Here is a 50,171-nt window from a genome sequence, read left to right on the forward strand (position 1 = left end):
AGGACAATTATATCATGGGCTTTACTAAGCCTATTGAACAATATTTATTTTGTAACTTATTAACCAAGATACATGTATTTATGTATCTAAAAGATATTATACGAGGAGAAACTGTTATGGGATTGTTATATGCAATATTTTCAATTTTTATCACGCTATTTTTCCCCAAGCAAATCGCGAATGTGATTTGTTGCGGAAGACATCGTGATAGGGTAAATATAAAGAGTAAAAAAATATATTGTCTTATATATGTTTTTTGGACATTATTTTTTGGCTTGATTTGTCTTATGATGGGTTCAGCATCAGGAGTAAATAATACATTTGATAGAGTTTTGGATTATTATGGATTGAATTTTGGCGAATATGATTATTTTGAGGCGGCGTCCATATATGACGAGCATGATTATAAACATGAAGGTGATTTCACTCTTGTATACTATATCAGAAAAAATGAAGATAATTTAGATGATTTAATTAAACAAATTGTTCAAGAAAATAATTCTATATACAAAAGATATCAGCTCAGTGAAATTGACGTGGTATATGAAACGAAAGGTATTTATTACATATATGAAAAGGGGGAGGTGGTTGCAAAGGTAGTAGTAGAAAACGATGGATTGTTAAAAAAAGTAAGTTATCAATGGAGTAGAGAAAAATTAGAACAAAATCTAGGAGGGTAACATTATGAATTTAGCCCACGTATATACAATCATTACATTTCCTAAAAAGAGTCATGATCCGTTTAGCAATACTTTTATAACTATATTAGAACTGTCAGCAAGATAATAATCACATTATTCAAGATATTGTATCTGATTTAAGGCTTATGATTTTTTTATTACAAGAGGCATATAAAAAATGCTGATAAACCACAGGAGACGATTAGGACACGAACTTATGAAAAATAAAAAATTTTGACATAATATTCCAAAAGTATTACTATGTAACTATCTTATAGTTGTATATATTAAGAAGAAAGTAAGAGTATAGTGTGAAAAATATTGCTGATGCAATTATTTTTCACACAGCTATTTGTTTCGGAGCGAAAGCAAATAGCTTTTATGGCAGATGAGAAATCGCTTACGCGAATTTCTCATCGCTTCATTGCAACAAGTTGCTCAGAAAGGAAGAGTATATTATGCCAAATTATTTTGATTCATCGACTTATTCTACAGCCTCAGGAGATAATGGTTTAAAGTATGTAGTGCTTCAGGTTACATTAAAGGAGAAACTTATTGGAACTGGTTCAGGAAATCTGTCAGCATTAGAAGCAGTTCTTAATGAGCAGGCAGCCAAGGGCTATCGTTTACATACAATAACAACTGCCTCGGCTACAAGTTCCGGATTTTTAGGAGGAGACAGAATTCAGGCAACAATGGTATTTGAAAAGATAATGTAAAATTCTAAATGTAATTTATACTATAAAAATATTATGCTCCAGGACTTTGTTTCTGGAGCATTCTTCATATAACAGATAAAAATAATGCATAAAGCCATGAAAGTTATAATGATATTTGTAGCCCTTTATAAAACTTTTGATTAAATATTGGATTTTACGACAAAGATATTAAGTATAAAACCTTGTATAATCACATTAAGCCCGATAGGGAAAAAGATTATGCGAGGAGGAATTGCTTATGAAATATGAATCACTTAATACAGAATTTCCAGATACTAATGAGGAATTAATTGACATCTGCAGGGAATACAGTTTATACACATGGATTCCACAGAAAATGGCTCATCCGGTGACAATTAAGACTGATTATGGTTGTTGGTATGAAGATTTTGAAGGCAAAAAATATTTTGATTTAAGTAGTCAGCTTGTATGCATAAATATCGTATAAGGACAGAAAAAAGTTGCAGACACTATCAAAGAGCAGGTAGATATACTTCCATATGTAAAGCCGATGGACACTCATGCTGCAAGAGCTGCGGCATCTAAGAAGCTTATAGAAATGGCACCTAAAGGTTTTAAGAAAGTCCCAGGTTATGGGGCTTTCTTTAGTGTGAAAAAGTCTATGTATTATACTTGACAAAAAATATTTATATATTAATATGAAATACATATATAGAACACATAGAACTATTTTATATATTTGCAGGACAAAGTTTAAAAGTCTTATTATAGAAGTATGAACGTTTTTTGAACTTTTGCACCTGGCATCATATTATAATATAAAAAATAAAGAATAAAACAGATAGGACGATGACAATGATTTATAATAATATTTTAGAGGCAGTAGGCCATACACCTATGGTAAGATTAAACAGAATGGTAGATGACGATTCAGCAGAAGTTTTAGTTAAATTCGAAGCAGTTAATGTGGGTGGTTCGATTAAGACAAGAACGGCATTAAATATGATAGAAAAGGCAGAGAAAAAGGGAATAATTAATAAAGATACCATAATTGTTGAACCAACCAGTGGCAATCAGGGAATAGGTCTTGCACTTGTGGGAGCAGTAAAAGGCTACAGAACAATAATAATTATGCCGGATTCCGTAAGTGAGGAGAGAAGAAAGTTAGTAAGACATTACGGAGCTGATGTGAAACTCATACATGATGCTGGAGATATAGGTGCGTGCATAGATGAATGTCTTAAAACTGCGATTAGAATGAAGGAGAAAGATTCGAGAGTATTTGTGCCACAGCAGTTTGCAAATGAAGATAATACAAATGCACATAAGAATCATACTGCATTAGAGATTATGGAACAGGTTGCCGGACCTATAGATGGTTTTTGCTCGGGAATCGGAACAGGCGGAACAATTACAGGAATAGGAAGAGTCCTTAAAGCACAGAATCCTGATATAGAGATATGGGCAGTTGAACCTGAAAATGCAGCAATTTTGGCAGGTGGAACTATTGGAACACATATTCAGATGGGAATAGGTGACGGTATAATTCCTGAAATATTAGACCAGTCGATTTATGATGATATTTATGTTATTTCGGATGAAGAAGCATTAAGTATGTCTAAACGTCTTGCTAAGGAAGAGGGACTTATGTGTGGAATTTCCAGTGGAACAAATGTGGCAGCAGCCTTGAAACTTGCTAAGAAGCTTGGTAAGGGCAAGACGGTTGTAACAGTGTTGCCTGACACGGCAGAGAGATATTTTTCAACAGAATTATTTTCTGAATAGAAGTGAGGATTTAAAATGACATTAAACCAATTAAGATACATTATCGCAATATCAAAAGAAAATTCATTAAATGATGCAGCGAAGAAGTTATTTATTTCACAGCCAAGTCTGTCATCAGCAGTTCATGCGTTAGAACAGGAACTTGGCTTTGATATATTTGTGCGTTCTAAAAGTGGAATATCACTTACGACAAAAGGCTCGGAATTCTTAGGTTATGCAAGGTCGGTTATAGAACAGTACGAGATTCTGGATGCTAAATACGTATCGAAAACCAATGTAAAAAGAAGTTTTCATGTTTCAATGCAGCATTACACATTTGCTGTAAATGCATTTGTTAATTTAATAAAAGAATATGGTATAGATGAATACGAATTCGGTATACATGAAACTAAAACCTACGAGGTTATTGAAAATGTTATGAATCAAAAAAGTGAAATAGGTGTGTTATATCTTAACGACTACAATAAAAATGTGTTAAAGAAGATATTTGGTGAGAACGGACTTAAGTTTACTCCGTTGTTTGAATGTAGCATTTATGCATATATGAGTAAGAGAAATCCATTGGCAGATAAGAAAGAGATTACGCTAGAGGAATTAGATGACTATCCATGTCTTGCATTTGAACAGGGAGAGCATAATTCATTTTACTTTGCTGAAGAGGTCTTAAGTACATATGAATATAAGAGATTCATAAGGGTAAATGACAGGGCTACAATATTAAATCTTATGGTAGGTATAAATGGTTACACACTTTGTTCGGGAATAATTTGTGAAGATTTGAACGGAACGGATTATTGTGCAGTTAAATTGAAAACAGATGAGAAGATGACGATTGGGTATATTTCAAGAAAAGCATCAGTAATTAGTGAAATGGGACAGAAATATATTGATGAACTTTCAAAATATAAAGAGAATATATTAGAGTAAAGTAAATCAGTCTAGAAAAAATAAAAGTCAAAATACTAAATCAAAAATATTTAAAATATTATAATTTTCCAATATTAGAAAATATGCCAGGGTTAGAATATTAGGTTATAGATTTTAACTATAACTTACAATAGGAAATGTGAATTATACAAAGTGTTAGTTATACAGTATTATATATGCATATAAATCATATCAAAATACTAGGAAATAAGAACAGAAGGACAAATTTTATGGATAGAGGACTTAATACACGATGTTTACATTTAGAAGAGACAGAAGGAACAGTTAATAACTACGGAGCAATAAGCTTTCCAATATATCAGACAGCAACATATGCACATCCTGAGGTAGGACAAAGCACAGGATATGATTATAGCAGATTACAGAACCCTACCAAGGAGCATTTAGAGAAAATAGTAGCAGGACTTGAGGGTGGAACAGATGCACTTGCACTTTCTTCAGGAATGGCTGCAATTACTCTGCTTATGGAAATATTTAAACCGGGTGACCATCTTATTGTAGAAGCAGACCTTTATGGTGGAAGTATTCGTCTGTTTGACAATGTATCTTCGAAAAACGGAATAGAATTTTCATACGTTGACTGCTCTAATGACAATGTTGAGAATTATATTAAAGAGAGCACTAAAGCAATATATATTGAGACTCCTACTAATCCAATGATGAATGTATCAGACATTCAGAAATTAGCAGAAATATCTAAAAAGAATAACCTTTTATTAATCGTTGACAATACATTTTTATCACCATATTTCCAGAATCCGTTAAAATTAGGCGCTGATGTTGTAATACACAGTGGTACAAAATTCTTAGGAGGACATAACGATACATTAGCAGGCTTTATCGTTACAGACAGAGAAGATATCAGCGAAAAACTGAGATTTTTAATAAAGACTACAGGTGCAGGACTGGCACCATTTGACAGCTGGCTTATATTAAGAGGAATTAAGACACTTGGAATTCGTATGGAACGCGCCCAGAAAAATGCGATATTATTAGCTGACTGGCTTAAAGAACAGAGCATTGTAACTAAGGTTATATATCCGGGATTACCAGAACATCCGGGCTATGAGATTATTAAGAAACAGGCAAGAGGCTTTGGTTCAATGATTACATTTAATGTAGATACTAAGGAACACGCCCTTGCAATACTTAAGAAAGTCAGAATGATTAAATTTGCGGAAAGTCTTGGAGGTGTCGAAACCCTGATTACATATCCGACTACACAGACACACGCAGATGTTCCGGAAGAAATCAGAGAGAAGAATGGAATTACAGCTTGTACACTCAGACTCTCGACAGGAATTGAGGACGGTGAAGATTTAATTGCTGAACTCGAAACTGTATTTAAAAATATCAATGAAACTGATTAATAACGCAGAATCGCACATAGAGGTATATTCATTAATAATCTGTTAAAAAGAATTATTCAGACCAGCTAAAAAAAGCTGAGAATATATTAAAAGCTGCATTTGATGATATTTTTGATACCCCGTCTCTTAAAGGTGAAGGGTGGACAGGGTTTACACGAGACTATCATCAATTAGAAGGTGTTTTTTCTGAGAATGGTGGTATTTATGAAATCAACCCAACGGAATATATTAAAGATTTAATGCACTATAAAGAAAAGGCTTTCGATTTTGAAGAAACAAAAGATGTATTTAGCCTTATCGCATCTTTACTTGAAAAAGCAATAAAGAAAGGTGTGAATGTAAAAGCGAAAAGGGTATAGTTTGATACTGAGGTGTAAGCAAATTGCGACACCTCTTTTCTCTTTGCGAAAAATCTGCTATGACAGAGGAATGGGAATTGTAGTGATATATTGATTGTGTTTTATCCCCAAAATAAAATGCACCTTGTAAATTACTGGAACAATATACAAAGTGCACTTATGTCGGATGCAAGCATCCTTTTATAAAGTATCTGGCGGAATAGTCATATCAGGATTCAGTGAAAGGTCTGAGATTTTACAATAGATATTTTACGATAATTATCACTAAACCAAGGACTGTCAATACCACGCCTAAGGCTCTGTTAAGGGCTTTAGGCGTTGCTTTATTAGCGAATACTGCAGCAATACGGGCAAATACAAGTGTACTGATTACACACATAATAAGGACGCTTATATCGGGCATACCACCAAGATAGAAGTGACTTAATGCACCAGTAAGTGCTGTAAATGTCATAATGAACACGCTTGTACCGATTGCAGTTTTAAGTTCATAACCTAGCACAGAAGTAAGGATTAATAACATCATCATTCCACCACCGGCACCAATGAAACCACATATTGAACCAATAATAGCACCACATATGATAGATTGTATAACACGAGTCTTTTTATCTACTGACATCATCTTTTCTTTAGTTGTCATTACTGGTTTAACAATGAATTTTATACCGAGCATCATAGTCATAAATGTTGAGAAGCCACCCATTGCATTTCCAGAGACATATTTAGAAATGAAGCTTGCAATAAATGTAAATATCATCACAGTAAACATCATTACAAGTCCGTTTCGCACATCGAGATTCTTATTTTTCTTATATTCATATGATGAAATTGCGCTTGCGAGGACATCACTTGCAAGGGCGATACCGATTGCCTGATAAGGGTTCATGTCAAGAAATGTAATTAACATAGGGCTTATGACTGCGGCAGCACTCATTCCTGCAAATCCTGTTCCAAGTCCTGCACCTAATCCGGCTATAATGCATACTAATAATTTTAAAATCATTTGAACACCGTCTTTCTGTTTTTCTAATCGTAGTTTAATAATTTTATAATGAATACAAAATAATGTCAATACACATACTAATTAAAGAAAAAATAAGAATGGAGCATAATTATGAATGGAAAATTGAAAGCCAGCACAATTGCTGTTATGGCAGTGGGCGTTACAGGATTAGCACTTATAAATAATAAAGTCAGAAGATTTGATACTATAACACGTAACTCTTCAAAAAGTAATTTAAAATCAGGAGGCTCAAATAATTTTGCAAAAGGAAATATGAAATCAGGAGGCTCAAATAATCTACAAAGGAATAAATGTAATACAGCAGGTTTAAAATCAAGTAATATAAGAAATGACAGATATCTTAAAAATTACCGCAACACAGAGAGAAATAAGAATAAAATAAACAGTAAGGGAATCTATTACAGTAGTGGTAACTATGAAGCATTTGCAAGGCCGGAGAAACCAAAGGGTATAGAGAAGAAATCGGCCTATATCGTAGGAAGTGGTCTTGGTTCATTAGCAGCTGCGTGCTTTCTTGTAAGGGATGCACAGATGCCTGGTAAAAATATTACAATTCTCGAGGCAATGGACATAGCTGGTGGTGCGTGTGATGGAATTAATGATCCGGTAAGAGGATATGTAATGCGTGGCGGGCGTGAAATGGAGGACCATTTTGAATGTCTGTGGGACTTATTTAGAAGTATTCCGTCTATCGAGACAGAGGGCGTGTCAGTTCTTGATGAATATTACTGGCTTAATAAACACGATCCGAACTACTCATTATGCAGGGCAACAGTAAACAGAGGTAAAGATGCACATACAGATGGCAAATTCGGTTTAAGTCAGAAAGGTTGTATGGAGATTATGAAACTTTTCTTTACTAAAGATGAAGATTTATATGATAAGACAATCGAAGATGTATTTGATGATGAAGTCTTCGACAGTAATTTCTGGCTATATTGGAGAACAATGTTTGCGTTTGAAAATTGGCACAGTGCCTTGGAGATGAAATTATATTTTCAGAGATTTATACATCATATAGGTGGCCTGCCTGATTTCTCAGCATTGAAATTCACGAAATACAATCAGTATGAATCGCTAATTCTTCCTATGCAGAAATATTTAGAAAAAGCAGGAGTTAATTTTAAATTTGGCACAGAAGTAACAAATGTAATTTTCAACATTTCAGAAGATAAGAAAATCGCAAAATGCATAGAATGTAAAATAAATGGCGAAAAGCAGAAGATAAAACTTACAGAAAATGACCTTGTATTTGTAACGAATGGAAGCTGTACAGAGGGTACAATTTATGGAAGCCAGAATAAAGCCCCTGTAAAAGGAGCAGAAGTGAGAAAGAGTGGCTGCTGGGAATTATGGAAAAATATTGCAGAGCAGGACAAGGCATTTGGCAATCCTTATAAATTCTGTTCAGACACAAGTCGTTCAAGCTGGGAATCAGCAACAATTACAACTTCAGATGAAACGATTATCTCGCATATAAAGAAAATATGTAAAAGAGATCCGAGAACCGGAAAAGTTGTAACAGGTGGAATTGTATCGTGCAAGGATTCAAACTGGCTTTTAAGCTGGACAATTAACAGACAGGGACAATTTAAAGAACAGGATAAAGACGAGGTATGTATATGGGTATACAGCTTATTTACGGATGTTAATGGTAATTATATTAAGAAGCCAATGAGGGAATGTACAGGTAAGGAGATTACTTCAGAATGGCTCTATCATATAGGAGTACCGGTTGATATGATAGATGAATTAGCAAGCGACTATGCAAATTGTACACCTACAATGATGCCTTATATTACAGCATTTTTTATGCCAAGGAGAAAAGGAGACAGACCGGATGTTATACCTGATGGCTGCAAAAATTTTGCATTTCTCGGACAATTTGCTGAGACTCCTAGAGACACAATATTTACAACGGAATATTCAGTAAGAACTGCTATGGAGGCAGTATATGGATTATGCGGTGTTGACAGAGGCGTTCCCGAAGTATGGGGAAGTGTTTATGATGTTCGAGACTTGCTTGACAGCAGTGTTAAGCTGATGGATGGTAAATCTCCGCTTGATATTGATATTCCAAGACCACTTAAGATTGTAAGAAAACTGATTATAAGGAAAATACAAGGAACTGTAATAGAGGACTTATTAAAAGAACATAAAATTATTTGATTATAAGATAAAAGAATATAAAAATACAGATTGAGGAGTGTAAAAATACAGATTGAAAAATATATAAAAATATAAATTAAAGAATATAGAAGGAATAAAAAAATATCTATTGACATAATATATTAAAAATGGTACCATAAGCTAACTCTTTGCACTGCATATTAATCTACAGTACAAACTGATCAGACCATTGGCTTAGCCAAGGAGTCGGGCCTTAGAGCGGCAGTGAGATTATAACATCCACGGGACAGTAGTTACTATACTGATTCGTGGGTGTATTTTTATATAATGAAAACTTTTATTATATCTGAAATGGTTGTTTGATATTTATACAATCTAAGATGGTATCCATATATCATGTTGTATAGAGCTATCTGATATAAAGTAATAATTTGTAATATTACGAATTAAAGCATTTAAGAAAAGGTGGTTGAAAATTATGGTAAGAAATATCGTAACAGAGGATACGAAGACTGGTAATGAAGTAACAGAAGATACAAAGACTGCTGGGAATGAATTTAAAAAAGTTGCTAATAAGGTAGCATTTATTACGATTATACAGAATGTTTTGTTGTCTGTATTTAAATTATTTGCAGGTATTTTTGCTCATTCTAATGCAATGATAAGTGATGCAATTCACTCAGCATCTGATGTATTTAGTACAATTGTTGTAATTATAGGAGTGAAACTTGCCTCAAAGGATTCTGACAAAGAGCATCCATATGGGCATGAACGTTTAGAATGTGTGGCAGCTAATATACTTGCAATGGTTTTATTATTCACCGGTTTAGAGATAGGTTCAAAAGCCATAAAGGATATTTTTAGTGGAAATTATAGCAATCTAAAGGCACCTGGCGTGTTGGCACTGATTGCTGCAATAGTTTCAATAGTTGTAAAAGAGATTATGTACTGGTATACAAGACATTATGCTAAGAAGATTGATTCGAGTGCCTTGATGGCAGATGCATGGCATCATCGTTCAGATGCATTATCGTCAATTGGTGCATTAATAGGAATTAGTGGTGCAATGCTCGGATATCCTGTAATGGATGCAGTTGCCAGTCTTGTTATTTTTATATTTATTGCAAAAGCAGCATATGACATTTTTAAAGATGCAATGGATAAAATGGTTGACCATTCATGTGATACAGAAACAGAGAAGGCAATATATGATTTAGTATTAGATAATAAAGAAGTTTTAGGAATTGATTTATTACAGACAAGAATATTTGGCAATAAGATTTATGTAGATGTGGAGATTCAGGTTGATGGTTCATATACGTTACAAAAGGCACATGAGATTGCTGAAGAAGTACATAAATCTATTGAACATAATTTCCATAAGGTAAAACATGTTATGGTTCATGTTAATCCTGCTAAATAATATGTACCAATGAAAATAATAAAGATTAGGGTGTCAAGAGATTCTGACGATACACGTAATAACGAATGGAGAAAAAGGTATGGCAGATATACATATAATAGAGATTACAGATTTTAATGCGCCAGAGTTAGATATTTATGCGAGACTAAGTGAGGGACAGTTATTAAACAGAGCAAACTTAGAAGATGGAATATTTATCGCAGAAAGTCCAAAGGTAATCGAACGTGCATTAGATGCAGGCTGCAAACCTGTTTCAATATTAATGGAACATAAACACATTGATGGACAGGGAAAGGACATATTGAAACGTTGTGAGGACATTCCTGTTTATACAGCAGAGTTTGATGTGCTGACTAACCTTACAGGCTTCAAGCTGACAAGAGGAATGTTATGTGCGATGCACAGGCCAAAACTTAGAAGTTCAAAGGAAATATGTAAAAATGCGAGAAGAATCGCAGTATTAGAAAGAGTTATGAATCCTACAAATGTAGGTGCAATATTCCGTTCGGCTGCAGCACTTAATGTAGATGCGATATTGCTTACTGAAGAATGTAGTAATCCTTTATACAGAAGAGCAATCAGAGTAAGTATGGGAACAGTTTTCCAGATTCCATGGACTAATATAGAAGATGATGTGGTATGGGAAGAAAATGGAGTAGATTATCTGCACAAATTAGGTTTTAAGACCGCTGCCATGGCATTAAGTGATAATTCCATAAGTATCGATGATGAAAATGTTATGAAAGAGGAAAGACTTGCAATTATATTAGGAACAGAGGGCGATGGCCTGCTTGAAAAGACAATTGCAGATAGTGACTATACTGTTAAAATTCCGATGTCACATGGAGTCGATTCATTGAATGTAGCTGCTGCCAGTGCTGTTACTTTCTGGCAGCTTTGCAAATAGAATTATTTAATTACCCAGACTTCGCACTTTCTGAATAAAATAGAAATATCGGCTGGCAATAAAAACTGATATATAATTATTTGAAATTGTGTCTGAAATTTCTAATTTGTCGATATCGGTTTCACTCTCTTTTTATTATTTGAGTTCATTCAATGCCAGAACATTCAAACCAAGGGTGTCCGTCTATGACACACATTAGATTTATGACGTATCGTGTGTGCAAGTTATATGCCGTCAGATGCAAAAGGGCGGTGCAGTAAATCACCGTTTAAGCGAAGCGCGTTTGATTTACTGCACTGTAATAAACTTTGCAGAGGACGGCATTTACTTGCACCCGATAAAGGAATATGAGAATGTGTGTCATAGACGTACACCTTGGCTTAAATGTCTGTCTGTTGAATGTACACAAAATTTGAGAGTGAAACTGATAACTGACAAATTTACGTAATTTCAGACAATCATTTCAAATAATTATAAATATCAGTTTTTATTACTGACCGATAATTTAATCAAAATCAGAAATTGCGAAGTCGGATTTAATTAAATAGATTCCAAGGATAAGAAGCAGGTACATTTACTGAATAATCCATCATTTCATTTGTGACAGGATGCTTAAATGCAAGTCTGTAAGACCATAATGCAATATCTGTATTACTGTCACGACTACCATATTTACCATCACCAAGAAGAGGCATTTTTCGTGATGCAAACTGGACACGAATCTGGTGTGTGCGACCGGTATGGAGTAATATTCTGACGAGTGATATTTCTCCATATTTCGATTCGTGTGTACCTAGCAGTTTATATTCTAAAGATGCTTCTTTTACACCTTTACGCATTTTTTTGACAACGAATGATTTGTTTTTCCTTGAATCCTTAAATAAGAAATCTTTAAGTGTGGCAGCAGGTTCTAAAGGAACCCCATTGATAACTGCCATATATTCCTTAGTAAAATTTCTTTCAGAAATCGCAGCAGACAATTTACCTGCGGTTTTAGAATCTTTAGCATAGACCATTATACCTCCAACGCTTTTATCAAGACGATGTACAACATAAGATTTACATTTTGAATTATTATCAGCGAAATGTTTATCTAATAAATCCATCATATTTTCATTTCCACTTTCATCTCTCTGTGATAAAATACCAATAGGTTTTATACATATAATTAAATTATTATCTTCAAATAGAATGTTCATTATGTTACCTCCTGTTTGCCAAATAGTAAAGTTAAACAGACTAATTGCAGGGCAGTCTTTTGAAATACTAACATTTGTAAATAGCAATTTGCAATATAAGTCTTTTAAAATCTTAATGTTTGTAAATAATGCTTTATAATATAAGTCTGATAAGATTTTAACATAGGAGAAACGTATGAACAAGTTTTTACAACCTGATTCTGGCAGATATAATACATTTAATGATGTCGGAATCAAAAGTCCCCCGATTTGATGCCGCTGGCATTATTTAATATAGGATAAACTATGGAAATGAGGCTAAAATATGACCGAATTAGAGAAATATTATAATAAATTTAACGAAGAAAAGAGATTAAACAGCCGTCACGGTACGGTGGAATATGTTGTATCGATGAAATATATTCATGATTACCTAAGTGATGATAAATCAGAGAAAATATTAGATATTGGTGCAGGGACAGGCAGATATTCTGTAGCTCTTTCAAATGAGGGCTATGATGTTACTGCTGTTGAATTAGTTAAATATAATTTAGGAATACTTAAATCTAAGAAAAGTAATGTTAAGGCATATCAGGGAACTGCACTTAATCTTTCAAGATTTGAAACTGGGACATTTGATGTGACATTGCTTTTTGGACCTATGTATCATTTGTATACATTTGAAGATAAGGTAAAGGCACTTAACGAAGCGAAGAGAGTAACTAAAAACGGAGGAATAATTCTGGTAGCTTATTGTATGAATGACTATGCTGTAATCAGACACGCATTTAAGGAAAATAATCTAAAAGAATGTTTAGAGAATAATAAGCTTACAAAAGATTTTCATTGTATTTCTGCACCTGAGGACTTATACGATTATGTAAGAATAGAAGATATAAACAGAATAAATGAGGCAGCAGGAATAAAGCGTATAAAGATAATCGCACCCGATGGTCCGGCTAATTATATGCGCCCTGTTCTGAATGCAATGGACGATGAAACATTTGAGAATTTTATTAAGTACCAGCTTACAGTTGCGGAAAGAGGGGACTTAATTGGTGCAAGTGCACATACAGTAGATATCTTAGAAAACATAAATATATGAAAAGAGGAAAAAGAATGTCATATATAGAAATTAAAAATCTTAATAAAATTTACAATATGGGAGAAGTAGAGATTAAAGCATTAGATAATACTTCATTTAATATAGATAAGGGCGAATTAGTGGTTATTCTTGGACCTAGTGGTGCTGGAAAGACAACCTGCCTGAATATACTTGGTGGTATGGATATTGCAACAAACGGCGAGGTTATAGTAGATGGCAGGGATATAAGCAAACTTAAAGGAAAAGATTTGATTAAATATAGAAGAACAGATATTGGTTTTGTATTTCAATTCTATAATCTGGTTCAAAACCTTACGGTTATAGAAAATGTCGAGTTGGCAGTACAGTTATGTAAAGACCATTTAGAACCGGAAGAGGTGTTAGATAAGGTTGGACTGTCTGAAAGAAAACAGAATTTTCCGTCGCAGTTATCAGGTGGAGAGCAGCAGAGAGTTGCAATAGCAAGGGCAATAGCTAAGAATCCTAAGATATTATTATGTGATGAACCAACAGGAGCACTTGATTATAAAACGGGTAAACAGATACTTAAATTATTACAGGATACATGTAGAAATGAAAATGTGACAGTAATCATAATCACTCATAATGGAGCATTAGCACCTATGGCAGATAAAGTCATAAAATTCAAAAACGGTTCAGTAGAACAGGTAATTACGAATGATAATCCGGTAAATATTGATGAGATTGAGTGGTAGGAATGGAGCATAGTGAGAAAAATAATACTGATGTAATTATTTTTCTCACAGCTAAATGTGCCGCAGGCGTCGCATTTAGCATTTATCGCAGGGCAAAATTTGAAATTTTGCCCGCAATTCCTCCGACGTAAACGTCTGCGGAATGGAGAAAAGTGTGAAAAATCGAATAATAACTTTAAGCCTTAGAGAGATAAAGAATTCGTTTAAGAGGTTCTTGTCTTTATTGATAATAAGTATGCTAGGTGTTACTGTATTTGTCGGAATTAAGGCAACAGCACCGGATATGATGAATTCAATTGATAAATATTATGATGAAAATAATATTTATGATATAAAGCTTGTTTCTGCAAATGGGCTTACAGATGAAGATATCAGTATGCTAAAAGATATAAAAGATATACAAGATGTTGAGGGAACTTTGACATATGGGTTTGAAGCAGAAGATGACGATAGCACATTTGTAGTGAATTATCATAGTATTTCAGATAATATTAATAAAATACAGATGGAATCAGGCAGACTTCCGAAGGCATCTGATGAAATCGTAGTGCAGGATAATTTATTGAAAAGTGAGAAACTGAAGCTTGGAAGCCAGATTACTATAAAGGACAGCAATGGAATTATAAAGGACAGCAAGCTTACAATTGTCGGAACTGTCCGTTCGGCATTATATGTAAAGAATACTAAAAACAATAAGAACTTAGGAAGTACGTCGCTTGGAACAGGTAATATTAATTACTACATATATGGTTTAAAAGATAATTTTAATATTAATATTTATACGGAAATATATGCAACCATTAATGATGTACTTAATTTAACCACTAACAGTAGTGAATATAATGATAGAATTGAAGAGGTCGAGAAGCAGATTAAAGAGAGAAATAATGTATACAGAATTACAGACAGACGAAATGATGATACCTATCACGAATTTGTAAATGATTCCGAGAGTATTTCTAATCTGGCTAAATTATTTCCAACATTATTTTTCGTTATTGCCATATTTATAAGCCTTGTGTCAATGTCTAGAATGGTTGATGATGACAGAATGGAGATAGGAACTCTAAAGAGTATGGGCTTTAGCAATACACATATTGCTTTTAAATACCTGCTTTACTCAGCGATTGCAACTATTGTCGGAGGAGTAATCGGTGCAGTATTAGGTTTCCTTACTATTCCTAAGATTATCTGGAACATTTATAAGATATTATTTGATATTCCTAAGTTTGTTACAAAATTGGATATGACATACATTGTTATTGGTGTGTTGATTTCATTTGTATGCATAGTCGGTGTAACGCTTATAACAGTAGCTAAGAATCTTCGCGAGAAACCATCTAAGCTTTTAAGACCGAAAGCACCTAAAAAGGGAAAGAGGGTTATACTTGAATACATTCCTGTATTATGGAAGCATATAAGCTTTTCAAATAAGGTAACAATAAGAAATATATTCAGATATAAAGCCAGAGTATTTATGACGGTATTTGGTGTGGCAGGCTGTACGGCATTATTAATGGCGGGCTTCGGACTCAGAGATTCCATTGTAAATATTCCTGAGAAGCAATATCGTGACATTTTCACATATGATGATATGTTATATTTTTCGCCATTAATAACGGATGATGAAATCGATACCCTGTTAAATGCTGACAATATTAAGGAAACAGCTAAAACGCAGTATGCAGCATATACATCTACAAAGAATAATAAAAATATAGAGATGACAATGGTTGTCCCGGAAAATACATATGATTTTATTAAGATATTTAATCTTCGAGATGCCAAAACTCATAAAGAACTAGAACTTCTGGATGATGAAATTATTATCAGCGATAAAATGGCACAGCTTATGAAACTGTCAGTCGGCGATAATATAAGCATTTTCGACAGCCAAAATAACGAATACACATTTACAATCGGTGGAATATGCGAGCAATATGTAAATCATTTTGTATTTATTAATAAGAATACTTATGAGAAAAATATCGGACAGTATAACACTAACACAGCATTTATTAAGACATCGGCAATGACTGATAAAGAGGAAGATGAATTCAGGACAGAGTTATTAGACAACGACAAGGTTTTGCAGGTAACAGTAATTGATACAATAATTGACAAGGTCGATAAAATGCTTACTTCGCTCAATTATGTAGTGTTGATTCTGATAATCTTCGCAGCAGCACTGTCATTTGTGGTAATGTACAATCTTTCCAATATAAATATTGCAGAAAGACAAAGAGAAATTGCTACACTTAAGGTTTTAGGCTTCTATAACGGAGAGGTCGATAATTATATTATCAGGGAAAATATTATTCTTACACTTTTAGGAATTGCAGTTGGATTGATAGGTGGGTATTTCTTTACAAATGAATTGATTTCGACAGTAGAAATAGAGGCAATAAGATTTGTTCATCATATTAAGCTGCAAAGTTATCTATATTCAATGGCTTTAGCATTGCTATTTACAATTATTGTAAATGTAATAACACATTTTTCGTTGAAGAAGATTGATATGATAGAGAGTCTTAAGAGTGTGGAGTAAATAATTTAAAATTGCCTGGTTGCTTTTTTCAAAACAATAATGTATAATGCAGATATTAATAGAAAATGCGACGAAGAGAAAGAGTAGTATAAAAGAAGCTTTACAGAGAGTGTCTGGTTGGTGGAAAGGCTCAAGCAAAATTATATGAATACATCTCAGAGCAGCTTCCTGAACAAATTATTTTTAGATTATAAACAGATGTTTTAGTCAGGACATTTATAATTAAAAGTTATACAACTTTAAGTAGGGACAGACGGGAACGCCCGATACAGCGTATGAGTGTGTTTGCACTTGATGAGGAAGATTTTGTGAGAAATCTTCAATAAGAGGTGGTACCGCAGATAATGCCCTCTGTACAATAATTTATATTGTACAGAGGTTTTTTAAATTTATAAGAAATACTTTAGTATTTCTTATAAATTTAAATGCTCCGCATGGGTGCACACACTTTTGCATAAGGTATTATGTCGCATAAAGCGACGCAAAAGTGGCGCCAGAGTTTCGGGAAGGAAACTCATTACTATTTATAAAATTAATAAATGGAGGACAAAAATGAAGATTTATGACGAATTAGTTGCGCGTGGACTTATTGCGCAGGTTACAGATGAAGATGAAATTAAAGATTTAATTAACGAAGGAAAGGCAACATTCTATATTGGTTTTGATCCAACAGCAGATTCACTTCACGTTGGACATTTTATGGCACTTTGCCTTATGAAGAGATTACAGATGGCAGGAAATAAGCCGGTTGTATTATTAGGTGGAGGAACAGGTTACATCGGAGATCCATCAGGAAGAACAGATATGCGTTCAATGTTAAGTCCTGAAACAATCGAACATAACTGCGACTGCTTTAAGAAACAGATGGAAAGATTCATCGATTTTGGTGAGGGCGGAGCAATCGCTGTTAATAATGCAGACTGGCTTTTGAAACTTAATTACATCGATGTATTAAGAGAAGTAGGACCATGTTTCTCAGTAAATAATATGCTTAGAGCAGAATGTTATAAACAGAGAATGGAGAAAGGATTATCATTCCTTGAATTCAACTATATGATAATGCAGTCATACGACTTCTATCATTTATTTAAAGAATACGGCTGTAATATGCAGTTCGGTGGCGATGACCAGTGGTCTAATATGCTTGGCGGAACAGAACTTATCCGTAAGAAATTAGGCAAAGATGCATACGCAATGACAATCACATTATTACTCAATTCAGAGGGTAAGAAGATGGGTAAGACAGCTAATGGTGCAGTATGGCTTGATCCTAATAAGACATCACCATTCGAGTTCTTCCAGTACTGGAGAAATGTAGGAGACAATGATGTTCTCAAATGTATCAGAATGTTGACATTCCTTCCATTAGAGCAGATAGATGAAATGGATAGCTGGGAGGGGGCTAAATTAAATGAAGCTAAGGAGATTCTTGCATACGAATTAACTAAATTAGTTCATGGTGAAGAAGAGGCAGAGAAAGCTAAAACAGCATCACACGCATTATTTGCAGGTGGCGGGGATGATTCTAATATGCCAACAACAAATATAACAGAAGACCAGTTAAATGATGGAGCAATCGGAATTATGGACTTAATGGTTGCGTGCAAATTAGTTGCATCTAAGAGTGAAGCAAGACGTCTTGTACAGCAGGGCGGTGTATTTGTAAATGATGAAAAGATAGCAGCCATTGATTTCGCAGTTACTAAAGATATGTTAAAAGATGGCGTTAAGATAAGAAAAGGAAAAAAGACATTCCATAAAGCAATAATGGAATAAGAAAGATGAGTGTATGCCGGTGAAAACAGTTATTGGAATTTTAGCCCATGTAGATGCGGGAAAGACTACCTTATCAGAAGCACTGTTATATAATGCCGGAATTACTAAAGCATTAGGGCGTGTTGATAAAGGAAATGCGTATTTAGATACGGACGAATTAGAGAAACAACGAGGCATAACCATATTTTCAAAACAGGCGGAATTCATATGGAAAGACCTGGAGGTAACATTAGTGGACACTCCGGGTCATGTGGATTTCTCAGCAGAAATGGAACGTACATTACAGATACTTGATTACGCAATTTTGGTAATAAGTGCATCGAATGGTGTCCAAAGCCATACGAGAACGTTATGGGAACTGCTTAAAATGTACAAAGTTCCGACAATAATATTCGTTAATAAGATGGATATGCCTGATACAGACAAGGCACTCCTTTTATCAGAACTCAAGTCGAAATTAGACGATAGCTGTATAGATTTTACAGATATACAGGAAGTTATGTCTAACGAAGAAGTAGCAATGACAAATGAGTCTTTGATGGAGGAGTTTTTGTCGTGTGGCAAAATAGATATCGAAGATATTAAGAGAGGCATATCTGACAGAGGAATATTTCCATGTCATTTTGGTTCGGCACTTAAGAATGATAAAATTATAGATTTGTTAGACGGTTTAAATACATATATAGACGAAAAGAAATACCCTGATAAGTTCAGCGCAAAAGTATATAAAATTAACCGAGACAGTCAGGGAAACCGTCTTACATATATCAAAGTTACAGGTGGAGTGCTAAGAGTCAAAGACATAATTGATGATTCAGAAGAAAAAATTAATCAGATTAGAATATATTCAGGGGATAAATACAGAACCGCAAATGAAATATATTCAGGAGAAGTATGCGCAGTAACAGGGCTTACAAAGACATATTCAGGAGAGAACTTAGGAATAGAAAATGATAACAATGATGTAATCCTAGAACCTGTGCTTATGTACAGGGTTGTTCTGCCGCAGGAAATTGATGCGGCAATGATGCTTCCTAAGTTAAAGCAATTAGAAGAAGAAGATCCGACCTTAGCTATTAAATGGAATGAGGATTTAAAAGAGATACAGGTCTGTCTTATGGGCGAAGTCCAGATAGAGATACTTAAGAAGCTTGTACTTGACAGGTTTAAAGTAGCTATCGAATTTGACCAGGGAAATGTGGTATATAAAGAAACTATCAGTAATACTGTGGAGGGCGTGGGACATTTTGAACCACTCAGACATTATGCAGAGGTACATTTAAGGTTAGAGCCGGGAGAGATTGGCAGCGGACTCACATTTGAGACAGAATGCAGCGAGGAGATACTGGCTAAGAACTGGCAGAGGCTAATCCTTACACATTTACAGGAAAGAGAACATAAAGGCGTACTTACAGGTTCGGGAATAACTGATATGAAGATAACCTTAGTAAGTGGCAGGGCGCACCTTAAGCATACTGAGGGTGGTGATTTCAGACAGGCTACCTACAGGGCAGTTAGACAGGGCCTGAAAATGGCACAGTCAGTATTATTAGAGCCTTATTATGATTTCAGATTAGAGATACCTACGGAAATGCTTGGAAGGGCAATGACAGATATTGAACGCATTTACGGTAAGATAAATCCTCCTGAAAATTATGGAGAATACAGCGTTATAACAGGATATGCACCGGTTGTCACGATGCGAAAATATAGAGAAGATATAGCAGCATATACTAAAGGTCAGGGCAAGATTACCTGTACATTAAAGGGATATCTTCCTTGTCATAATCAGGAAGAAATTGTGGAAGCTTATGGATATGATTCTGAGGCAGATACATTTAATCCGACAGGTTCAGTATTCTGTGCACATGGAGCAGGTTTCTATGTAAGTTATGATAAAGTATATGAATATATGCATATTGGCTTAGAGAATCAACCGGATAAAGAATATGTATACAATGACAATAAGATTGTATCTGGTGAATATAAGGAAGAGTGGATAGGAATAGATGAAGTTGATGCAATAATCAACCAGACCTATAATGCTAATAAGAAGTCAGAGGGCGAAAATAAGCGTAATAACTGGAAGAAGAGCAGAAATGAGCAGGATTATTTTGATTACAAGGGTTCTAAGTCAGTTAATAGTGAAACGAGAGAAAAATATCTGTTAGTTGACGGATACAATGTCATTTTTGCATGGGACGATTTAAAAGAATTAGCAGCAGTCAATATAGATGGCGCAAGAGGGAAACTTATGGATATTCTATGCAATTATCAGGCTATCTGCAAATGTGAACTAATAGTAGTATTTGATGCATACCGGGTAAAGGGTCACGATACCGAGATATCAGACTACCATAATATACACGTTGTATTTACGAAAGAAGCAGAGACAGCGGATCAGTATATTGAGAAATTTGCACATCAGAATGGCAGAAAATACAATGTTACGGTAGCTACATCAGATGGACTTGAGCAGATAATCATAAGAGGACAAGGCTGTAATCTTATTTCTTCAAGAGAATTAAAAGAAGAGATAGACAGGGCAACAAAGGATATAATGCAGAAATTCCAAAATGGAGATTTTGGATTATAAAATGTAAAATATAAGAATTGAAAGTTATGGTGAAATAATGAAGAAAATGCAAATCGTTACTTTCGTTTTTCGAGAGGCGAAGACAGAAGATAAAGAGCAGATAATGCAGTTATATAGAAATGCCATTGGAACAGAAGGCTGCACCTGGTCAGAGGAATATCCAAATGAGCAGATACTTCTTACAGATTTATCAAAGCACAATCTTTTCTGTATGGAGAATCAGGATAAAGAAATAGTAGGTGCAGTTTCTATTGATGAAGATGAAGAAGTAGACAGGTTAGAATGTTGGAATCGTAATGCAGGCAAAATGGCAGAGATTGCAAGACTTGTTGTGCGTGAGGATTGTCAGAACAAGGGAATGGCAAGAGAACTCATTAAAAATGTCATAAAAGTTCTTAAAGAAAGACAATATAAATCAGTTCATTATCTTGTAAGTAAATACAATAACAAAGCACTTGCTTCATATAAGAAATTAGATTTTAAATGTGTAGGAGAAAGTGATATACTTGATAATGACTGGTATTGCTACGAGATGATTCTGGATGAGAAGAATTATAAGATACTTACTATTCCTAATATCCTCAGTTTTATAAGACTTATATTAGTGGGATTATTCTTCGTACTTTACTCAGATAAGGGAAACAATAAGGATAACATGTGGGCAATAATTGTACTTATACTCTCAGGAATAACCGATTTCTTAGATGGTAAGATAGCAAGAAGGTTTAATATGGTGAGTGAATTTGGTAAAATCTTAGATCCTGTAGCAGATAAAGCGACAGAAGCAGTAATTGCCATATGCCTTATGAAACGTTATGAAATACTTATATATCTGTTAATATTATTTGCAATCAAAGAGACATTTATGAGTGCCTGCGGACTAATAGTTATCAGAAAAACAGGCGAGAATAATGGTGCAAAATGGTATGGCAAGGTAAGTACATTTGCATTTTACATAGTTATGATAACACTCCTTATTATAAGACATATACCTTTATCAGTGGCAAATGTCATGATTATAATGTGTATGTTTTTTATGGCATTTGCATTTGTTATGTATGCAAGGCTATATTACCAGATACTTAAAAAAAATAGGTGCAAGACAGAACAGTTATAAAACATTAATTTTAAAATCAAAGCTTTAAGAATTAAAATATGTAATAAACAAAAGAGACTTGGATAGGTGAACGTGTTTTGAAAAGAGATAACAGAATCAAAAAAATAAAAAAAAGAAGTTATACATTTTCGGTTGTAACGGGAATTGCTTCTGTAATTTGTGTTGCAGTGATTGTATTTGCAATATATACGAGCTTTATGGGATATGTATTTTATGAGATTTATTCATCTAATGCAAAAGCGAGTTCAGAAATCACAAAAATGGTAGCTGAACATATTATTAGTACCAGAAAGAAAGTATCAAATTGTGCAGACAGGATAGGAAAATTAATATCCGGTAATGATGAATTTACAGATGTGATAAAATTAAAGCAGGCATTTGAATTTATGGATACCGAAAATGACTTTGTTAATTTTGATATTAAAATGTTTGATGAAAATGAAACTAATATAGGAACATTAGCAACAGATGTGGAAAAAACAGAATTCTATAGAAATGCATTATCAGAAAAATATGGATTTTCAGTAGAAAAATTAAATAATACCCTTTATATGATATATACAGCACCGATAAAGAATAATGATAAAGAGGTAGGTGTGTTGTATGCTACTGAAAGAGGGCAGGTAGATGATGTCTATTATTCCTATAAAAATAATGAGTCAGATAAAGGAAAAACAGGAGTAAGAGTATGTTATATTACTGATGCTAATGGTGAAGGTGTGGCATACTGTGGAAATGGTAATTTAGAATATAACTGGAGTGATGCTGACAAAAAAGAATTTTCTTATTCAGGTGAAGCAACTAGTAATGATTCAATGAAGATGTATATAGAATCTGCAAATAGTGAATTTGGTATGACCGGAGAAAAATTCAATATTTCAATAATTAAAAACTGGATGTCAGATTACAAACCTATTGTCTATAATAATTCACGTGATGATATTGAATTATCAAATGTCTGGTATAAACAGAAAATAAATGATATCAGAATAGGCAAAGATGTCGAGTTATATACATATATACAGGTTAAGACGTATGTTGAATATGTAACAGTTGTTAAACTTGTATATGCTGCATTTTTTAGTATGATTATTCTGCTGATTCCGTTTATGTTATTATTAGTTTCTACTATATCTAAGATTAGAAGTAACAGGAGAATGGCTGGCTTATTATATATAGACAGTCTGACAGGATATGGTAACTGGACTTATTTTGAAGAAAGTGCAGGTAAAATATTAAGAAAACGCAGAAATCATGATATGAAATTTGCAATGATATCATTTGAAATAATAAGATATCATATAATTTTAGAGTATTATGGCGATGGCTTTGAAGATGAGGTTCTAGAAAAAATCAGTGAACGTCTTAAGGAATGGACAGGAAAGAATGAGGTCTATGCAAGATATGCAGAGTCGCAGTATGGAATGTTGTTATGCTATGAAGATGAGAAAGAATTAGTTAAGAGAGTGAAAAGAATACTTGATGACTTGTCAGGATATATAAGTAAAGTCAAACTTAAGATGAATTTTAAGGCAGGAATTTATCTGATTGAAGATAAGACAATGTCAGTAAATGCCATCAATCTGATTGCAATAGGTGCCAAAGACAGCAGAACTGATTCGGTGGAAACTAAAGTTACGATGTACAGCTCTAAAATAAGAGAACAGCAACGTAAGGAAAATATGATAGAAGAATCAATGGAGGCAGCCCTTTTGAACAAGGAATTCCAGGTATATCTTCAACCAAAATATAGTCCTGTAAATGAAGAACTGTTAGGAGCCGAGGCATTAGTACGTTGGATAAGTAAAGACAGAGGCATTATTTCTCCGGGTGAATTTATACCGGTGTTTGAAAAAAATGGTTTTATTACAAAGTTAGATGACTATATGATAGATGCGGTTGCAAAGTTACAGGCCGACTGGAAGAGAGAAGGAAAAAAATATGTACCAGTATCAGTGAATGTTTCAAGACTTCATTTTGCAGATGAAAATCTTGCAGAACATATAAGAGATATTGTAGACAGATATGATATTGAGCATGAATATATCGAGATAGAACTTACTGAAAGTGCATTTTATGATGATAAGGATGTGTTACTTAACACCATAAGAAAGTTACACGAATATGGTTTTGTTGTATCGATGGATGATTTCGGCTCAGGATACTCATCACTTAATCTTCTTAAAAACATACCATTGGATATTATTAAACTTGATGGTGAGTTCTTTAATGAAGCAGATGACAAAGAACGTGGCGAGACCGTTGTAAGGAATACAATTGTGCTTGCTAAAGACCTCAATATGAAAATTGTGGCTGAGGGAATAGAGACTAAAGAACAGGTTGAGTTCTTAGAAGAACAGGGCTGTGACCTTATCCAGGGATTCTATTTTGCCAGACCGATGCCAGTGGCAGATTTTGAGAAACTTATATCATAAGTTCGTATATAAATACGTTCAATAAACAGGAGGTAACTGATGAAAAGACTAAATAAAATATTAGGAATAGCAATACTTGTAACGATAGCATTGTCATTAATGGCATGCGGAAAGACAACCGATAAGAAAAATAAAAATATCACAGAAGATGAAGTAATTAAATACATTAATGAATTAAAGGAAAGTTCATCTTTTGAAACGGAATTATCAGAAGTTGATGAAAACGTTATAATTAATACATATAAGATTACGGATACAGATACATCTGTAATAAAGGCATATGTAGGAGATGGTGCATCATCAGAAGAACTTGTTTTATTAAAAGGAGATTCAACAGGGATTAAAGAAGTTGTGAAGGCTTATCTGCAAGATAAAGAGGATAATTATTCGAGCTATATGCCTGAAGAAGTACTAAAAATAAAGAATGCTATATTTAAACAATATGGAGAGTATTCAATTATCTGTATATGTAAGGATAATAAGACAGCGAAGAGGATACTGGATAAATAAAAGGGCATTTAGATATACTAAAAACAGAATTATCCGTATATTTCATTCACACGATTTATTACGCATCATGAGTGTGAGTTATATACGGATAATTTTGTATAAGTATATAAGATGTATGCCCTATGAATGTGCATAAATTAGAACTAAAATAACACCGGCAAGTTATCGGTTTTACGGTGTAATTTAATATTATGAATATACTAAATGGAACAGCAATTAAAAATGCAGCTGAGTTTTTACGATGTATTTTAATATTATGAATATACCGGTGTTTTACGTCCATCCACCATCAAATGTTATAATCTGACCTGTAAGGTAATCTGGAGAATTGAAAATATTGTATACGAGATTTGCAACTTCTTCGCAGGTTCCCATTCTTCCATAAGGAATTTCTTCCTCTAAATCAGTTTTTTCTTCAGGAGTAAGACGTGAATTCATAGTAGTATCGATTGCACCGCAGGCAACTGCATTGACATTTATATGTGAGGGCGCTAGTTCTTTAGCGAGTGCCTTAGTAAGTGAATTGACTCCGCCTTTTGAGGCTGAATATGCAACCTCACAGGAAGCTCCGACATTTCCCCAGACAGAAGATATATTTATAATACTTCCTTTCTGCAAATGCAGCATATCCGGAATAAAAATTTTACTCATATAGAATACAGATGACAGGTTTGTGGCTATAATATTATTCCAGGTAGTTATATCAAGGTCCTGAAATAATCCGAAATCACAGATTCCAGCATTGTTTATAAGGCATGATACATATATTTTTAAATTTTCCAGAGATTTTTTCAGATTTAAAAGTTCATCATAAGAAGATACATCGCATTTATAAGCATAGCATGTACTGCCATATGATTCGATTTCTTTTTTTGCATTGAGTAAATCATCATAATTATTTTTGGATACAATTATAACGGGATACTTTGCTTTGGCAAATTTAATGGCAATAGCTCTGCCAATACCCCTGGATGCACCGGTAATAATAATATAATCATTCATAATAATCCTCGTTTCTGAGCAATTTATTGTGAAGAGGCGATGAAGAATTAGTGTAGGTGATTTCTCATCTGCCATATAAGCTATTTGCTTTTGCTCTGAAACAAATAGCTGTGTGAAAAATAATCGCATCAGCATTATTTTTCGCATTAGACTCCATTATGCAAACAAATATGTTGCAATATATTTTTTGATTTTTATATATTTGGATTATAACACATATTAATAGATTTATAAACAAGTCTATTTATATGTTAATGAAATAAAATAAATAATCAGAAACAATAAATATAAGTAAAAAATATAAATAAAAGGCAAAAAAAGGTAATTGAAAAGTGCATAAAAAACAACCGTAAAGGTTGACAAATTAATACATTTTTGCTAAAATGTAAAAAGATTTTAACAATTTTGTAATATTTATTGAGAAAGGACAGGTTTTCGTGAGAAAGAGAAACGTTGGGATTGCAGCAGGCTGTTTATTAACAACAATTGTATTGGGTGTTGGGACAGCAAGCGCACAGAATACTAAGACAGATAAACTTTCGGTAAATATTCCAAGTGCAGGTATCGCAGTTGCATTGGAGAATTATAATGTAGAAAGCAATAAAAAAGCTGAATTATCAGCGTTAATTACAGATAAAGTAGCAGTAGCCGAAGAGACCACAAAGGCTCCGGAGACAACTACACAGGAGACAACTACAGAGGCTCCTACACAGGAAGAGACAACTACAGAGGCTCCTAAGGAGACTTCAGTTTATGATACAATAGCAATGTCTCAGGTTGAAGATTATGTAAATGTCCGTACAGCACCAAGCACAGATGCAGATATAGTTGGTAAGATATATAACAACTGTGCAGCTACAATAGTTGGTACTGAAGGAGATTGGTATAAGATAGAATCAGGTAACTGTACAGGTTATATTAAGAAAGATTACTTTGTAACAGGAGAAGAAGCTAAGGCAATTGCAGTTAACTGTGGATATGTTAATGCAACTGTTACAACAGAGACTCTTAATGTAAGAGAAGGACAGCAGGCAGATGGAAGAATTCTTACACAGCTTCCTGAAGGTGGACAGTATGATGTAATTCAATACGGAGATGGCTGGGTATATTTAAATATTGATGAAGATGTCAAGGGCTGGGTATCTATGGATTATGTGAATATAGATGTTAAATTTAACACAGCCATTACATTAGAGGAAGAAGAAGCAAAACTTGCAGAAGAGGCAAGACTTGCAGAAGAAGCTAAGGAAGCAGAGAGAAAGGCTAGAGAAGCTAAAGCAGCAGAGGAAGCAAGACGTAAGGCAGCAGCTTCGAAGAATACTTCATCAAATGCTTCATCAAGCAGTTCTTCAAGCAACACACAGATTTCAGATTCAGTAGATACATCATCAGCTTCAGCACTTCGTGCCGCAGTTGTTGCATATGCATTACAGTTTGAGGGTAACCCATATGTATATGGTGGTTCAAGCTTAACTAATGGTACAGACTGTTCAGGTTTCACAATGGCAGTATATAACTATTTCGGATACGGCTTACCACATCAGTCGGGTTCACAGTCAACTTGTGGTACAAGAGTATCATTAGATTCATTATTACCTGGTGATTTATTATTCTATACAAATGGTGGTAGCAATATCGGACATGTTGCATTATACATTGGTAATGGACAGATTATTCATGCAAGTACACCATCTACAGGAATTAAGATTTCAAGTGCTAACTACAGAACACCTTTATGTGCTGTAAGAATTATTAATTAGTACGAACAAATAATATAAATGAATATATAAAGGTCTATGGCAACTGGGACCAGAGTAAGATAAACTTACGGCTGGTATGCAATTCGCATAAAATACAGTGGCTATAGACCTTTTAGTATAATTAGAATAAAATTATTTATATGAATATAACGTAGGAATGGAAAATGGTATCAAACCAGAACGAGCAAACAGTATCATTTCAGAGGACTTGATCCTGATGATGTGTCAGTTTACGCATATAATGTCTTAACATATATGTTTGATAATAACTGTCCTATTGAAAGTGGCGGCCATATAGATGGACGTTCTTTTTTTAATATCAAATATAAAGATAGTGAATATGCACAAATTTGATGTAAATTTTAAAAAGGTAACCACATTTAAAAAGTACGTTATTAACATCACAATGTAGACAATGTGGATAACTTCTGGGTAAAAATAATGTCAAAATACCAATAAAAAGTATTTATGCACGTAGTTATCCACAATTTCCACAGAAAATAATGTCACATAGTGTTGAAAACTGTAGATAGGCTAAAAGAACAAACGTTTTGTGAAATTATGCTAAAATATCAAAAATTACTAAAAACCACTTGACACAAAGTATAATATTTATGGAATAATTGTTAGGATGCGCTAAAGTACAGCCTGAAAAATATATAAGTCTAAATGTATTTTTAATCATTCAAAGTGGCATTTAAAGTGAAAATAAACTTTTCAAAGCATAGATGAAAATATATTGACTAAACACGACCTTTTTTCTTGAAAAAAAACTAGATTATGGTATAATTAATAACATAAATAACCGTTGAAGGTATTGGTTATTTATTGTGAGAATTCTAAAGCATTACAGGGTAATCATAAGAGATATCTGTGGGGCAGATATTATAGACATTTACCAGTGATTGCATATGAATTTTCAATAATGGGAAAAGGAGATGGACAGCATGAGATACGTGATTACAGGAAGAAACATTGATGTTACAGAGGGATTAAGGAATGCAGTACAAGAGAAGATAGGAAAGTTAGAAAAGTATTTCACAGCAGATACAGAAGTACATGTTACACTTAGTGTTGAGAAAGAAAGACAGAAAATAGAGGTAACCATTCCGGTTAAAGGCAATATTATCAGATCTGAACAGGTTAGCAGTGATATGTATGTATCGATTGATCTTGTAGAAGAGATTATCGAAAGACAGCTTAAGAAATATAAGAACAAAATTGTAGATAAACAGCAGTCAAGAGATAATTTCAGTCCTGAATATATCGATAAAGATTATGATGAAGATGATTCGATTAAGATTATCAGAACAAAGAAATTCGGAATTAAACCAATGGATCCTGAAGAAGCTTGCGTACAGATGGAATTATTAGGACATAACTTCTATGTATTCAGTAATTCAGAGACAGATGAAGTTAATGTTGTATACAAGAGAAAAGGCAATACATACGGTTTGATTGAACCTGAATTCTAAGAGAATAATAATTCTAAGAATATTAATTAAAATATTAAAGGTTGAGAGTGTAATACTTTCAACCTTTTTTTAAATCAAATATTGAATTAATAGGTATTTAGTGTTAAAATAAGATTCGTATGTAAACTATAAAAAATGACTAGGAGATATATAATGGGTCTTGTATCAAAAATATTTGGAACTCACAGTGAAAGAGAAATAAAGAGAATCAGGCCAATTGTGGACAAGATAGTATCATTAAGACCACAGATGGTAGAATTAACAGATGAACAATTACGTGGAAAGACAGATGAATTTAAGAAAAGACTTGCAGATGGTGAAACATTAGATGATTTATTACCTGAAGCATATGCGGTTGTTAGAGAAGCTGCACGAAGAGTCCTTAATACAGAACATTATGAATGTCAGCTTATGGGTGGTATTATTTTACACCAGGGACGTATCGCTGAGATGAAGACAGGTGAAGGTAAGACACAGACTTGTTTACTTCCAGCATATCTGAATGCATTAGAGGGCAAAGGTGTTCATGTCGTAACAGTAAATGATTACCTTGCACATCGTGATGCTGAATGGATGGGACAGGTTCATCGTTTCCTTGGCTTAACAGTCGGTGTTGTATTAAACAGTATGGAAAATGATGAGCGAAGAGCAGCTTACAATTGCGATATTACATATATTACAAATAATGAGCTTGGTTTCGATTACTTAAGAGATAATATGGTTATCTATAAAGAGCAGTTAGTTCAGAGAGGACTTAACTTTGCAATCGTCGATGAGGTTGACTCAGTTCTTATCGATGAGGCGAGAACACCACTTATTATTTCAGGTCAGAGTGGAAAATCTACAAAGCTTTACGAAGTATGCGATATTTTAGCAAGACAGTTAAAACGTGGTAAGGATACACCAGAGCTTACTAAGATGGCAGCTATTATGAAAGAGGAAGTAGAGGAAGATGGAGACTTTATCGTTAATGAGAAAGATAAAGTTGTAAACCTTACTGCAGAGGGCGTTAAGAAAGTTGAAGATTTCTTCAAGATAGAGAACCTTGCAGATCCAGAGAACTTAGAGATACAGCATAATATTATACTTGCTTTAAGAGCAAATAATCTTATGTTCAGAGATAAAGATTATGTTGTAAAAGATGATGAAGTATTAATCGTAGATGAATTTACAGGCCGTATTATGCCAGGCAGAAGATATTCGGATGGACTTCATCAGGCTATTGAAGCTAAAGAACATGTAAAAGTTAAGAGAGAGAGTAAGACTCTTGCAACAATCACATTCCAGAACTTCTTTAATAAATATGATAAGAAGTGTGGTATGACAGGTACAGCATTAACAGAGGAACAGGAATTTAGAAATATTTATGGAATGGACGTTGTAGAAGTTCCTACTAATAAACCTATTGCAAGAATAGATTTGCCAGATTCAGTTTATTCTACAAAGAGAGGCAAGTTAAAAGCCATCGTAAGAGAAATTGTGGAGACACATAAGACAGGACAGCCTGTGCTTGTAGGTACAATTACAATTGAATCATCAGAAGAGATAAGTAATTTACTTAGAAAAGAAGGCATTCCTCATAAAGTCTTAAATGCCAAGTTCCATGAATTAGAAGCAGAGATAGTAGCAGAAGCCGGTGCATTTGGTGCGGTTACGATCGCAACTAATATGGCAGGCCGTGGTACTGATATTAAGCTTGATGATAAATCAAGAGAAGCTGGCGGTTTAAAAATTATAGGTACAGAAAGACATGAGTCAAGACGTATCGATAATCAGTTAAGAGGACGTTCAGGTAGACAGGGAGATCCAGGACAGTCACAGTTCTTCATTTCATTAGAAGACGATTTAATGAGATTGTTTGGATCTGAAAAGCTTATGTCTACATTTAAGGCATTAGGTATTCAGGAAGATGAGCCTATACAGCATAGTATGCTGTCTAATACAATAGAGAAGGCACAGAAGAAGATAGAGGGTAATAACTATGGTATTAGAAAGAATCTGTTAGAATATGATCAGGTAATGAACGAACAGAGAGAGACAATCTACGCAGAACGTTTAAGAGTATTAAATGGAGAGAATATGCGTGATTCTGTATACAAGATGATTACCGATGTTATTGATGGAATCGTTGATAGATGTATTTCAGAAGATCAGTCACCAGAGAATTGGGATATGGTAGAGTTAAATCAGCTTATTTTACCTATATATCCATTCGACCCGATTATTCTTACTGATGAACAGAAAGACAAATTTAATAAAGCGGCTTTAAATCAGTATCTTAAAGAAAAAGCTGTTAAGGCATATGAAGCTAAAGAGGCAGAATTCCCTGAAGCAGAACAGATACGTGAATTAGAACGTGTGGTATTACTTAAGGTAATAGATAGAAAATGGATGGATCATATCGATGATATGGACCAGTTACGTCAGGGAATCGGCTTACAGGCTTATGGCCAGAGAGATCCGTTAATCGAATATAAGATGACAGGTTACGAGATGTTCGGAGAAATGACTGAATCAATCAAGGAAGATACAGTTAAGTTACTTTTGCATGTTAAAGTTGAACAGAAAGTAGAAAGAGAACAGGTTGCTAAAGTAACAGGAACTAATAAAGATGATTCTGGAGTTAAAGCACCAAAGAAGCGTGAGAGCGAGAAGATTTATCCAAATGATCCTTGCCCATGTGGAAGTGGTAAGAAATATAAACAGTGTTGTGGAAGAAGGTGATTAAGTGGTAGAATTAGATCAGTTCAAATATAGTCTTGGTTTATTTGCAGAACCACTTAATGAATTGAGGGATTCACTTTGACTTAGCCGGAAAAAAGGAGAGAATTGTTGAAATTGAGAAAACAATGGAGTCGCCTGATTTCTGGGATGATACTGAGAAATCTCAGAATTATATGCGTGAATTAAAGAACCTTAAAGATACCATTGAGCAATTTGATAAACTTAGTATGCAGTATGAAGATATTGAGACATTGATTCAGATGGGATATGAGGAAGAAGATCCGGATATAATACCTGAGATTGAGAAAAATTTCGAAGAATTTAAAGAAGAATTCGAAGAACTTCGTGTCAGTACTCTTTTATCAGAGGAATATGATAAGAACAATGCGATACTTACATTACATGCAGGTGCAGGTGGAACAGAGTCCTGCGACTGGGCAAGTATGTTGTCGAGAATGTACCAGAGATTTGCGGATAAGAAAGGTTTTACCGTTGAGATTCTGGATTTCTTAGATGGTGAAGAAGCAGGACTTAAATCAATCACGATGCAGATAAATGGAGAAAATGCTTATGGATACCTTAAATCAGAACGAGGTGTGCATAGACTTGTAAGAATTTCTCCGTTCAATGCCGCAGGAAAGAGACAGACATCGTTCGCATCATGTGATGTAATGCCTGATATTGAAGAAGATTTAGATATTGATATAAATGAAGATGATTTGAGAATCGATACTTACAGAAGCAGTGGTGCGGGTGGACAGCATATTAACAAAACATCTTCAGCAATTAGAATAACACATATACCTACAGGAATTGTAGTGCAATGTCAGAATGAAAGATCGCAGTTTCAGAATAAAGATAAGGCGATGAAGATGTTGAAAGCAAAATTGTATTTACTTAAGAAAGCTGAGAATGCAGAAAAAGTATCAGATATCCGAGGCGAGATTAAGGACATTAATTTTGGAAATCAGATACGATCATATGTTATGCAGCCTTATACACTTGTTAAAGATCATAGAACTAATTTTGAAACTGGTAATGTGGCGAGTGTGTTAGATGGAAATATTGAACCGTTTATAAGTGCATATTTAAAATGGAATAGCCTGAATAAAAGTAAATAGAACAGTAGAAAGGGGATTTTGCCATGGAATTTAAACCTGTTGTATTTCGTATTGGGAAAGAGGAGTATGGCGTTGATATAAACGTTGTACGTGGAATTGAGAAGGTTATGCAGGTAGTACCTGTTCCTAATGCGAATAGAATTATCAAAGGAATAATAAATCTTAGAGGTTCTATAATTCCTATATGTAGTCTCAGACGTAAATTTGGTAAAGAAGACATTCCTTATAATGAAGATACCAAGTTTATAATTGTTAAAACAGAAACACTTTCTATTGGATTAGAAGTTGATTCAGTCGGAGATATACAGAATGTCGAAGAGAATAATATTTTCCCTGTACCTGGTATTCTTGTGTCGGAAGATACAGAATATTACAAAAACATTTTAAATGTAAATGGACGTCTGATAGTTATGCTAGATGTTGATAAACTTCTTAAAGAAGAAGAGATGAAAGCACTTCAGAAGACAGTCGAAAGTCTCTAATATAAAAAGTTATGGTTGACAAGCCATAACTTTTTTGTTATATTAAGCGTACTAGCAGTAATAGTACACTTAAGTAGGAAGGCGGGAAGACGTGTTTAGGATAGATGTAATGTCAGGAGTTCCTGTGTACGAACAGATTATTAAACAGATGGAGAAGTTTATACTGACAGGAGTATTGAAGGGAACAGAACAGGTTCCATCAGTAAGAAATCTGTCAGTTGAACTCTCAGTTAATCCGAATACGATTCAGAAAGCATATTCGGATTTAGACAGAAGAGGGATTATCTTTTCTGTTCCGGGTAAAGGCTGTTTCGTATCTGAAAATGCAAAAGGAATACTCAGTGAGGCAAAGAGAAACCAGATATCGGATTTAGAACAGATGATGTATGAACTGATATTAGCAGGTGTAGGCAGAGAAGAAATTATAAATAGCCTTGATAAGGCAATTGAGAGAAAGGAACATGCTGATAGCGTGGGTGAAAACTATGATAAATGTTAGTGGTGTATCGAAAAAATTTGAGAATGTATATGCATTAAAAGATGTTTCATGTACTATTCCAAAAGGAGCAATATATGGAATGGTAGGTTCAAATGGTGCGGGTAAATCAACATTTTTAAGACTGTTGTCAGGAGTATATAAAGCTGACAAAGGAAATATTTTAATAGATGAGGAACCTGTATATAACAATCAGGAGGCTAAGAACAAAATGGTCTTTGTATCTGATGACTTATATTTTCTGCCGGGGGCATCTTTAAAGAGGATGTCAGCATTTTATAAATCTTTTTATAACAGATATGATGATAAAAAGTTTGATAAATTAGTCGAATTGTTCAAATTAGATGCAGGCAAATCAATACATACATTTTCTAAGGGAATGAAGCGACAGGCGGCAATTATTCTAGCACTTTCGACTTGTCCTGAATATATGTTGTTTGATGAGACATTTGACGGATTAGATCCTGTTGTCAGAAATCTTGTTAAGAAATTAATCTGCGAAGAGGTAATAGAGAGTAAGGCGACAGCTATTCTTACATCACATTCTCTAAGAGAATTAGAAGATACTTGCGACCAGCTTGCTTTGTTACATAAAGGCGGACTTATCTTCGAAAGCGACATTCAGGATATTAAGACCAGCCTCTTTAAGGTGCAGGTTGCATTTACAGAGGAATATAATCAATCTAAATTTGATGTTTTGGACATTAATATAAGAAATTATAAGCAAAGTGGTTCGGTAGCGAATCTGATAATCAGAGGAGAAAAAGATATGATAGCCACGCAGATAAGAAGATTAAATCCACTTATATTAGATATACTTCCATTAACCCTTGAGGAAGTATTTACATACGAAATGGAAGTGTATGGATACAGCTATAATGATGTATTGGAGGGAATAGAGAATGAAAAATAACAGAAATAAATTTTTTAGTATAAGTCTATATAAAGATGCTTTAAAACAACTTCGTATAATAGGTATAGTTCTGGCGGTTGTTATGGGATATATGCCTATTGCAACAGGAATGATGGTTGGAGACCATTTATTCTTTACAGATAAAATAGATTGTATTCTATATCTTTTTACAACATCTGTAGTAATGATATACATATTCAGATTTACGACAAAGAGAAAGTCGAGTGATGTATTTTACTCATTACCCTATACGAGAACGTGTTTGTATATTTCATATGTATTAGCAGCATTTACATGGATTATTGCCATAATGGTGATAAATGTTATGGGAAGATTAGTATATTATAAAAGGTATAAATATATGGGACATTTTACTATCCGATATAACTTAGGAATGTTAGCATGTGTTATATTGATTATGGGTGGAATCAGCATTGCACAGGGACTTACAGGTACTATATTTACTAACATAGCTATGAGTGGGGTTATATTATTTGTGCCACGCTTGCTTATTAGATACATAGTAGGATTTATATATGATTTATGCCCATATGCTAATATGAATTATGTGAAATTACCATTTCGTGATAATATAAATATACTTTCATTAATAGTAGGATTCGATGACTCATATTTAGATATAACTAATACCGGAGTGATATATGCATTTGTATTGGGAATAATATATCTGATAATTGGAGGTATCTTATTTAATAGAAGAAAGAGTGAAACGGCAGGCCATGCAGCAAGTAATAAGTGGATACAGGGAGTAGTCCGTACTCTCATAACATTGGTAATATGCCTTATTCCTCTCTATAATATTATTATGTATTATTTAGATTATAATGACCGGACGATAGATATTCTATATATTGTTATATTATATGGTCTGGCAATATTAGTATATTTTCTGTTTGAATTACTGGCAACAAGAAAGGTGCGAAAACTGCTAAGAGCGATACCGGGCATATTGGTAGTTATACTTTGTAATGTGGCAATTTTTATCTGTGTTTATGGAGCAACTGAAAATATAAAGAAATTCAGACCTGATGTTGATGAAGTTGAATATATTACTGTGTCAACAGATTTCGGTTACGATAGAGATATGAGCATATATATAAATGACAAAGATTATGTTTTATCAATATCAAAGAATGTTAAAATAAAAGAAGAAAATATAATCCAAATGCTTACAAATCAATATAACAAATATGTGGATAAGCCATCGCAGTATCAATATAGTGTCTGGAATTCATCATATATATATTATAATAAAGTTGATGTGGATTTCTGCGTAGATGGTAAACTATATCATAGAACGGTACAATTAAGTGATATGATGGAAGAATCGATATTAGAGTATCTCTATAAACAACCTGAGGTAATAGATAAAGTATTGGATATACCGGAAGTAAAGGATATTATCAGAATTAAACCGGAAGAGAATTATACAATCAACGCAAATATAAGTGATGAAGATGCCGTATTATTATATGAAAGTTATAAAAAAGAATTACAAGGTATGAGAGCAGATTTAAAATCGGTTATGGGGGATAACGACTACCTATGCAAGCTGGTTATAGACTATAGAGGGAAAAAAGGTAATACCTGGTCGTATATAAAGATTGTTTCGTCAATGCCTGAAACATATAAATTATTTTTGAGTATTGCAGGAAAGAATCAGGAACAATATTTAGATAACCTCGAAATAAATATAAATAACTCACTTCAATTAGATATAACATTTAGTATAGGTGTATTATCTGATGGTAAATTTGAAGATGACATATATATAGATTCGGATATCTTATTTAATATAGAATATCCTGATGAACAATTGAAAGAATGTGTTAAAGAGTTTATTAAAGAAGCTGAAACAAGTCATAAAATACCTGATAACAACGAAAAAGTGTATGTAATGTCTATAGGTGAAAAAACACTGGTGTTCTCGGCTGACGAAAAATGTGCAGAATTATTTAATAAAATGGTTAAGTTAAATCGATAATCACAAGAAACTTATAATTATTAGGAAGCAATAATCATAAGAAATTGATAGTTATAAGAAAACAATAATATAAGAAGTGGTAGTCATAAGGAATCAGCATGAAAGTCTAAATGCTTTGATGTTGATTCCTTTATTGTATAGAAATGTCAGAATAAAGTATATTATCTGCTTGCAAAGTAATAACACTTGTGGTAAAATTCTTTGAGTGAAAAACAACTGTATTTCTACGACAAACAGGAAAGGAACGGTATTACGTTTATATGCAAGACGAGGGTAAATACTATGTGTTGAAGAAAAAAGCTGTTCCGGAAGTATTGCTTAAAGTGGTTGAGGCTAAAAGACTATTAGAGTCTGAGCGGGCAATATCTATTCAGGAGGCAACTGAACAGGTTGGTCTTAGTAGAAGTTCATTTTATAAGTATAAAGATGATATATTTCCATTTCATGATAATGCAAGAGGCAAAACCATCACATTTGTGCTTCAGATGGACGACGAACCGGGACTATTGTCAGGAGTTCTGAAACAGATTGCAGAAGATAATGCCAATATTTTAACGATACATCAGACTATTCCGATTAATGGGGTAGCATCTCTTACATTGAGTGTGGAAATTGGTCCGGAGACAAAAAATGTTTCTGATATGATAGATGCCATTGAGGCGAAGAAAGGTATACATTACCTTAAGATACTAGCAAGAGAATAATAAAACATAGAAAGGACCGTAGATAACGGTAAAAGGTTTGAAAAAATGATAAATGTGGCAGTATTAGGATATGGTACAGTAGGCTCAGGTGTAGTCGAAGTCTTTAATACTAACAGGGAAAGCATTAATAAAAAAGCAGGTCAGGAGATAAATGTTAAATATGTTTTAGATTTAAGAGAATTTCCTGGTGATCCGGTTATGGATATCTTAGTTCATGATTACAATGTAATTCTTAATGATCCTGAAATCGAAGTAATTGCTGAAGTTATGGGCGGTGTTGAACCGGCATATACATTTGTTAAGGCAGCACTTGAGAAAGGTAAGAGTGTTTGTACATCTAATAAAGAGCTTGTTGCTAAGCATGGCCCTGAATTATTGAAAATTGCAAGAGAACACAACAGAAACTTCTTGTTTGAAGCAAGTGTAGGTGGTGGTATTCCAATCATCAGACCATTAAACCAGTCATTAACAGCCGATGAGATTACGAAGATTACAGGTATCTTAAATGGCACAACTAACTACATACTTACAAAGATGTCTAAAGAAGGACTTGATTTTGATACAGTTCTTAAAGAAGCACAGGATTTAGGATATGCAGAGAGAAACCCATCCGCAGACGTTGATGGTTTTGATGCCTGCCGTAAGATTGCAATTCTTGCTTCACTAGCATACGGTTACAATGTTGATTATGAAGAAATATATACAGAAGGCATTACTAAAATCACAGATATAGATTTCAAATATGCTAATAAAATGGGACGTTCAATCAAATTATTTGGTGAAGCTAATAAAGTAGATGACCAATTCTATGCATATGTAGCTCCTGTTATGATTGACAGTAACCATCCATTATATAGTGTAAATGGTGTATTTAATGGTATCCTTGTAAAGGGAAATGTACTTGGTGATGTTATGTTCTATGGAAGTGGCGCTGGAAAATTACCTACAGCAAGTGCAGTTGTGTCAGATATCGTAGATGCAGTTAAACATTTGAATACAAATATTATGTCATTCTGGAGCAGCAAGAAACTTGAGCTTACGGATATTAAGTTATCAGAGAAGAAATTCTTTGTACGAGTTAAAGGAAACGTTGATGAGAAACTTGCTGAAGTAGAGAAAGCATTTGGTAAAGTTGAAATTATAGAAGTAGAAGATGTTAAGGGCGAATTCGGCTTCGTAACGGACGTTATAACAGAAGAGAAGTACGAAGAAGCATCAGCACAGGTTGATGGAATTATTACCAGAATCAGAATGGAAGATTAATTAAATTATGAGTGTGAAATACCCCCACCGCTTACTATGAGAGTAATAGGTGGGGGTATTGTTATATGCTCTGATTTATTTAGGAATAATAACGCAACTTTGCTCATACATATGTGGTTTATATTTATCTGATTAAGCAATTTGACATATATAAATATTGAAATGCCTTGTAAGAATTGCGTAAATTTGTGAGATATTGTTTTTGGCTCATTTTTTGTGTACATTCACTGGACGAACACTAAAGCCGAAATGTCCGTCTATGACACACACTTTCATAATTCCTTAATCGGGTGTGAGTAAATGCCGCCCTCTGCAAAGTCTATTACGGTGCAGTCAATCAGACGCGCTTTGCTTGAACGGTGATTAACTGCACCGACCTTTTGCATCAGCCGGCATATAACTCACACTCGCGATACGTCATAAATCAAGTGTATGTCATAGACGGACTTCTCGGTTTTAGTGTATGGACATTGAATGAATACAAATAATCGAAAGAGCCGAAAAATCATATCCACAAATTAGCAATTCATACAAATGTTTCAATATTTATATATGCAAATTAGCTTAATACAGATAATTTAATTCTATGATGTATGAGCAAAGTTGCGTTATTATCTAATAAATCAGAGTATATAACAAATTATTTATTTAGGAATTCTCATAGTAAGCTGAATTCTCTTCTTGGCAATATCTACACTCATAACCTGTACATCTACGATATCTCCAACACTAACTGCATCAAGTGGGTGCTTAATATATCTGTCAGTAATCTGAGAGATGTGTACAAGCCCGTCCTGATGTACACCAATATCTACGAATACACCAAAGTCAATTACATTACGGACAGTTCCCTTAAGAATCATTCCGGGAGTGAGGTCTTTCATTTCTAATACATCTGTTTTAAGAATAGGTTTTGGCATTTCATCACGAGGATCACGTCCCGGCTTTTCTAATTCTCTTATAATATCTTTGAGGGTTGGCTCACCAATTCCGAGTTCATCAGATAATTTCTTAGTATCCTTTGCCATAAGGCTTAATCCGACAAGATTACCGCTTTTAATATCTTCAACATTAAGACCAAGCTTCTTAAGAAGATTATTAGCAGCTTCATAAGATTCAGGGTGAACGCTTGTAGCATCAAGTGGATTATCACCATCTGCAATACGCATAAAGCCTGCACACTGCAGAAATGCCTTAGGTCCTAATTTCTCAACTTTAAGAAGCTGTTTTCTGTTGGTAAATTTACCATTTTCTTCTCTGTATTTAACAATGTTTTTTGCGATAGTTTTTGATATGCCTGATATATATTCTAATAAGCTTGCTGAAGCAGTATTTAAGTCTACACCGACTTTATTTACACAGTCCTCGACTACGCCTGTAAGAGCTTCAGATAATTTCTTCTGGTTCATATCGTGCTGATACTGACCGACACCGATTGATTTAGGGTCTATTTTAACTAATTCAGCAAGAGGGTCCTGAACTCTTCTTGCGATAGAAGTTGCACTTCTTTCTCCGACGTTAAGGTCAGGAAATTCTTCCGTTGCCAGCTTACTTGCAGAGTAGACAGAGGCACCAGCTTCATTTGTAATAACATATGATACCTTGGATTTACATTCTTTAATAATATCTACGATAACCATTTCAGATTCTCTTGATGCAGTTCCGTTTCCGACTGATATAAGAGAAATATTGTATTTATCAATAAGTTTTAACACTTCTTTTTTAGATTCTTCAACTTTATTCTGAGGTGCTGTTGGAAATATAACTTTAGTATCAAGTACCTTGCCTGTCGTATCAACTACAGCCAATTTACAACCTGTTCTGAATGCAGGGTCCCATCCTAATACAACCTGATTGGCAATTGGTGGCTGCATAAGTAACTGTGTAAGATTTTTACCAAATACCTTTATAGCGCCATCTTCAGCAGTTTCAGTAAGTTCATTTCTTATATCTCTTTCGATTGCCGGAGAAATAAGTCTCTTATAACTGTCTGCGATTACATCTGACAGAATGGCTTCACATTCAGAATTAGTAGATTTACAAATCATTTTATTAAGATAATTTAAGATACTTTCCTCATCAACAGTTATCTTAACAGATAGAATCTTTTCTTTTTCACCACGATTAATAGCTAAGATTCTGTGTCCTGCGATTTTCTTGACAGGCTCTTCAAAATTGTAATACATTTCATATACAGAGTCCTCTTCACTATCCTTGGCAGTGGATACAAGACTTCCGTTATTAAATGTGAATTTTCTTATGTATTCTCTGTAAGTTGCGTTGTCTGAAACAGTTTCAGCTATAATATCTTTTGCACCTGCTATGGCATCTTCAACATTTGCAACTTCTTTTTCATCATTAATATATTCAGAAGCCTTTTCAGTAACATTCAGATTCTTATCCTGCTCTAATATAGCCTTGGCTAAAGGTTCAAGCCCTTTTTCCTTAGCGATTGTTGCCCTTGTACGCTTCTTTGGTCTGTATGGAAGATATAAGTCCTCTAATGCAACCATAGTGTTAGCAGCTTCTATCTTAGCTTTTAATTCATCAGTTAATTTGCCCTGCTCTTCTATACTATTTAGAATTTGAACTTTTCTATCTTCGAGATTTCTAAGATAAGTCAATCGTTCGTCGAGCGTTCTTAAGACTTCATCATTTAGAGAACCGGTTACTTCTTTCCTGTATCTTGCAATAAAAGGAATGGTATTTCCTTCATCGATTAATTTAATTGTTGCCTCTACTTGTGATGTTTTAATATTAAGTTCACTAGCGAGAGTTTTGATAATGCTGTCTGACATCATAATCCTCCTAAGTCTTTAATATATACCAGATAATGTAGAATTGTATTATATAAAATATAATGTAATAGATAGGCTGCTTACAGATATATAATTTTATAATTATCTGATTTAATATACATATAATATGATGAAACTATCATAACATATAATATATAATTTATCATAATCCAGGGACTGTGTCAAAAGTATATAATAAAAGCTGATAAAAACAGATAATGTCCAAAGATACATATAATAAATCATATAAGTTATTAAAAATGACAATATTTTCTAAAATGGTTGTCAGATAAATTTTAATATGTTAATATTTAGAAGAAAATGTGGACATGAAAAAGGAGGATATGAAACATGGATAATAATCAATTTAATCAAACATCAATGCCATCGATTTCCACAAAGAAAATATTCGAATATGTGGGACTTGGCTGTTCGGCATTAGGATGTCTTCTTACATTTATATTTTCTATTGTAACTTGTAGCAGAGGAGGAGCTGTATACTGGGATAAGCATAAATTCAAAATGTCATTATGGCTTATTGGAGTAATTATAGCTGCTCTTATTGCAATCGCAGGTCTTGTATTTACAATTTTATCATTAGAAAAAGGACAGAAATTAAGTAAACTTGCAATGGTATCTATAATTCTTGCGGCAGTAGCAATTGTTTATGCAATTATTCCAAATGCTACAATTTGTTCATATAACTGTATGTTAAATGACAAATTAGGTCTGTAACAAATTTTTAATTTAATTATGAATTAAGGAGAAAAAGATATGGATAATAATCAGTTCAATCAGCCTAATACACAGGGCGTCTCAATATCTACTAAAAAAATACTTGAATATATCGGAGTAGGTTGTGCATTTGCAGGAGCATTAATCGGTTTTATTTTTTCGATTGTAACATGTGCAAGAGGCCCGATAGCATCAGTTAAGAAAGCAACAACTAAGAAACCATTAGTTATGTCATTAGCATGGATAGGTGTGCTAGTTGCGGTAATTATTATGGTTGCAGGTATAGTTTTAATAATAGTATCTAAAGAAAAAAATGCTAAGTTAAGCAAACTTGCAACAGTAGCATTAATCGTTGCAGTAGCAGCAGTTGTATATGTTTCAATGGTACATATCACAATCTGTTCATACAACTGCTCTTATAATAACTATATATCTGATAAATTGAGCCGGGCATATGGTAGTTTCTTTGGCTAAAGAATATAAATACTTCACTTAATAAATTAAATATGCTATAATCAATGCAAGTCACGATTAGGTGGCTTGCATTTTTTAGTGTGAAAGCGAGGGCTTTTAGATGAATGACGAAAGAACAATTAATATAAAAGTTAAAATAAGCATAGGTAACTTATATGAATTTATGATGAATAATAATTATGTATCTGTAAGAGGTGTTGTTTCTGTATTATTTAGTCTGGTGTCAGCAGCAGGAACAGTAATATTCTGGAACGAATTTGTAGGAATACAGAAAGCACTCATGTTATTTATGGCTTTACTGTTTACAGTTATTGCACCTATAGAATATTATGTCAGGGCTATGAAACAGGTTAAGAAGAATTTTAATGACGAAATGGAATATATATTTGATAATTCAGGAATAACCATTAGAAAAGGTGAAGAAAGTTCAAGCCTTAGATGGAATGAAGTCTTAAAAGTTATCAATACGAAGAATCTTGTTGTTGTGTATTTTACACCAATCAGGGCATTTATTATCCCTAAGAGCTGCATTGGAGATAATTTTGATGAGCTAAAAGCGATAATGGAGAAGAATACAAATTGCTATAAATTCAAAATGGAGAAATAGTCTGTGAAAATGGAGGTTAGTGTGAAAAATCAAATCGATATGTTGATTTTTCACACAGCAAAATGTGCCACAGGCGACACATTTTGCTCTTATCGCAGAGCCGAATCTGATATTCGGCTCGCGTTCCTCCGGCGAATGCGCCTGCGGAAATGGAGGTTAATATGATATACGAAACAAATTCACCTGAAGAGACATACGAGATAGGTAAGAAAATGGGCCGGGCGGCCAGGTCAGGAGAAGTAATAACACTTTCCGGAGATTTGGGAGTAGGTAAAACTGTATTTGCCCAGGGATTTGCGGCAGGACTTGGAATTAATGAGCCTATAAACAGCCCTACATTTACGATAATACAAGAATACGATACAGGCAGAATACCACTTTATCACTTTGATGTATACAGAATAGCAGATATCGAGGAAATGTATGAAATCGGATTTGAAGAATACATATATGGTGACGGTGTGTGCCTGATAGAATGGGCGAACCTTATAAGTGAACTTTTGCCAGAGAATATCATTTCAGTTGACATAAGTAAGGCTTTGGATAAAGGCTTTGATTACAGAAAGATAACAGTGATAAATAACGGATTAAGATAACAACGGATTAAGATAACAACAGATTAGGTTAATAACAGATTAAGATAATAACAGACATAAATTTAATGGAAAGAGGAAAAAAACATTGATATTAGCTATAGACAGTTCATCATTAGTAGCAAGTGTTGCTTTAGTCAATGAAGAAACAGTAATTGCAGAATATACAGTTAATCTTAAGAAAACTCATTCACAAACATTACTTCCTATGATTGATGAGATATTTAGAATGACAGGCATTAATAAGAAGGAGCTGAAAGCAATAGCTATAACAGGCGGACCAGGTTCATTTACTGGCCTGAGAATTGGTGCGGCTACTGCGAAGGGACTCGCTCTTGCTCTTGGTATAGGCATAATAAATGTTCCTACCATAAATGCAATGGCATATAATTATAATCATTGCAATAAACTCATCTGTCCTATTATGGATGCAAGAAGAAATCAGGTCTATACAGGTGTATTCAGATGTGAAAATGATACACTTGAAACGGTTATAAAACAATGTGCTATGTCGATAGATGATTTGACAGATTATCTTAATGAAGAAAATGAAGAAGTTATATTTATCGGTGACGGAATACCAGTTTTTAAGCAGACAATAGATGAAAAACTTACAACCAGGCATTTTTATGCCAGACAACAGTTAAGCAGACAACGCGCTACTACAATCGGTGCTATTGCATGGGATATGTATAGAGCTGGAGAAATAGAAAACGCAGATTTATTTGCACCGGATTATTTAAGGTTATCACAGGCAGAAAGAGAGCGAATGGAACGTGATAAGGAAAATGGAAAATAGAGACGTGGAGGCTGTACATCAGATAGAGAAAGAGTGCTTCGCACTGCCCTGGTCAAAACAGTCGCTTTCTAAAGAAGTGGATAATCCACAGTCTTTATTCTATATATATGAAGAAAATAAAAAAATACTGGCATATATGGGAATGTATTGTATCGGATACGAGGGTGACATTACCAATGTGGCAGTCACTGCATATGAAAGACACAAGGGGATAGGCAGAGAACTTCTTAGTAAAGTCTTAGAAGAGGCGGAGACTAAAGGTTTGACGGAATTTACCCTTGAAGTCAGGGAGAGTAATAAAGCAGCAATTTCACTTTATGAATCATTAGGGTTTAAAACCGAGGGTGTCAGAAAGAACTTTTATGATAATCCTAAGGAAAATGGGTTGATAATGTGGAAAAGATGACTAATTATTCATACATTTACCACTATAATTGCATAAAATTTTTGTGTATAATCATAGATGGATAATTGCAAATACAGTAGTTTTGAAATGACAATAACAGTATGAGAATAATGTGGATATGATTATTTTTTTACATGGTTATTTGAGGAACCTTATTTAGCGATTTCTGACAATAAAAACAAAGGAGAAGTGTTTGTACACAATAAGGCTATGCGTAAATATATTAGAATTGAAGAAAACGATTTAGAAATGGTTAAATGTAATAAATGTGGTAAAGAACTGGAAGTTTCAAGAGGAACCATTAAAGAAGGTGTATTCTCTATTGATTATGCCTGGGGATATTTCTCGGAAAAGGATGGAGAGATACATTCATTCGATTTGTGTGAAAAATGTTATGATAAGATGCTAAAAGAATTTGTTATAAAACCCGATATAAAAGATAATAATGAATTATTATAATGTATTATGGAAGATGATATAAAAATGATATAAAGAAAAGTGTGATTAGGAGAAAATACATGTTAGATGTTTGTTTGCTTGGAACAAGTGGAATGATGCCATTGCCAAGACGTTGGTTAACGGCTATGATGGCGAGATATAATGGAAGCAGCCTTTTAATTGACTGTGGTGAGGGAACTCAGGTGGCAATCAAGAATAAAGGCTGGAGTTTTAAACCGATTGATATAATCTGCTTTACACATTTTCATGCAGACCATATAAGTGGACTTCCAGGCTTATTGCTCACTATAGGAAATGCTGAGAGAACAGAACCAATAACGATTATAGGTCCTAAAGGTGTAGAAAAAGTCGTTAATTCGATAAGGATAATTGCTCCTGAATTGCCATTTAAGATTAATTTTATAGAACTAAGAGAACCTAAGGAAGTAATAGAAGTTAATGGTTACAAGATAACAGCATTTAAAGTTAATCACAAAGTTATATGTTATGGATACACAGTTGAGATAGAAAGAGCCGGTAAGTTCTTAGTTGAAAAAGCAAATGAACAAAATATACCTAAAGAATTATGGAACAGATTACAAAAAGGTGATATCATAGAAGAAAATGGAATAACATATACACCTGATATGGTATTAGGACCAAAGAGAAAAGGAATAAAGGTAACCTATTGTACGGATACAAGACCAGTTCCTGTAATCAGTGAGTGTGCGAAAGACTCTGATTTATTCATATGTGAGGGAATGTATGGCGAGAAAAGTAAAGAAGCTAAAGCAAGAGAATATAAGCATATGACTTTTTGCGAAGCCGCCAGACTTGCTAAGGAGGCACAGCCTAAACAGATGTGGCTTACGCATTTTAGTCCTTCATTGATCAGGCCGGAAGAATATATGGAGGATGTTAGAAAAATATTTCCAAACAGTTATGCTGGAAAGGATGGGAAAAGTGTAGAACTTATGTTTGAAGAAAACTAAGGAGGCGCCTATGAAGAAGTACAAAAAAATAATAATTATTTCATTACTTGTGGCTATGTGTGTGTTGTATTATTATTACCTGTCAGCAAATGATACAACTGAGAAGAAGAAAAAGTCTGAAAAAGTTTCTACGGAAGTTGAGAAGATTCTTAGTAAGAACTTAGATGACATATATCCAGCTACACCAAGAGAAGTGGTAATCCTATATAGTAAAATTCTGAAATGTTATTATAGTGGAAAATGCACCGACGAAGAGATAACTGAACTTGCTATGCAGAGCAGAAAGCTTTTTGACGATGAATTACTTAGCAAGAATCCTACAGATGAATATTTAGAAGATCTAAAGGCAGAGATAAAGCAGTATAAAGAAGAGGGAAAGAAGATATCTACATATATAATAGCAAAAAGCGGTGAAATTGAGTACAAAACATTTCAATCACATTATTATGCAATGGTTGATAGTGCATATTATCTAAAAGGGAAGGGCAATACATCAAGAACTCTAGAGACGTATACACTCAGGAAAGATAGTAATGGCAGATGGAAGATAGTATTCTGGAATCTTACTAAGACATCAGATGAAGAATAGTATTCGGGAATCATATTGTTGCAGAACTGGATCTGACATTTGGTTCGCGATTCCTCTAACACATTGTGCCTGTGGAATGGAGATTATAATGGAAAATAAAAAAGATATATATATATTAGGAATAGAAAGCTCATGCGATGAAACGGCAGCAGCAGTTGTGAAAAATGGAAGAGAAGTATTATCAAATGTTATAGCATCACAAATAGATATTCATACATTATATGGAGGAGTGGTTCCGGAGATCGCTTCGCGTAAACATATAGAGAATATTAATCCGGTTATAAAAGAAGCACTTGTAAAAGCAAATCTTACATTAGATGATATTGATGCAATAGCTGTAACATATGGTCCGGGATTAGTAGGTGCACTATTAGTAGGTGTAGCAGAAGCGAAAGCTATAGCATTTGCAACGGATAAGCCGTTAGTGGGTGTTCATCATATAGAAGGACATATTTCAGCTAACTATATCGAGAACAAGGAATTAGAGCCGCCATTTGCGTGTATGGTCGTATCTGGTGGACATACACATCTTGTTATAGTTAAAGAATATGGAGAATATGAAGTTATAGGAAGAACAAGAGATGATGCGGCAGGTGAAGCATTTGACAAGGTGGCGAGGGCTATCGGTTTAGGATATCCTGGAGGACCTAAGATTGATAAAATTGCTAAAGAAGGCAATGCTGATGCGATAGATTTTCCAAGGGCAAATGTATCGGGTTCAGAGTACGACTTTAGTTTTAGCGGACTTAAGTCAGCAGTACTAAACTATATTAATTCATGTGAAATGAAAGGCATAGAATACAACAGAGCAGACATTGCAGCATCATTTCAGAAAGCTGTAGTAGATGTGCTGGTTTCACATGCCATAAAAGGAGTCGAAAGCTATGGAATAAAGAAATTAGCCATAGCAGGAGGCGTTGCTTCTAACAGTGCAATACGAAAAACATTTAAAGAAGTTTGCAAGGAGAAGAATATACAATTCTACTATCCGTCTCCGGTTTTGTGTACGGATAATGCAGTTATGATTGCATCGGCAGGATACTATGAATATATTAAAGGTGTACGCCATGGTTATGACCTCAATGCAATACCTAATCTCAAATTAGGTGAACGTTAATACGGATACAAACATAATGAAGACATAATTGTTGTAAAATTCATAGAATCGCACAGAATATAACAGTATACATAGTAAATATAAAATTATAAACAGATAAATGCAGAATCGGAAATGGAGAAATGTAATGTCTGAAAGGTTAGAGTCGTGGGCAATTATACTGTCAGCAGGAAAAGGGACAAGAATGAAGTCGAATATTTGTAAACAATATATGCAAGTTGAGGGTAAACCTCTGCTATTTTATACATTAAAAGCATTTGAAGAAAGTACTATAGATCATATTGTACTTGTGGTAGGTAAAAATGATGCATCATATGTACAGAAAGAAATAGTTGACAGATATAAGATAGGTAAAGTACATAGAATTGTAATAGGAGGTCGTGAAAGGTACGATTCTGTTATGAATGGATTAGATGTGATAAGTGATAATGGAAAAGTATTAGTTCATGATGGAGCGAGACCACTTATTGAAGTGGAATATATTAATAAGATGATAGACAGCCTGAACGAAAATGAAGCATGTATAGCAGCAGTGCCTGTTAAAGATACGATTAAAGAAGTAAATGAAGAAGGTTTTGTAAAGAATACTCCGGATAGAAGAAGATTGTGGCAGGTACAGACTCCACAGGCATTTTCTGTATCCTTATTGAAATCTGCCTATAATAAGATGAAGATAAATGGAAGTGACGGAATAACAGATGATTCTATGGTAGTAGAAAAGTACACGGATACCAATGTCAGGATAATTGAGTGTAGTTATAGAAATATAAAGATAACCACACCAGAAGACTTAGATTTTATGAAACAAGTTTTAGAGTCAGGAAAATAAGACTATATTAATGTAAAAAACAGATAAAATGCGGCATAAAATAAAATATCAAAAAAATATCAAAAAATATCAAAAAAAGTTGTTGACAAACTAATGCCATAGTGATAATATATTCAAGTCGCTTGTGAAAAAACAAGTTACAAAACAAGAAATTTAAAAATAAAGAAAAAGTGCTTGACAAACAATTGTGAAAGTTGTAAAATATTCAAGCAACGCTACGGAGAGGTATCGAAGTGGTCATAACGAGGCGGTCTTGAAAACCGTTTGTCCGCAAGGGCGCGTGGGTTCGAATCCCACCCTCTCCGCTGGTGAGAACGATGAAAATCAACTCACTAAGATGTCAAAAAAACTTGAAAAAGTGTTTGACAAACAAAGATGAATATGATAAAATATTCGAGCTAACTTATGAGTTAGCGGCTAATTTAAAAAGACAAAACGCTTTATGGTGGTTGTTCTTTTGAATTACAATAAGTAATGAACATTGATAACTGAACAGTAACATAAATCCAACCCTGAAAATTCTAAAAATTTTCAGCGAACATCGTGTAAACGATTTCCA

The 50,171-nt window shown here is 34.0% G+C and carries 42 protein-coding genes, 1 tRNA gene, 1 riboswitch and 1 other annotated feature; of the genes, 39 read left to right on the forward strand and 4 right to left on the reverse strand.

Annotation, left to right across the window (positions count from 1 at the left end):
- The 6 genes from OCV48_RS13060 to OCV48_RS13085 form a co-directional block, all read left to right on the forward strand.
- Positions 1-680: hypothetical protein (locus OCV48_RS13060; protein WP_262559882.1), on the forward strand; the 680-nt coding region annotated here is incomplete at its 5' end.
- A gap of 458 nt (positions 681-1,138) precedes the next feature.
- Positions 1,139-1,399, forward strand: a complete 261-nt coding sequence (locus OCV48_RS13065; RefSeq protein ID WP_147592180.1) for a DUF4177 domain-containing protein — start codon at positions 1,139-1,141, stop codon at positions 1,397-1,399.
- 238 nt (positions 1,400-1,637) lie between these two features.
- The gene (locus OCV48_RS13070) at positions 1,638-1,847 is read left to right on the forward strand and encodes a hypothetical protein (RefSeq protein ID WP_147592181.1); all 210 of its coding nucleotides are present in this window, start codon (positions 1,638-1,640) and stop codon (positions 1,845-1,847) included.
- A 368-nt stretch (positions 1,848-2,215) separates the two neighbouring features.
- Positions 2,216-3,145 (forward strand): cysteine synthase A, encoded by a 930-nt coding sequence (gene cysK, locus OCV48_RS13075; RefSeq protein ID WP_147592182.1) that lies wholly within the window; start codon positions 2,216-2,218, stop codon positions 3,143-3,145.
- A 15-nt stretch (positions 3,146-3,160) separates the two neighbouring features.
- Complete coding sequence (locus OCV48_RS13080; protein ID WP_021983235.1) at positions 3,161-4,072, forward strand: LysR family transcriptional regulator; 912 nt, start codon at positions 3,161-3,163, stop codon at positions 4,070-4,072.
- A gap of 230 nt (positions 4,073-4,302) precedes the next feature.
- On the forward strand, positions 4,303-5,463 hold the full coding sequence (locus OCV48_RS13085; RefSeq protein WP_147592183.1) for a trans-sulfuration enzyme family protein: 1,161 nt from the start codon (positions 4,303-4,305) through the stop codon (positions 5,461-5,463).
- Between the two features lie 594 nt (positions 5,464-6,057).
- Here OCV48_RS13085 and OCV48_RS13090 read toward each other — a convergent pair.
- The gene (locus OCV48_RS13090; RefSeq protein ID WP_147592184.1) at positions 6,058-6,828 is read right to left on the reverse strand and encodes a sulfite exporter TauE/SafE family protein; all 771 of its coding nucleotides are present in this window, start codon (positions 6,826-6,828) and stop codon (positions 6,058-6,060) included.
- 414 nt (positions 6,829-7,242) lie between these two features.
- Here OCV48_RS13090 and OCV48_RS13095 point away from each other — a divergent pair, with 414 nt between their 5' ends.
- The 3 genes from OCV48_RS13095 to OCV48_RS13105 all read left to right on the forward strand — a co-directional run bounded on the left by OCV48_RS13095 (position 7,243) and on the right by OCV48_RS13105 (position 11,309).
- Positions 7,243-9,018 (forward strand): oleate hydratase, encoded by a 1,776-nt coding sequence (locus OCV48_RS13095; RefSeq protein ID WP_394803292.1) that lies wholly within the window; start codon positions 7,243-7,245, stop codon positions 9,016-9,018.
- A gap of 168 nt (positions 9,019-9,186) precedes the next feature.
- A riboswitch (NiCo riboswitch) is annotated at positions 9,187-9,271 on the forward strand.
- A 186-nt stretch (positions 9,272-9,457) separates the two neighbouring features.
- A complete protein-coding gene (locus OCV48_RS13100) occupies positions 9,458-10,402 on the forward strand; it encodes a cation diffusion facilitator family transporter (RefSeq protein ID WP_147592185.1) in 945 nt (314 codons plus the stop codon).
- A gap of 79 nt (positions 10,403-10,481) precedes the next feature.
- A complete protein-coding gene (locus OCV48_RS13105; protein ID WP_021983240.1) occupies positions 10,482-11,309 on the forward strand; it encodes a TrmH family RNA methyltransferase in 828 nt (275 codons plus the stop codon).
- A 536-nt stretch (positions 11,310-11,845) separates the two neighbouring features.
- Here OCV48_RS13105 and OCV48_RS13110 read toward each other — a convergent pair.
- Positions 11,846-12,508, reverse strand: coding sequence for an RluA family pseudouridine synthase (locus tag OCV48_RS13110; protein WP_021983241.1), 663 nt, complete (start codon positions 12,506-12,508; stop codon positions 11,846-11,848).
- Positions 12,509-12,812: 304 nt separating this feature from the next.
- Between OCV48_RS13110 and OCV48_RS13115 the strand changes: the two genes are divergently transcribed.
- From OCV48_RS13115 to OCV48_RS13150, 8 genes are all read left to right on the forward strand, one after another.
- The gene (locus OCV48_RS13115) at positions 12,813-13,592 is read left to right on the forward strand and encodes a class I SAM-dependent methyltransferase (protein ID WP_021983242.1); all 780 of its coding nucleotides are present in this window, start codon (positions 12,813-12,815) and stop codon (positions 13,590-13,592) included.
- Between the two features lie 14 nt (positions 13,593-13,606).
- The gene (locus OCV48_RS13120) at positions 13,607-14,308 is read left to right on the forward strand and encodes an ABC transporter ATP-binding protein (protein WP_021983243.1); all 702 of its coding nucleotides are present in this window, start codon (positions 13,607-13,609) and stop codon (positions 14,306-14,308) included.
- A 154-nt stretch (positions 14,309-14,462) separates the two neighbouring features.
- Entirely contained in the window at positions 14,463-16,856 is a 2,394-nt protein-coding gene (locus tag OCV48_RS13125; RefSeq protein WP_262559889.1) for an ABC transporter permease, read from the forward strand.
- 61 nt (positions 16,857-16,917) lie between these two features.
- Positions 16,918-17,211 (forward strand) — a binding site (T-box leader).
- Between the two features lie 197 nt (positions 17,212-17,408).
- On the forward strand, positions 17,409-18,632 hold the full coding sequence (gene tyrS, locus OCV48_RS13130) for a tyrosine--tRNA ligase (protein WP_147592187.1): 1,224 nt from the start codon (positions 17,409-17,411) through the stop codon (positions 18,630-18,632).
- 19 nt (positions 18,633-18,651) lie between these two features.
- Positions 18,652-21,228: a translation factor GTPase family protein gene (locus OCV48_RS13135; protein ID WP_394803290.1), complete on the forward strand. Its 2,577-nt coding sequence runs from the start codon at positions 18,652-18,654 to the stop codon at positions 21,226-21,228.
- A 37-nt stretch (positions 21,229-21,265) separates the two neighbouring features.
- The gene (locus OCV48_RS13140) at positions 21,266-22,345 is read left to right on the forward strand and encodes a GNAT family N-acetyltransferase (protein WP_147592189.1); all 1,080 of its coding nucleotides are present in this window, start codon (positions 21,266-21,268) and stop codon (positions 22,343-22,345) included.
- 77 nt (positions 22,346-22,422) lie between these two features.
- Positions 22,423-24,780 (forward strand): putative bifunctional diguanylate cyclase/phosphodiesterase, encoded by a 2,358-nt coding sequence (locus OCV48_RS13145; RefSeq protein ID WP_147592190.1) that lies wholly within the window; start codon positions 22,423-22,425, stop codon positions 24,778-24,780.
- Between the two features lie 39 nt (positions 24,781-24,819).
- A complete protein-coding gene (locus OCV48_RS13150; RefSeq protein WP_147592191.1) occupies positions 24,820-25,290 on the forward strand; it encodes a DUF4358 domain-containing protein in 471 nt (156 codons plus the stop codon).
- Positions 25,291-25,563: 273 nt separating this feature from the next.
- Here OCV48_RS13150 and ymfI read toward each other — a convergent pair whose 3' ends face one another.
- Positions 25,564-26,292: an elongation factor P 5-aminopentanone reductase gene (gene ymfI / locus OCV48_RS13155; protein ID WP_147592192.1), complete on the reverse strand. Its 729-nt coding sequence runs from the start codon at positions 26,290-26,292 to the stop codon at positions 25,564-25,566.
- A gap of 437 nt (positions 26,293-26,729) precedes the next feature.
- Between ymfI and OCV48_RS13160 the strand changes: the two genes are divergently transcribed.
- From OCV48_RS13160 to OCV48_RS13210, 10 genes are all read left to right on the forward strand, one after another.
- Entirely contained in the window at positions 26,730-28,052 is a 1,323-nt protein-coding gene (locus tag OCV48_RS13160; RefSeq protein WP_147592193.1) for a C40 family peptidase, read from the forward strand.
- Positions 28,053-28,999: 947 nt separating this feature from the next.
- On the forward strand, positions 29,000-29,527 hold the full coding sequence (gene hpf / locus OCV48_RS13170; RefSeq protein ID WP_021983252.1) for a ribosome hibernation-promoting factor, HPF/YfiA family: 528 nt from the start codon (positions 29,000-29,002) through the stop codon (positions 29,525-29,527).
- 153 nt (positions 29,528-29,680) lie between these two features.
- Complete coding sequence (gene secA, locus OCV48_RS13175; RefSeq protein ID WP_021983253.1) at positions 29,681-32,251, forward strand: preprotein translocase subunit SecA; 2,571 nt, start codon at positions 29,681-29,683, stop codon at positions 32,249-32,251.
- Between the two features lie 4 nt (positions 32,252-32,255).
- A protein-coding gene (prfB, locus tag OCV48_RS13180; RefSeq protein WP_147592195.1) for a peptide chain release factor 2 occupies positions 32,256-33,372 on the forward strand; the annotation gives its coding sequence in 2 pieces (ribosomal slippage) (positions 32,256-32,330 and positions 32,332-33,372; 1,116 coding nt in all).
- A 23-nt stretch (positions 33,373-33,395) separates the two neighbouring features.
- Complete coding sequence (locus OCV48_RS13185; protein ID WP_021983255.1) at positions 33,396-33,854, forward strand: chemotaxis protein CheW; 459 nt, start codon at positions 33,396-33,398, stop codon at positions 33,852-33,854.
- Between the two features lie 91 nt (positions 33,855-33,945).
- The gene (locus tag OCV48_RS13190; RefSeq protein ID WP_021983256.1) at positions 33,946-34,353 is read left to right on the forward strand and encodes a GntR family transcriptional regulator; all 408 of its coding nucleotides are present in this window, start codon (positions 33,946-33,948) and stop codon (positions 34,351-34,353) included.
- Positions 34,340-35,263 carry an ABC transporter ATP-binding protein gene (locus tag OCV48_RS13195; RefSeq protein ID WP_147592196.1) on the forward strand — a complete coding sequence of 308 codons (924 nt, stop codon included), beginning with the start codon at positions 34,340-34,342 and terminating at the stop codon, positions 35,261-35,263. The genes OCV48_RS13190 and OCV48_RS13195 overlap by 14 nt, the downstream gene beginning before the upstream one ends.
- Complete coding sequence (locus tag OCV48_RS13200; protein WP_147592197.1) at positions 35,253-37,268, forward strand: hypothetical protein; 2,016 nt, start codon at positions 35,253-35,255, stop codon at positions 37,266-37,268. Before OCV48_RS13195 ends, OCV48_RS13200 begins: the two co-directional genes overlap by 11 nt.
- 260 nt (positions 37,269-37,528) lie before the next feature.
- On the forward strand, positions 37,529-37,972 hold the full coding sequence (locus OCV48_RS13205; protein ID WP_147592198.1) for an ACT domain-containing protein: 444 nt from the start codon (positions 37,529-37,531) through the stop codon (positions 37,970-37,972).
- A 45-nt stretch (positions 37,973-38,017) separates the two neighbouring features.
- Complete coding sequence (locus OCV48_RS13210) at positions 38,018-39,235, forward strand: homoserine dehydrogenase (RefSeq protein ID WP_021983260.1); 1,218 nt, start codon at positions 38,018-38,020, stop codon at positions 39,233-39,235.
- 644 nt (positions 39,236-39,879) lie between these two features.
- On the opposite strand, the gene OCV48_RS13215 is transcribed toward OCV48_RS13210, so the two are convergent.
- The gene (locus tag OCV48_RS13215; protein WP_021983261.1) at positions 39,880-42,033 is read right to left on the reverse strand and encodes a Tex family protein; all 2,154 of its coding nucleotides are present in this window, start codon (positions 42,031-42,033) and stop codon (positions 39,880-39,882) included.
- A gap of 351 nt (positions 42,034-42,384) precedes the next feature.
- Between OCV48_RS13215 and OCV48_RS13220 the strand changes: the two genes are divergently transcribed.
- The 12 genes from OCV48_RS13220 (at position 42,385) to OCV48_RS13275 (ending at position 49,917) form a co-directional block, all read left to right on the forward strand.
- Positions 42,385-42,768, forward strand: a complete 384-nt coding sequence (locus OCV48_RS13220) for a hypothetical protein (RefSeq protein ID WP_021983262.1) — start codon at positions 42,385-42,387, stop codon at positions 42,766-42,768.
- A gap of 39 nt (positions 42,769-42,807) precedes the next feature.
- Positions 42,808-43,242 carry a hypothetical protein gene (locus OCV48_RS13225; RefSeq protein WP_021983263.1) on the forward strand — a complete coding sequence of 145 codons (435 nt, stop codon included), beginning with the start codon at positions 42,808-42,810 and terminating at the stop codon, positions 43,240-43,242.
- 100 nt (positions 43,243-43,342) lie between these two features.
- Positions 43,343-43,849 carry a YcxB family protein gene (locus tag OCV48_RS13230; protein ID WP_021983264.1) on the forward strand — a complete coding sequence of 169 codons (507 nt, stop codon included), beginning with the start codon at positions 43,343-43,345 and terminating at the stop codon, positions 43,847-43,849.
- 161 nt (positions 43,850-44,010) lie between these two features.
- Positions 44,011-44,445: a tRNA (adenosine(37)-N6)-threonylcarbamoyltransferase complex ATPase subunit type 1 TsaE gene (gene tsaE / locus OCV48_RS13235; protein WP_021983265.1), complete on the forward strand. Its 435-nt coding sequence runs from the start codon at positions 44,011-44,013 to the stop codon at positions 44,443-44,445.
- Between the two features lie 85 nt (positions 44,446-44,530).
- Complete coding sequence (tsaB, locus tag OCV48_RS13240) at positions 44,531-45,241, forward strand: tRNA (adenosine(37)-N6)-threonylcarbamoyltransferase complex dimerization subunit type 1 TsaB (protein WP_021983266.1); 711 nt, start codon at positions 44,531-44,533, stop codon at positions 45,239-45,241.
- Positions 45,231-45,647 (forward strand): ribosomal protein S18-alanine N-acetyltransferase, encoded by a 417-nt coding sequence (gene rimI, locus OCV48_RS13245; RefSeq protein ID WP_021983267.1) that lies wholly within the window; start codon positions 45,231-45,233, stop codon positions 45,645-45,647. Before tsaB ends, rimI begins: the two co-directional genes overlap by 11 nt.
- A 189-nt stretch (positions 45,648-45,836) precedes the next feature.
- Complete coding sequence (locus OCV48_RS13250; protein WP_317246827.1) at positions 45,837-46,106, forward strand: hypothetical protein; 270 nt, start codon at positions 45,837-45,839, stop codon at positions 46,104-46,106.
- 59 nt (positions 46,107-46,165) lie between these two features.
- Positions 46,166-47,077 (forward strand): ribonuclease Z, encoded by a 912-nt coding sequence (locus OCV48_RS13255; protein WP_021983269.1) that lies wholly within the window; start codon positions 46,166-46,168, stop codon positions 47,075-47,077.
- A gap of 10 nt (positions 47,078-47,087) precedes the next feature.
- Entirely contained in the window at positions 47,088-47,666 is a 579-nt protein-coding gene (locus OCV48_RS13260; RefSeq protein ID WP_021983270.1) for a DUF6715 family protein, read from the forward strand.
- An 88-nt stretch (positions 47,667-47,754) separates the two neighbouring features.
- Positions 47,755-48,783 (forward strand): tRNA (adenosine(37)-N6)-threonylcarbamoyltransferase complex transferase subunit TsaD, encoded by a 1,029-nt coding sequence (gene tsaD, locus OCV48_RS13265; RefSeq protein WP_021983271.1) that lies wholly within the window; start codon positions 47,755-47,757, stop codon positions 48,781-48,783.
- 127 nt (positions 48,784-48,910) lie between these two features.
- The gene (gene ispD, locus OCV48_RS13270) at positions 48,911-49,612 is read left to right on the forward strand and encodes a 2-C-methyl-D-erythritol 4-phosphate cytidylyltransferase (protein WP_021983272.1); all 702 of its coding nucleotides are present in this window, start codon (positions 48,911-48,913) and stop codon (positions 49,610-49,612) included.
- A gap of 219 nt (positions 49,613-49,831) precedes the next feature.
- A tRNA-Ser gene (locus OCV48_RS13275) sits at positions 49,832-49,917 on the forward strand.
- Positions 49,918-50,171: the final 254 nt, after the last annotated feature.

The sequence above is a fragment of the Bovifimicola ammoniilytica genome, assembly GCF_025567085.1.
GTDB lineage: Bacteria > Bacillota > Clostridia > Lachnospirales > Lachnospiraceae > Bovifimicola > Bovifimicola ammoniilytica.

Bases quoted from the DNA above. Each gene is read 5' to 3' on its own strand.
- OCV48_RS13080 (WP_021983235.1), top strand. From the start codon at position 3,161: ATGACATTAAACCAATTAAGATACATTATCGCAATATCAAAAGAAAAT.
- OCV48_RS13210 (WP_021983260.1), top strand. From the start codon at position 38,018: ATGATAAATGTGGCAGTATTAGGATATGGTACAGTAGGCTCAGGTGTA.
- OCV48_RS13100 (WP_147592185.1), top strand. From the start codon at position 9,458: ATGGTAAGAAATATCGTAACAGAGGATACGAAGACTGGTAATGAAGTA.
- OCV48_RS13255 (WP_021983269.1), top strand. From the start codon at position 46,166: ATGTTAGATGTTTGTTTGCTTGGAACAAGTGGAATGATGCCATTGCCA.
- OCV48_RS13150 (WP_147592191.1), top strand. From the start codon at position 24,820: ATGAAAAGACTAAATAAAATATTAGGAATAGCAATACTTGTAACGATA.
- OCV48_RS13185 (WP_021983255.1), top strand. From the start codon at position 33,396: ATGGAATTTAAACCTGTTGTATTTCGTATTGGGAAAGAGGAGTATGGC.
- OCV48_RS13215 (WP_021983261.1), bottom strand. From the start codon at position 42,033: ATGTCAGACAGCATTATCAAAACTCTCGCTAGTGAACTTAATATTAAA.
- OCV48_RS13260 (WP_021983270.1), top strand. From the start codon at position 47,088: ATGAAGAAGTACAAAAAAATAATAATTATTTCATTACTTGTGGCTATG.
- cysK (WP_147592182.1), top strand. From the start codon at position 2,216: ATGATTTATAATAATATTTTAGAGGCAGTAGGCCATACACCTATGGTA.
- tsaD (WP_021983271.1), top strand. From the start codon at position 47,755: ATGGAAAATAAAAAAGATATATATATATTAGGAATAGAAAGCTCATGC.
- hpf (WP_021983252.1), top strand. From the start codon at position 29,000: ATGAGATACGTGATTACAGGAAGAAACATTGATGTTACAGAGGGATTA.
- OCV48_RS13105 (WP_021983240.1), top strand. From the start codon at position 10,482: ATGGCAGATATACATATAATAGAGATTACAGATTTTAATGCGCCAGAG.
- ymfI (WP_147592192.1), bottom strand. From the start codon at position 26,292: ATGAATGATTATATTATTATTACCGGTGCATCCAGGGGTATTGGCAGA.
- OCV48_RS13140 (WP_147592189.1), top strand. From the start codon at position 21,266: ATGAAGAAAATGCAAATCGTTACTTTCGTTTTTCGAGAGGCGAAGACA.
- OCV48_RS13225 (WP_021983263.1), top strand. From the start codon at position 42,808: ATGGATAATAATCAGTTCAATCAGCCTAATACACAGGGCGTCTCAATA.
- OCV48_RS13110 (WP_021983241.1), bottom strand. From the start codon at position 12,508: ATGAACATTCTATTTGAAGATAATAATTTAATTATATGTATAAAACCT.
- OCV48_RS13200 (WP_147592197.1), top strand. From the start codon at position 35,253: ATGAAAAATAACAGAAATAAATTTTTTAGTATAAGTCTATATAAAGAT.
- OCV48_RS13090 (WP_147592184.1), bottom strand. From the start codon at position 6,828: ATGATTTTAAAATTATTAGTATGCATTATAGCCGGATTAGGTGCAGGA.
- OCV48_RS13220 (WP_021983262.1), top strand. From the start codon at position 42,385: ATGGATAATAATCAATTTAATCAAACATCAATGCCATCGATTTCCACA.
- rimI (WP_021983267.1), top strand. From the start codon at position 45,231: ATGGAAAATAGAGACGTGGAGGCTGTACATCAGATAGAGAAAGAGTGC.
- OCV48_RS13115 (WP_021983242.1), top strand. From the start codon at position 12,813: ATGACCGAATTAGAGAAATATTATAATAAATTTAACGAAGAAAAGAGA.
- OCV48_RS13120 (WP_021983243.1), top strand. From the start codon at position 13,607: ATGTCATATATAGAAATTAAAAATCTTAATAAAATTTACAATATGGGA.
- OCV48_RS13230 (WP_021983264.1), top strand. From the start codon at position 43,343: ATGAATGACGAAAGAACAATTAATATAAAAGTTAAAATAAGCATAGGT.
- OCV48_RS13065 (WP_147592180.1), top strand. From the start codon at position 1,139: ATGCCAAATTATTTTGATTCATCGACTTATTCTACAGCCTCAGGAGAT.
- OCV48_RS13085 (WP_147592183.1), top strand. From the start codon at position 4,303: ATGGATAGAGGACTTAATACACGATGTTTACATTTAGAAGAGACAGAA.
- OCV48_RS13195 (WP_147592196.1), top strand. From the start codon at position 34,340: ATGATAAATGTTAGTGGTGTATCGAAAAAATTTGAGAATGTATATGCA.
- secA (WP_021983253.1), top strand. From the start codon at position 29,681: ATGGGTCTTGTATCAAAAATATTTGGAACTCACAGTGAAAGAGAAATA.
- OCV48_RS13205 (WP_147592198.1), top strand. From the start codon at position 37,529: ATGCAAGACGAGGGTAAATACTATGTGTTGAAGAAAAAAGCTGTTCCG.
- OCV48_RS13070 (WP_147592181.1), top strand. From the start codon at position 1,638: ATGAAATATGAATCACTTAATACAGAATTTCCAGATACTAATGAGGAA.
- tyrS (WP_147592187.1), top strand. From the start codon at position 17,409: ATGAAGATTTATGACGAATTAGTTGCGCGTGGACTTATTGCGCAGGTT.
- ispD (WP_021983272.1), top strand. From the start codon at position 48,911: ATGTCTGAAAGGTTAGAGTCGTGGGCAATTATACTGTCAGCAGGAAAA.
- tsaE (WP_021983265.1), top strand. From the start codon at position 44,011: ATGATATACGAAACAAATTCACCTGAAGAGACATACGAGATAGGTAAG.